Origin of the sequence: Xanthomonas codiaei (assembly GCF_002939785.1) — a bacterium.
Lineage (GTDB): Bacteria > Pseudomonadota > Gammaproteobacteria > Xanthomonadales > Xanthomonadaceae > Xanthomonas > Xanthomonas codiaei.
This window is the reverse complement of the sequence record NZ_MDEC01000019.1, coordinates 1-54,933: the sequence shown is the minus strand read 5'-3', so window position 1 is coordinate 54,933 and position 54,933 is coordinate 1. Positions and strand designations below refer to the sequence as shown.

53 protein-coding genes, 2 tRNA genes and 1 pseudogene (1 of these 56 only partly in view) are annotated in these 54,933 nt (G+C 67.7%); 36 read left to right on the top strand and 20 right to left on the bottom strand.

Features of this window, described 5'->3' with window-relative positions; translation table 11 throughout:
- Positions 1-631: the 5' portion of an outer membrane protein gene (locus XcodCFBP4690_RS14090; protein ID WP_104541713.1), read on the bottom strand. Its footprint begins 209 nt before the window's first position; 631 of the gene's 840 nt are visible here — the first part of the coding sequence; it begins with the start codon at positions 629-631; its stop codon lies off the left edge, out of view.
- 411 nt (positions 632-1,042) lie between these two features.
- Here XcodCFBP4690_RS14090 and rpe point away from each other — a divergent pair, with 411 nt between their 5' ends.
- The 12 genes from rpe (at position 1,043) to XcodCFBP4690_RS14030 (ending at position 12,366) form a co-directional block, all read left to right on the top strand.
- The gene (rpe, locus tag XcodCFBP4690_RS14085) at positions 1,043-1,714 is read left to right on the top strand and encodes a ribulose-phosphate 3-epimerase (RefSeq protein ID WP_104541711.1); all 672 of its coding nucleotides are present in this window, start codon (positions 1,043-1,045) and stop codon (positions 1,712-1,714) included.
- Entirely contained in the window at positions 1,711-2,202 is a 492-nt protein-coding gene (locus XcodCFBP4690_RS14080) for a GNAT family N-acetyltransferase (RefSeq protein WP_104541709.1), read from the top strand. The genes rpe and XcodCFBP4690_RS14080 overlap by 4 nt, the downstream gene beginning before the upstream one ends.
- A 255-nt stretch (positions 2,203-2,457) precedes the next feature.
- A complete protein-coding gene (locus tag XcodCFBP4690_RS14075) occupies positions 2,458-3,438 on the top strand; it encodes a hypothetical protein (RefSeq protein WP_104541707.1) in 981 nt (326 codons plus the stop codon).
- Positions 3,439-3,666: 228 nt separating this feature from the next.
- Positions 3,667-4,596: a lipid kinase YegS gene (gene yegS, locus XcodCFBP4690_RS14070; RefSeq protein ID WP_104541705.1), complete on the top strand. Its 930-nt coding sequence runs from the start codon at positions 3,667-3,669 to the stop codon at positions 4,594-4,596.
- A 227-nt stretch (positions 4,597-4,823) separates the two neighbouring features.
- Positions 4,824-6,299: an anthranilate synthase component I gene (trpE, locus tag XcodCFBP4690_RS14065; RefSeq protein WP_104541703.1), complete on the top strand. Its 1,476-nt coding sequence runs from the start codon at positions 4,824-4,826 to the stop codon at positions 6,297-6,299.
- Positions 6,299-7,387 (top strand): threonine aldolase family protein, encoded by a 1,089-nt coding sequence (locus tag XcodCFBP4690_RS14060; RefSeq protein WP_104541701.1) that lies wholly within the window; start codon positions 6,299-6,301, stop codon positions 7,385-7,387. Before trpE ends, XcodCFBP4690_RS14060 begins: the two co-directional genes overlap by 1 nt.
- A gap of 5 nt (positions 7,388-7,392) precedes the next feature.
- Complete coding sequence (locus XcodCFBP4690_RS14055) at positions 7,393-8,175, top strand: SIMPL domain-containing protein (RefSeq protein WP_104541778.1); 783 nt, start codon at positions 7,393-7,395, stop codon at positions 8,173-8,175.
- A gap of 10 nt (positions 8,176-8,185) precedes the next feature.
- Positions 8,186-8,764, top strand: coding sequence for an anthranilate synthase component II (locus XcodCFBP4690_RS14050; RefSeq protein WP_104541699.1), 579 nt, complete (start codon positions 8,186-8,188; stop codon positions 8,762-8,764).
- 169 nt (positions 8,765-8,933) lie between these two features.
- Positions 8,934-9,566 (top strand): flavin reductase family protein, encoded by a 633-nt coding sequence (locus XcodCFBP4690_RS14045; RefSeq protein WP_104541697.1) that lies wholly within the window; start codon positions 8,934-8,936, stop codon positions 9,564-9,566.
- Positions 9,567-9,686: 120 nt separating this feature from the next.
- A complete protein-coding gene (gene trpD, locus XcodCFBP4690_RS14040; protein ID WP_104541695.1) occupies positions 9,687-10,724 on the top strand; it encodes an anthranilate phosphoribosyltransferase in 1,038 nt (345 codons plus the stop codon).
- Positions 10,725-10,859: 135 nt separating this feature from the next.
- Positions 10,860-11,657 carry an indole-3-glycerol phosphate synthase TrpC gene (gene trpC / locus XcodCFBP4690_RS14035; RefSeq protein WP_104541693.1) on the top strand — a complete coding sequence of 266 codons (798 nt, stop codon included), beginning with the start codon at positions 10,860-10,862 and terminating at the stop codon, positions 11,655-11,657.
- The gene (locus tag XcodCFBP4690_RS14030) at positions 11,650-12,366 is read left to right on the top strand and encodes a haloacid dehalogenase-like hydrolase (RefSeq protein ID WP_104541691.1); all 717 of its coding nucleotides are present in this window, start codon (positions 11,650-11,652) and stop codon (positions 12,364-12,366) included. Before trpC ends, XcodCFBP4690_RS14030 begins: the two co-directional genes overlap by 8 nt.
- Positions 12,367-12,732: 366 nt before the next feature.
- On the opposite strand, the gene crp is transcribed toward XcodCFBP4690_RS14030, so the two are convergent.
- Positions 12,733-13,425, bottom strand: a complete 693-nt coding sequence (gene crp, locus XcodCFBP4690_RS14025; RefSeq protein ID WP_029218612.1) for a cAMP-activated global transcriptional regulator CRP — start codon at positions 13,423-13,425, stop codon at positions 12,733-12,735.
- A 137-nt stretch (positions 13,426-13,562) separates the two neighbouring features.
- Here crp and speD point away from each other — a divergent pair, with 137 nt between their 5' ends.
- Both speD and XcodCFBP4690_RS14015 read left to right on the top strand, forming a co-directional pair.
- The gene (gene speD / locus XcodCFBP4690_RS14020; protein ID WP_007967854.1) at positions 13,563-14,357 is read left to right on the top strand and encodes an adenosylmethionine decarboxylase; all 795 of its coding nucleotides are present in this window, start codon (positions 13,563-13,565) and stop codon (positions 14,355-14,357) included.
- A 162-nt stretch (positions 14,358-14,519) separates the two neighbouring features.
- Entirely contained in the window at positions 14,520-14,834 is a 315-nt protein-coding gene (locus XcodCFBP4690_RS14015; protein WP_104541689.1) for a DMT family transporter, read from the top strand.
- 490 nt (positions 14,835-15,324) lie between these two features.
- Here XcodCFBP4690_RS14015 and coq7 read toward each other — a convergent pair whose 3' ends face one another.
- Positions 15,325-15,978, bottom strand: a complete 654-nt coding sequence (gene coq7, locus XcodCFBP4690_RS14010) for a 2-polyprenyl-3-methyl-6-methoxy-1,4-benzoquinone monooxygenase (RefSeq protein ID WP_104541687.1) — start codon at positions 15,976-15,978, stop codon at positions 15,325-15,327.
- Positions 15,979-16,159: 181 nt separating this feature from the next.
- Between coq7 and rplM the strand changes: the two genes are divergently transcribed.
- A complete protein-coding gene (gene rplM / locus XcodCFBP4690_RS14005) occupies positions 16,160-16,588 on the top strand; it encodes a 50S ribosomal protein L13 (RefSeq protein WP_016902424.1) in 429 nt (142 codons plus the stop codon).
- Positions 16,589-16,590: 2 nt separating this feature from the next.
- Complete coding sequence (gene rpsI, locus XcodCFBP4690_RS14000; RefSeq protein WP_005990700.1) at positions 16,591-16,983, top strand: 30S ribosomal protein S9; 393 nt, start codon at positions 16,591-16,593, stop codon at positions 16,981-16,983.
- Positions 16,984-17,465: 482 nt separating this feature from the next.
- Here the strand turns inward: rpsI and XcodCFBP4690_RS13995 are convergent.
- Positions 17,466-17,540 (bottom strand) — tRNA-Gln (locus XcodCFBP4690_RS13995).
- Between the two features lie 53 nt (positions 17,541-17,593).
- Positions 17,594-17,670, bottom strand: a tRNA-Met gene (locus XcodCFBP4690_RS13990).
- A gap of 118 nt (positions 17,671-17,788) precedes the next feature.
- Here XcodCFBP4690_RS13990 and XcodCFBP4690_RS13985 point away from each other — a divergent pair.
- The 3 genes from XcodCFBP4690_RS13985 to bfr all read left to right on the top strand — a co-directional run bounded on the left by XcodCFBP4690_RS13985 (position 17,789) and on the right by bfr (position 19,503).
- Positions 17,789-18,406, top strand: a complete 618-nt coding sequence (locus XcodCFBP4690_RS13985; protein ID WP_104541685.1) for an RNA pyrophosphohydrolase — start codon at positions 17,789-17,791, stop codon at positions 18,404-18,406.
- A gap of 79 nt (positions 18,407-18,485) precedes the next feature.
- A complete protein-coding gene (locus tag XcodCFBP4690_RS13980) occupies positions 18,486-18,692 on the top strand; it encodes a (2Fe-2S)-binding protein (protein WP_104541683.1) in 207 nt (68 codons plus the stop codon).
- 340 nt (positions 18,693-19,032) lie between these two features.
- Positions 19,033-19,503, top strand: coding sequence for a bacterioferritin (gene bfr, locus XcodCFBP4690_RS13975; protein ID WP_005990707.1), 471 nt, complete (start codon positions 19,033-19,035; stop codon positions 19,501-19,503).
- A gap of 687 nt (positions 19,504-20,190) precedes the next feature.
- On the opposite strand, the gene XcodCFBP4690_RS13970 is transcribed toward bfr, so the two are convergent.
- From XcodCFBP4690_RS13970 to XcodCFBP4690_RS13960, 3 genes are read right to left on the bottom strand one after another with little or no spacing between them, the layout of a single operon-like run.
- Entirely contained in the window at positions 20,191-22,455 is a 2,265-nt protein-coding gene (locus tag XcodCFBP4690_RS13970; protein ID WP_146091905.1) for an ATP-binding protein, read from the bottom strand.
- A 39-nt stretch (positions 22,456-22,494) separates the two neighbouring features.
- A complete protein-coding gene (locus tag XcodCFBP4690_RS13965) occupies positions 22,495-24,459 on the bottom strand; it encodes an EAL domain-containing protein (protein ID WP_167394623.1) in 1,965 nt (654 codons plus the stop codon).
- Between the two features lie 38 nt (positions 24,460-24,497).
- Positions 24,498-25,124, bottom strand: coding sequence for a DUF4126 domain-containing protein (locus XcodCFBP4690_RS13960; RefSeq protein WP_104541679.1), 627 nt, complete (start codon positions 25,122-25,124; stop codon positions 24,498-24,500).
- Between the two features lie 126 nt (positions 25,125-25,250).
- Here XcodCFBP4690_RS13960 and XcodCFBP4690_RS13955 point away from each other — a divergent pair, with 126 nt between their 5' ends.
- From XcodCFBP4690_RS13955 to XcodCFBP4690_RS13935, 5 genes are all read left to right on the top strand, one after another.
- Positions 25,251-25,988, top strand: coding sequence for a DUF6776 family protein (locus XcodCFBP4690_RS13955; RefSeq protein ID WP_104541677.1), 738 nt, complete (start codon positions 25,251-25,253; stop codon positions 25,986-25,988).
- 3 nt (positions 25,989-25,991) lie between these two features.
- On the top strand, positions 25,992-26,441 hold the full coding sequence (locus XcodCFBP4690_RS13950) for a bactofilin family protein (protein ID WP_104541675.1): 450 nt from the start codon (positions 25,992-25,994) through the stop codon (positions 26,439-26,441).
- 80 nt (positions 26,442-26,521) lie between these two features.
- Positions 26,522-26,908: an iron-sulfur cluster insertion protein ErpA gene (gene erpA, locus XcodCFBP4690_RS13945; RefSeq protein ID WP_064507548.1), complete on the top strand. Its 387-nt coding sequence runs from the start codon at positions 26,522-26,524 to the stop codon at positions 26,906-26,908.
- Positions 26,909-27,200: 292 nt separating this feature from the next.
- Entirely contained in the window at positions 27,201-28,100 is a 900-nt protein-coding gene (nudC, locus tag XcodCFBP4690_RS13940) for an NAD(+) diphosphatase (RefSeq protein ID WP_104541673.1), read from the top strand.
- Between the two features lie 139 nt (positions 28,101-28,239).
- Positions 28,240-29,133, top strand: coding sequence for a cobalamin biosynthesis protein (locus XcodCFBP4690_RS13935; protein ID WP_104541671.1), 894 nt, complete (start codon positions 28,240-28,242; stop codon positions 29,131-29,133).
- Positions 29,134-29,349: 216 nt separating this feature from the next.
- Here XcodCFBP4690_RS13935 and XcodCFBP4690_RS13930 read toward each other — a convergent pair whose 3' ends face one another.
- From XcodCFBP4690_RS13930 to XcodCFBP4690_RS23435, 5 genes and pseudogenes are all read right to left on the bottom strand, one after another.
- Positions 29,350-29,808 carry a DUF4240 domain-containing protein gene (locus XcodCFBP4690_RS13930; RefSeq protein WP_104541669.1) on the bottom strand — a complete coding sequence of 153 codons (459 nt, stop codon included), beginning with the start codon at positions 29,806-29,808 and terminating at the stop codon, positions 29,350-29,352.
- A 126-nt stretch (positions 29,809-29,934) separates the two neighbouring features.
- Positions 29,935-30,345 carry a DUF2752 domain-containing protein gene (locus tag XcodCFBP4690_RS13925; RefSeq protein ID WP_104541667.1) on the bottom strand — a complete coding sequence of 137 codons (411 nt, stop codon included), beginning with the start codon at positions 30,343-30,345 and terminating at the stop codon, positions 29,935-29,937.
- Positions 30,345-30,689, bottom strand: a complete 345-nt coding sequence (locus XcodCFBP4690_RS13920; protein WP_104541665.1) for a CD225/dispanin family protein — start codon at positions 30,687-30,689, stop codon at positions 30,345-30,347. The genes XcodCFBP4690_RS13925 and XcodCFBP4690_RS13920 overlap by 1 nt, the downstream gene beginning before the upstream one ends.
- 463 nt (positions 30,690-31,152) lie before the next feature.
- Entirely contained in the window at positions 31,153-33,075 is a 1,923-nt protein-coding gene (locus XcodCFBP4690_RS13910) for an MFS transporter (protein WP_104541663.1), read from the bottom strand.
- Positions 33,076-33,183: 108 nt separating this feature from the next.
- Positions 33,184-33,421: pseudogene (locus XcodCFBP4690_RS23435) on the bottom strand (helix-turn-helix domain-containing protein); the annotation flags it as partial.
- Here XcodCFBP4690_RS23435 and XcodCFBP4690_RS13905 point away from each other — a divergent pair.
- Positions 33,420-34,610: an MFS transporter gene (locus XcodCFBP4690_RS13905; RefSeq protein WP_104541661.1), complete on the top strand. Its 1,191-nt coding sequence runs from the start codon at positions 33,420-33,422 to the stop codon at positions 34,608-34,610. The pseudogene XcodCFBP4690_RS23435 and the gene XcodCFBP4690_RS13905 overlap by 2 nt on opposite strands.
- Before the next feature lie 254 nt (positions 34,611-34,864).
- On the opposite strand, the gene yccS is transcribed toward XcodCFBP4690_RS13905, so the two are convergent.
- From yccS to purH, 3 genes are all read right to left on the bottom strand, one after another.
- A complete protein-coding gene (yccS, locus tag XcodCFBP4690_RS13900; protein ID WP_167394626.1) occupies positions 34,865-37,078 on the bottom strand; it encodes a YccS family putative transporter in 2,214 nt (737 codons plus the stop codon).
- Positions 37,079-37,414: 336 nt separating this feature from the next.
- The gene (gene purD / locus XcodCFBP4690_RS13890; RefSeq protein ID WP_104541657.1) at positions 37,415-38,710 is read right to left on the bottom strand and encodes a phosphoribosylamine--glycine ligase; all 1,296 of its coding nucleotides are present in this window, start codon (positions 38,708-38,710) and stop codon (positions 37,415-37,417) included.
- A 116-nt stretch (positions 38,711-38,826) separates the two neighbouring features.
- Positions 38,827-40,410 (bottom strand): bifunctional phosphoribosylaminoimidazolecarboxamide formyltransferase/IMP cyclohydrolase, encoded by a 1,584-nt coding sequence (gene purH, locus XcodCFBP4690_RS13885; RefSeq protein ID WP_104541655.1) that lies wholly within the window; start codon positions 40,408-40,410, stop codon positions 38,827-38,829.
- Positions 40,411-40,483: 73 nt separating this feature from the next.
- Between purH and XcodCFBP4690_RS13880 the strand changes: the two genes are divergently transcribed.
- The 8 genes from XcodCFBP4690_RS13880 (at position 40,484) to XcodCFBP4690_RS13845 (ending at position 48,466) form a co-directional block, all read left to right on the top strand.
- A complete protein-coding gene (locus tag XcodCFBP4690_RS13880; RefSeq protein WP_104541653.1) occupies positions 40,484-41,098 on the top strand; it encodes a CDP-alcohol phosphatidyltransferase family protein in 615 nt (204 codons plus the stop codon).
- A gap of 87 nt (positions 41,099-41,185) precedes the next feature.
- Positions 41,186-42,940, top strand: coding sequence for a bifunctional alpha/beta hydrolase/class I SAM-dependent methyltransferase (locus XcodCFBP4690_RS13875; protein ID WP_104541651.1), 1,755 nt, complete (start codon positions 41,186-41,188; stop codon positions 42,938-42,940).
- Positions 42,937-44,274: a phosphatase PAP2/dual specificity phosphatase family protein gene (locus tag XcodCFBP4690_RS13870; RefSeq protein WP_104541649.1), complete on the top strand. Its 1,338-nt coding sequence runs from the start codon at positions 42,937-42,939 to the stop codon at positions 44,272-44,274. The genes XcodCFBP4690_RS13875 and XcodCFBP4690_RS13870 overlap by 4 nt, the downstream gene beginning before the upstream one ends.
- Positions 44,271-44,717, top strand: coding sequence for a hypothetical protein (locus XcodCFBP4690_RS13865; RefSeq protein WP_104541647.1), 447 nt, complete (start codon positions 44,271-44,273; stop codon positions 44,715-44,717). Before XcodCFBP4690_RS13870 ends, XcodCFBP4690_RS13865 begins: the two co-directional genes overlap by 4 nt.
- Complete coding sequence (locus XcodCFBP4690_RS13860; protein ID WP_104541645.1) at positions 44,714-46,222, top strand: TIGR04222 domain-containing membrane protein; 1,509 nt, start codon at positions 44,714-44,716, stop codon at positions 46,220-46,222. The genes XcodCFBP4690_RS13865 and XcodCFBP4690_RS13860 overlap by 4 nt, the downstream gene beginning before the upstream one ends.
- Positions 46,222-46,866, top strand: a complete 645-nt coding sequence (locus XcodCFBP4690_RS13855) for a CDP-alcohol phosphatidyltransferase family protein (protein WP_104541643.1) — start codon at positions 46,222-46,224, stop codon at positions 46,864-46,866. Before XcodCFBP4690_RS13860 ends, XcodCFBP4690_RS13855 begins: the two co-directional genes overlap by 1 nt.
- Positions 46,863-47,495 carry a lysophospholipid acyltransferase family protein gene (locus tag XcodCFBP4690_RS13850; protein ID WP_104541641.1) on the top strand — a complete coding sequence of 211 codons (633 nt, stop codon included), beginning with the start codon at positions 46,863-46,865 and terminating at the stop codon, positions 47,493-47,495. Before XcodCFBP4690_RS13855 ends, XcodCFBP4690_RS13850 begins: the two co-directional genes overlap by 4 nt.
- Positions 47,492-48,466 carry a phosphatidate cytidylyltransferase gene (locus XcodCFBP4690_RS13845; protein WP_167394622.1) on the top strand — a complete coding sequence of 325 codons (975 nt, stop codon included), beginning with the start codon at positions 47,492-47,494 and terminating at the stop codon, positions 48,464-48,466. Before XcodCFBP4690_RS13850 ends, XcodCFBP4690_RS13845 begins: the two co-directional genes overlap by 4 nt.
- Before the next feature lie 170 nt (positions 48,467-48,636).
- Here the strand turns inward: XcodCFBP4690_RS13845 and fis are convergent, their stop codons facing one another.
- The 3 genes from fis to XcodCFBP4690_RS13830 form a co-directional block, all read right to left on the bottom strand.
- Positions 48,637-48,909 (bottom strand): DNA-binding transcriptional regulator Fis, encoded by a 273-nt coding sequence (gene fis, locus XcodCFBP4690_RS13840; RefSeq protein ID WP_104541639.1) that lies wholly within the window; start codon positions 48,907-48,909, stop codon positions 48,637-48,639.
- 116 nt (positions 48,910-49,025) lie between these two features.
- Positions 49,026-50,153, bottom strand: a complete 1,128-nt coding sequence (locus XcodCFBP4690_RS13835) for a DUF3426 domain-containing protein (RefSeq protein WP_104541637.1) — start codon at positions 50,151-50,153, stop codon at positions 49,026-49,028.
- A 387-nt stretch (positions 50,154-50,540) separates the two neighbouring features.
- Complete coding sequence (locus XcodCFBP4690_RS13830) at positions 50,541-50,918, bottom strand: helix-turn-helix transcriptional regulator (protein ID WP_104541635.1); 378 nt, start codon at positions 50,916-50,918, stop codon at positions 50,541-50,543.
- A gap of 144 nt (positions 50,919-51,062) precedes the next feature.
- On the opposite strand from XcodCFBP4690_RS13830, the gene XcodCFBP4690_RS13825 reads away from it, so the two are divergent.
- A complete protein-coding gene (locus XcodCFBP4690_RS13825) occupies positions 51,063-51,560 on the top strand; it encodes a hypothetical protein (RefSeq protein WP_410049847.1) in 498 nt (165 codons plus the stop codon).
- Positions 51,561-51,898: 338 nt separating this feature from the next.
- Here XcodCFBP4690_RS13825 and prmA read toward each other — a convergent pair whose 3' ends face one another.
- The gene (gene prmA, locus XcodCFBP4690_RS13820) at positions 51,899-52,819 is read right to left on the bottom strand and encodes a 50S ribosomal protein L11 methyltransferase (protein ID WP_104541772.1); all 921 of its coding nucleotides are present in this window, start codon (positions 52,817-52,819) and stop codon (positions 51,899-51,901) included.
- Positions 52,820-53,336: 517 nt separating this feature from the next.
- On the opposite strand from prmA, the gene XcodCFBP4690_RS13815 reads away from it, so the two are divergent.
- The gene (locus tag XcodCFBP4690_RS13815) at positions 53,337-54,260 is read left to right on the top strand and encodes a hypothetical protein (protein ID WP_104541632.1); all 924 of its coding nucleotides are present in this window, start codon (positions 53,337-53,339) and stop codon (positions 54,258-54,260) included.
- On the top strand, positions 54,257-54,622 hold the full coding sequence (locus XcodCFBP4690_RS13810) for a hypothetical protein (RefSeq protein WP_104541630.1): 366 nt from the start codon (positions 54,257-54,259) through the stop codon (positions 54,620-54,622). Before XcodCFBP4690_RS13815 ends, XcodCFBP4690_RS13810 begins: the two co-directional genes overlap by 4 nt.
- Positions 54,623-54,933 lie beyond the last annotated feature (311 nt).

Sequence of the window (54,933 nt, the reverse complement as noted above, 5' to 3'; positions counted from 1 at the left end):
GCAGGCCCACACCGGCCTGGTAGCCATCGGCACTGTCGCCGCCGCGGCCGGTAAAGCTGTTGGCGGTGTTGCTGCTGGCAAAGCTGTGGTCGAACTCGCCGCGCGCCACGCCGGCGGTGAAATACGCCAGGTAATCGCCTTGCGCGCCGAAGGCATAGCCGATGCGGCCACGCAGCGCGGCGGTGCGATCGAGTTGGCGGGTGAAGGTGTACAGCGCAGGCGTCGTACTGAACGCGCTGACGCTGTCGCGGATGTCGTTGCGGGTGTACTCGGCCACCACGCCATAGACCCAGTTGCCGGCCTGCCAGTCGTAGCCCAGCCGCGCGCCGTACTCGGCCCCACCCTTGTCCTTGCTGCAGCCGCTGGCCGGCGTGCGCCCGGCCGCCGCGCCGCCGCAGAAGCCCGGGGAGAAGGCATCGGCACCGGTGGCGGTGCTGACCTGGTCGCCATCGCGGCCATCCAGGTCGGTATCGAAGCCGAAGCGGCCGCCAGACACGCCAGCCGGATCGGCGCCACCGACAGTGGCGCCGATGGAAAAACCGGACCAGTCGGCCGGGCCGGATTGCGCCCAGGCAGCGGGCGACAGCGCCAACAGCACGGTGGCGACGGAAGCGAGCGGGGTGGTTTTCATGCGGTCTCCTTGCAGCTGACGCAGTGCGCCGGTTCAGTACCTACGCGCTTGGGTCCGCTACGGATGCACTGCCAATGATGTTTTGAGCAGTGGTCGTCCTGCTGGGGCCGCCAGGCAGTGGCCTCGACAATGCGGCAGGCAATGCCGGCGCACACGCCCGGCGGCGCCGCGGCCCGGTCGCCGGCATGCAGGGCAGGGCGGGTTCCTCCCCGTCCGCCGTGGTTGCGTCGAGGCAGGCGCTGCGAGCGCGGCGGCGCGCATATCCCCGGGCGCCGGGATGCCGGGATGCCAGGCATCCCGGCTGCCCCTGTGTGCGCCATGGCTGCCTCAGGCCGTCTGCCGCCGCGCTCGGCTTTCCTCGCCGGGCCACGGTTGCGACAATGGGCCTCCTGCAATTTTTCCGAGCTGCCCATGCAACCGACGGCCATCGCCCCGTCCATCCTGTCCGCCGATTTCGCCCGTCTGGGCGAGGAAGTGGACAACGTCCTGAAGGCCGGCGCCGACTGGGTGCACTTCGATGTGATGGACAACCACTACGTGCCCAATCTGACCATCGGCCCGATGGTCTGCCAGGCGCTGCGCAAGCACGGCATCGTCGCGCCGATCGATGTGCACCTGATGGTGGAGCCGGTGGACCGCATCGTGCCGGACTTTGCCGACGCCGGCGCCACCACCATCAGCTTCCACCCCGAAGCCAGCCGCCACGTGCACCGCACCGTCCAGCTGATCAAGTCGCATGGCTGCCAGGCCGGCTTGGTGCTCAATCCGGCCACTCCGGTGGATATTCTGGACTGGGTGCTGCCGGAATTGGATCTGGTGCTGGTGATGTCGGTCAATCCCGGCTTCGGCGGGCAGGCCTTCATTCCGTCGGCGCTGGACAAGCTGCGCGCCATCCGCCGCAAGATCGACGCCACCGGCAAGCCGATCCGGCTGGAGATCGACGGTGGGGTCAAGGCCGACAACATCGGTGCGATTGCCGCCGCCGGTGCCGATACCTTCGTGGCCGGCTCGGCGATCTTCAACGCGCCCGACTATGCGCAGGTCATCGCGCAGATGCGCGCGGCAGTGGACGCAGTGCGATGAGCCCGGCTGCGCCGCAGATTCGCACGGCCACGCCAGACGATGTGCCGCTGCTGCACGAGTTGATCACCGCGCTGGCGGTCTACGAGCGCGAGCCCGATGCGGTCACGGCCACCCAGGACGATCTGCGCGCCAGCCTGTTCGGCGACGGCGCCACCGCGCATGCGCTGATCTGCGAGCAGGACGGCCAGGCGCTGGGATTTGCGGTGTATTTCTTCAACTATTCGACCTGGCTCGGCCGCAACGGCCTGTACCTGGAAGACCTGTTCGTGCGCCCGCAGGCGCGCGGCAAGGGGGCAGGCCTGGCGCTGTTGCGGCACCTGGCGCAGCTGGCGGTGCAGCGCGGCTGCGGGCGGTTCGAGTGGTCGGTGCTGGACTGGAATCAGCCGGCGATCGACTTCTACCAGGCAGTCGGCGCCCGCCCGATGGACGAGTGGACCGTGTACCGGCTCGATGGCGAGCGACTGGCAGCCTTTGCCGCAGGCGGCTGAGCGCAGCGGTCGACGCGGCAAGGAACGTTCGACCCTTGCGCTGACGCGCAGAGATGGCCTCAGCAGCGAAGCCTCACGGTGCGGTTGGCTGAACGATCCTGGCGGTGCGGTACGTGCCGGCGCGAGCAGCGCCAGCATGGCCGTGGTCGCGAACGATGGATATGCCTGTCGGCCTGAACAGGTGACTTTCGACCGATTGAACTTGCATCGGCCCGGTTCCAGCATCGGCGTCCCACGCACGCCGCCGTTGCCGAGATGAACGCTTTCAAGACCTGTTGTGTCGTCACCGCGCTGTATGGCGTCGGCCTGTTCGCCGGGCCGGGCCTGCTGCAGGCAGCGCCGGCGACGCCCTCCACGCCAGCCCCCGAGGCCGCCGTCGCCGCGCCGCTGCAATGGATCACGTTCGACACCCGTCAGACGTCGGGTATGCGCCCCTTCGTGCCTGCGCGTCTCAACGGGCAGCCAGTGTCGTTGATGGTGCACTCGCTGGCGTCGTTCTACATGCAGACCACGCACGCCAACGCGGCCCTGGCGGGGATCGCGCTGGAGGGCGAAACACGCAAGTTCGGCATCGAGTCCGAAGGCAAGCTCAGCGCGCTTGGCCGCCAATACGGGCACGCCAGCGAGCTTTCGGTTGGCGACGATGTGGCACGGGGCAAGCGCGTGGAAATCTTCGAAGTGCCGCAGAACGCGGCGGACGGCAAGCGCAAGGATGGCATGCTTGGCAGCCTGTGGTTGAACGACCGCGGCGCCATCATCGATTACCGGCGCCAGCGACTGGCCGTCCCTGCAAACGCCGCGGTCGCTCAGGCGTTCGATGCCGGTCTGGTCAAGGCCGGCTACAGCAAGCACGCCCTCCACTGGGACGATCGGGGCAAGCTCTATTACGTGCTGGCGTCCATCAACAGGGTGCCGGCGAAGATGCTGGTCAGCACGGTGGGCGGCGATGCGGTGGACGTCACGTTCAAGGACAGATACCGGCTCACTCTCCAGGCCCGGCGCGACGAGCAGGCTGGCCCGGCGGGCGCGGTCGTGCCGGTCTTCGACGTCGTCGGCCCGGCCACGCTGACGCTAGACGCCAAGCGTCTGCGCCCGTCCCCACTGCAGGCCTGGGACCGCAATGCCTATGATTCATCCAGCTCCGAATCCTCCTGCCACGGTGTGCTCGCCTCGGGCCTGATGTTCGAGAACGCCGCCGTGATCGACTTCAAGACCGGGCACATCTTCTTCAAGTAGGCATGCGGGCCGGTAGGCGGCCACAAAGAGAAGGCTGCTCCATCGGAGCGGCCTTCAAGAAAATTGGAGGCTGATCCTGCCTCCGCCCGTCGTCCCTGCTATGGCCTTCTATGCTCCTGGTCGGCGATGACACGGGCATGACAACCTGCCAGATATGCGTATTCACGATTCACCCATCGACCCGCTGCTAGCCTCTGACCACCATCATCCCCACCATCGGCAGTGCGCATGGCCCCGTCCCACTGGCGATTGATCCTCAACGGCAAGTCCACCGACAACGAGGACCTGCGCCAGGCGGTCGGCCGCCTGCGCAAGTGTGGCATCCGGCTGGAGGTGCGGGTGACCTGGGAAGAGGGCGACGCCGAGCGTTATGTTGCCGAAGCGGTGGCCGACGGCGTGCACACCGTGGTGGCCGGCGGCGGCGATGGCACCCTGAGCGAGGTGGCCGCCGCGCTCGCCCATCACCAGGGCGACGCCGCCACGTTGCCCTCGCTGGGCCTGGTACCGCTGGGCACCGCCAACGACTTCGCCACGGCCGCGAACATCCCCATCGAACCCCTCGACGCGCTCGACCTGATCGCCAGCCGTCCGGCGCAGGCGATCGACCTGCTGCGCCTGGACACCGCGCACGGGCCACACTGGTGCGCCAACATCGCCAGCGGTGGGTTCGGCACCCAAGTCACCGTGGAAACCGACGAAGGCCTGAAGAAGATGCTCGGCGGGCTGGCCTACCTGATCACCGGCATGTCGCGGCTGGGCCGGATCGACCCGATCAGCGCACGCTTCAGCGGCCCGGACTTCGGCTGGGAAGGCGAGTTCATCGCGCTCGGCCTGGGCAACGGCCGCCAGGCCGGCGGCGGCCAGGCGCTGTGCCCGGACGCGCTGATCGACGATGGCCTGCTCGACGTCACCATCGTGCCCGCACTCAACGGCGAGGTGGCCGCCACGCTCGGCACCCTGGTGACCAGCGGCAAGCAGGCTGCGCTCGAACGTGTGGCCGTGCGCGCCCGTCTGCCGTGGCTGGAGATCGCCTCGCATCAGCCGCTCACGCTGAACCTGGACGGCGAACCGGAGACTGCGTTGCAGTTCCGCATCGACTGCGTGCCGGCGCGGTTGCGGATGCATCTGCCTGAGCATTGCCCGCTGCTGGGTGGATGAGGCTGGGAATCGGGAATCGGGAATCGCAAAGGCGCAAGCGCTGCGCGCCGGCGCGGTTGAGTGGCGTTGTTTGTTGCCGGCTGCTGCCCTGGGCGTGCAGTTGCGCTACAGTAGCCCTGTGTCCCGCCTGACGACCCCACGCTCCTTCTCTTCCGCTCGCCGCTGGTGGCGATGGTGGCCCGTTGCCGTCGTCCGCCCCGCCACAGAGTCCCGGAAGGAAAGTCGTCTTGATCACTGCAGAGCAGTTCCAGCGCCAGGCCGCTGAAGGTCACACCCGTATCCCCGTTGTCCGGCAAGTGCTGTCCGACCTGGACACGCCGCTGTCGGTCTATCTGAAGCTCGCCGACGGCGCCTACACCTATCTGTTCGAGTCGGTCGAGGGCGGTGAGCGCTTCGGCCGCTACTCCATCATCGGCCTGCCGGCGCGGCGCGTGTACAGCTTCCGCGGCCACACGCTGGAGGTCAGCGAACACGGCGAAGTCATCGAAACCCGCGACGTCGCCGACCCCCTGGCCGAGGTGGATGCGCTGCGTGCCGAGCATTCGGTGCCGCAACTCGATGGCCTGCCCGGCTTCACCGGCGGGCTGGTCGGCTGGTTCGGCTTCGAGTGCATCCAGTACATCGAGCCGCGCCTGGGCAGCGGCGACAAGCCCGACGAACTGGGCACGCCCGACATCCTGCTGATGCTCTCCGAAGAGCTGGCGGTGTTCGACAACCTCAAGGGGCGGCTGTACCTGATCGTGCATGCCGACCCGCGCCAGCCGCAGGCCTATGTACGCGCCAATCGGCGTCTGGACGAACTGGCGCATCGCCTGCGTCAGGGCGGCGCCGGCTACCCGCAGGCACAGATCTCCGATGCCATCGACGAAGCCGATTTCCATTCCTCGTTTACCCGCGAGGAATATCACGCGGTGGTGCGCAAGGCGCAGGAATACGTGCGCGCCGGCGACATCTTCCAGGTGGTGCCCTCGCAACGGTTGCGTGTGCCGTTCCGTGCGCGCCCGGTGGATGTGTATCGCGCCTTGCGTGCGTTGAATCCATCGCCTTACATGTATTTTCTGGATGTCGGCGGCACGCAAGTCGTCGGCTCGTCGCCGGAAATCCTGGCACGCCTGCGCGATGGCTTGGTCACCGTGCGTCCCATCGCTGGCACCCGCCCGCGCGGCGCCACGCCGGAGCTGGACAAGGCGCTGGAAGAAGAATTGCTGGCCGATCCGAAAGAACGCGCCGAGCACGTGATGTTGATCGACCTGGGCCGCAATGACGTCGGTCGCGTGGCCGAACCGGGCACGGTCCAGGTGGGCGAGCAGTTCGTGATCGAACGCTATAGCCACGTCATGCACATCGTCAGCGAGGTCACCGGCACGCTCAAGGCCGGGCTCAATTACAGCGACGTGTTGCGCGCCACCTTCCCGGCCGGCACCGTCAGCGGCGCACCCAAGATCCGCGCGCTGGAAATCATCCGCGAGCTGGAGCCGGTCAAGCGCAACGTGTATTCGGGCGCAGTCGGCTACATCGGCTGGCATGGCGACGCCGATACCGCCATCGCCATCCGCACTGCGGTGATCCAGGACGGTTACCTGTACGTGCAGGCCGGCGGCGGCGTGGTCTACGACTCCGACCCCGACCTGGAATGGCAGGAAACCATGAACAAGGGACGCGCGCTGTTTCGCGCCGTCGCCCAGGCCGCCAAGGGGCTGTGATGGACGGGCAGGGCAGCGCTGCGCGCATCGGTTTTCGCAACGACTACAGCGAAGGCGCGCATCCGCGTGTGCTGCAGGCGATCGTGCAGGCCAGTGCCGAGCAGAACGCCGGCTATGGCACCGATCGGCATAGCGAACGTGCAGCCGCACTGATCCGCGATGCCATCGCGCAACCACGGGCCGCCGTGCATCTGTTGGTGGGCGGCACGCAGACCAATCTGATTGCGATCAGCGCATTCCTGCGCCCGCATCAGGCGGTGATTGCGGTCGAAGCCGGGCACATCGCCACGCACGAAACCGGCGCCATCGAAGCCACCGGCCACAAGGTGCTCACCGTGCCGGCGCTGCACGACAAGCTGACGCCGGCATTGATCGCGCCGGTGCTTGCGGTGCACGGCAACGAGCACATGGTGCAGCCGCGGCTGGTCTATCTCTCCAGCAGCACCGAGAGCGGCACCATCTACACCCGTGCCGAACTCGAAGCCTTGTCGCATTTCTGTCGCGCACACGATCTGCTGCTGTATCTGGACGGTGCGCGGCTGGGCGCGGCGCTGACTGCCAACGGCAACGATCTGGATCTGCCGACCATTGCCGCCCTCACCGATGCGTTTTACATCGGCGGCACCAAGAACGGTGCGCTGCTCGGCGAGGCCTTGGTCGTGATCCATCCTGACCTGCAGGCCGACCTGCGCTACCTCATCAAGCAACGCGGCGCGCTGCTGGCCAAGGGCATGGTGCTCGGCGCGCAGTTCGCCACCCTGTTCGAAGACGGCTTGTTCTTCGAACTGGCCGCGCACGCCAATGCCATGGCGCAGCGCCTGCGCGCCGGCCTGCTGGCCGCGGGCGTGGAGTTCGCCAGCGACTCGCCGACCAATCAGCAATTCATTGCCGTCACCGCCCAGCACGCCGAGCAACTCGCACGCCGCTACGACTTCGAACGCTGGGAAACGCGCAGCGATGGCCGGCTGGTCATTCGCTTCGTGACCTCGTGGGCGACCACGGCCGATGCTGTCGATCGCCTGTGCGCGGATGTTGCCGCGCTTTTGCGAGATCCCACACTCACGGCCGTTTCCAGGACACAAGGATGATGACGATGAAAAGACTCGCAGGTTGGATGCTCGCTGGCGCCCTGCTGTTGCCCACGATGGCATCGGCGCAGATCAATACCTTGCCATCGCAACCGCATCTGCTGGTGAAGGGGCAGGCGTTCCGCACCGTTGACCCGGATCGTTTCATCGTCGACCTCAAGGTCAGCAAGATCGACCTGCAGCCAGATCTGGCAAGGCAGTTCGTCGAGGAGCGCGCCAAGCAGGTCTTGCAGGGGCTGCAACGCAATCACGTAATGAAGGATTCGCTCTACGCCTCGGCACTGTCGATCTCTCCGCAATCTCGCTACGAGAACGGCAAGCTGACCTTTCAGGGAACCCAGGTGGAGCGCAAGATCCGCGGCACCTTTACGTCCTTGAAGGATGTGCGCGCCTTCCTCGGCGGATTGGATGCCAACGAAAACGTACAGGTGCTGTCGATGCAGACCGGCTACGCCGATGCCGCCACCTTGCGTGCAGAACTCAAGCGCGAAGCCGCCACGCAGTCGCGCGAATCTGCGCAGGGGCTCGCCGCCGCCTACGGCGTGCGGCTTGGCGGGATCTACAGCATCTCCGATGTGGCCCCCAGCTTTGCCTACGGTGTCGAAGCAGGCACCTGGTCGGCCCCCAACGCGCCAAGGCCAGGCTCGGTGGTCTCTCCGCCATCGCCGCCGGCCCCACCGTCGCCGCCCGCGCCAGCCGCTGGCGCGCAGGGCGTTGGCGAAAGCCTGCTGACCGGCACCATCACCTACACAGAAAACATCTATGCGGTCTTCCTGATCGCGCAATGAGTCCCTTGCCATGCTGCTGATGCTCGACAACTACGACAGCTTCACCTACAACCTCGTGCAGTACCTGCAGGCGCTGGGCGCCGAGGTCACGGTGGTGCGCAACGATGCGATGAGCGTCGATCAGATCGCTGCGCTCAGGCCCGAGCGCATCGTGATTTCGCCCGGCCCCTGCACGCCCAACGAGGCCGGTATCTCGTTGCAGCTGATCGAACGGCTGGGCCAGACCACGCCCATCCTGGGCGTGTGCCTGGGGCATCAGAGCATCGGCCAGGTGTATGGCGGCGATGTGATCCGTGCCGGCAACATCATGCATGGCAAGACCTCGCCGATCCGCCATGAGGGAAAAGGCGTGTTCGCCGGCCTGCCGGACAGCTATGAGGCCACGCGGTACCACTCGCTGGTGGTGGACAAGACCACGCTGCCGGAGGCATTGGAAGTCACCGCCTGGACCGAGAATCCGGATGGCTCCATCGAAGAGATCATGGGCCTGCGCCATCGCCAGTTCCCGGTCGAAGGCGTGCAGTTCCATCCCGAGTCCATCCTCACCCAGCACGGCCACGCCCTGCTGAAAAACTTCCTGGAGCGCTGATCGCGATGGTGTATGCAGCTGCCAGCCACGGCGATGCAGCGTCCGGTCGTGTCGATGCAATGGAGACCGGCGACCGTGCTGTCGGCACATCGCCGCGTCGAATGCTGCGCCGGCAGCGAGTGACCATGTCGCTACCGTCTCGGACGTTGTTGCCGGGATCCGCATCCCCATGAGCACGTTCGACGACAGCATCCATTTCTATGAGCCGGCCCGGGGCCACGGGCTGCCGCACGACCCCTTCAATGCCATCGTCGGCCCGCGTCCGATCGGCTGGATCGGTTCGCGCAGCGCCGACGGCGTGGTCAACCTGGCGCCCTACAGCTTCTTCAACGCGTTCAACTACACCCCGCCGATCGTTGGGTTCGCCAGCATCGGCCGCAAGGACAGCCTGCGCAACATCGAGGCCACCGGCGAGTTCACCTGGAACCTGGCCACGCGCCCATTGGCCGAGGCGATGAATGCCAGCGCAGCGATGGTGCCGGCGGAGGTCGACGAATTCGTGCTGGCGGGCCTGCAGGCCGCACCGTCGCGGTTGATCGATGTGCCGCGCGTCGCGGCGAGCCCGGTCAGTTTCGAATGCCGGCTGAGCCAGCTGGTGCCGCTGCAGACCGCAGCCGGCGAATCGATCCAGACCTGGCTGGTGCTGGGCGAGGTGATCGGCGTGCATCTGGCGCGCGCTGCGCTGCAGGACGGGGTCTACGATCCGGCCGCCGTGCAGACCATCCTGCGGGCCGGTGGTCCGGCCGATTATTTCGAAGTGCTGCCGCAGGCGCGCTTCCGGATGCGGCGCCCGGGCCAATGAATCGGTTGGCAGGGTTCGCATTTGTCCATGCCTGCAGCGCACGGCGCGCGCGGGTCACCGGCGCGATCTGATCCACTGCCGCACGCAGCTTTCCTCCTTCACGTTCTCCACGGTCGCCTCATGCCCATCACCCCGCAAGAAGCCCTGCAGCGCACCATCGAACACCGCGAAATCTTCCATGACGAAATGGTCGAGCTGATGCGGCAGATCATGCGTGGCGAGGTCTCGGACATGATGGTCGCGGCCATCCTCACCGGGCTGCGGGTCAAGAAGGAGACCATCGGCGAGATCGCCGGCGCCGCCACGGTGATGCGCGAGTTCTCGCGCCGCGTGGAGGTGAACGATCGCCAGCACATGGTGGATATCGTCGGCACCGGCGGCGATGGCTCGCACACCTTCAACATCTCCACCTGCGCGATGTTCGTGGCCGCCGCTGCCGGCGCCAAAGTAGCCAAGCACGGCAATCGCAGCGTCTCGTCCAAGTCCGGCAGCGCCGATGCGCTGGAGGCGCTGGGCGCGGTGATCGAGTTGCAACCCGAGCAGGTGGCCGCATCGCTGGCGCAGACCGGCATCGGCTTCATGTATGCGCCGGTGCATCACCCGGCCATGAAGGTGGTGGCGCCGGTGCGGCGCGAAATGGGCGTGCGCACCATCTTCAACATCCTCGGCCCGCTGACCAACCCGGCCGGCTCGCCCAACATCCTGATGGGCGTGTTCCATCCGGACCTGGTCGGCATCCAGGCGCGCGTGCTGCAGGAGCTGGGCGCCGAGCGCGCATTGGTGGTGTGGGGGCGCGATGGCATGGACGAGCTATCGCTCGGCGCCGGCACCCTGGTCGGCGAACTGCGCGATGGCCAGGTGCGCGAGTACGAGGTACACCCGGAAGACTTCGGCATTGCGATGTCGGCCAGCCGCAACCTCAAGGTGGCCGATGCGGCCGAATCGCGCACGATGCTGCTGCAGGTGCTGGACAACATCCCCGGCCCGGCGCTGGATATCGTCGTGCTCAACGCCGGCGCCGCGCTGTATGTGGCCGGTGTGGCCGACAGCATCGCCGACGGTGTCGCGCGCGCGCGCGCCGTGCTGGCCGATGGCTCGGCGCGCGCCAGGCTGGAGGCCTATGTGGCCTTCACCCGCCAGATCGCCGTGCAGCCGTGATCGCGCGCTACCGCAAAGGTCAGGTCTACGGCCACATCCTTGCCATCCACCGGGTACGCCGCATGCGCCGGCGTACCAGCGCAGCGCGCCGTGGCCTTCTTGACCGATAATGCCGGCCCGCCAGGACCCGATACGATGAGCGACATCCTCAACACCATCCTTGCCCGCAAGGCCGAAGAAGTCGCCGAGCGCAGCGCGCGTGTGCCGCTGGCCGAGCTGGTCGCGCGCTGCGCGGATCTGCCGCCTACCCGCGGCTTTGCCGCGGCCATGCAGGCCAGCATCGCGGCCGGCGATGCGGCGGTGATCGCCGAAGTGAAGAAGGCCAGCCCGTCCAAGGGCGTGATCCGGCCCGATTTCCACCCCGCCGATATCGCGGTCAGCTACGAATTCGGCGGCGCCAGCTGCCTGTCGGTGCTGACCGACGTGGACTTCTTCCAGGGCGCCGATGCCTATCTGCGGCAGGCACGCGATGCCTGCACGCTGCCGGTGCTGCGCAAGGATTTCACCGTGGACCCTTACCAGGTCTACGAAGCGCGTGCGCTCGGGGCCGACTGCATCCTGCTGATCGTCTCGGCACTGGAAGATGCGCAGCTGGCCGAACTGTCCGGCCTGGCCATGCAACTGGAACTGGACGTGCTGGTGGAAGTGCACGATATCGACGAGCTCGAGCGCGCGGTACAGGTCCCGGTGCCGCTGATCGGCATCAACAACCGCAACCTGCGCACCTTCGAGGTCTCGCTGCAGACCACGCTGGACATGCGCGCGGCGGTGCCGCGCGACCGCATCCTGGTCACCGAAAGTGGCATCGTCACCCCCGACGACGTGCAATTGATGCGCCGCAACGGTGTGAACGCGTTTCTGGTCGGCGAGACCTTCATGCGCGCAGCCGAGCCGGGCGAGTCCTTGCGTCAGCTATTCTTTGCGCATGACTGACTCGTTTCCCGCCCCGCGCGAAGACGCACCGCTGGTGGTCTTCGACTTCGATCACACCCTGTACGACGGCGACTCCGGCAGCCACCTGTTTGCCTGGTTGATCAAGCGCAACCCGTTGCGCCTGCTGGTGGCGCTGCTGGCCTCCCCGGTCCTGGGCCCGATGGTGGCCATGCTGCCCACCCGCCGTCGCGGCGTGTCCGGCTATGTCTGGATTGCCACCTTCGGCCTGCACCGCGCGCGCGAATTCAATCGTTTCATCGATGCCTACGTGCTCAAGCATGAGGCGCAGATTCGTCAGCGCCTGCTGCCGCATGCGCTGAAGGTGTTCACCGAACATCGTGCCGCGGGCGACCGCGTGGTGGTCGCCACCGGCGCACCGCCCGAGCTGGCGCGCGCCATCCTCGGCTTCGTGGCCCATCAGGACGTGCCGGTGATCGGCAGCCTGGTCGGCCCGCGCCTGGGCGCGGTCACCGCGCGGCGCCACTGCCACAACGAGGAAAAGATGCGCATGCTGCGCGAGCGCGGCTATGCCGATATCGCCATCGCCTATTCGGACAGCACCGCAGACCTGCCGCTGCTGAAGGCGGCGCGCGCACCGGTGGTGGTCAATCCCAAGGCCAATCGCGAAGACCTGTTCCGCGAGGTGCTGCCGGCCGGCACGCCGATCCTCAATTGGGGTTGCCGCGACCGTGGTGGCAAGGCGCTCTAGTCCGCCCGGACGCCTCGAGCGAGCGTAAGCGAAGGCAGCGCCGCGATACGCTCGGGTGTCGCAGCGGGCGCAAGTGCCGCCATCGGTAAGCCGGCGCAAGCGGCGACATGGCCGCTGCACGACGGTCGGCGTGTGCCTGCCCACTGGCCGGCCACCACGCGTGGTGGCCCCGGTCAGAGGGCAGGAATGGCACGTCCCGCAGAACTCGTTCGCCCGCCGCGTATCTGTCCGCCCACGGGAGGTAGCTGGGCTTGGACGTGTCGGCGGGCCACGGCCACGCGTGCGCCTGGGTGGCACCTTCCAGGCGCGGCTGCGATCAAGCAAACGGTCGATACGGCAGCCGCATCGACCGTTGGTCTTCAGCCGTCAGCGCGTGCCGTACAGCACGACGGTCTTGCCGCGTGCGTGCAGCAGGCCGTCGGCCTGCAGCTTCTTGAGCACGCGGCCGGCCATTTCGCGCGAGCAACCGACCAGGCGTGCCAGCTCCTGCCGCGACACGCGCAGCTGGGTGCCCTGCGGGTGGCTCATCGCCTCGGGCTCCTTGGACAGATCGTGCAGGGTGCGCACGATGCGGTCGGTCACGTCCAGGAAGGCCAGGCGGCTGGCTTTCCTGGTGGTGTCGAGCAGTCGTTTTGAAAGCTGAACGCCGAGCGCGTAGAGAATCCGCGGGGCGTCCGGCGACAGGCTGGTCTGAAACAACTGCTGCAGGCGCTCGTAGCTGATCTCTGCCAGCTCGCACTGGGTGCGGGTGCGCAGGATCACTTCGCGGGTATCGGATTCGATGAACAACCCCATCTCGCCGACGAACTCGCCGCTGCCGAAGTAGCCCAGCACCAACTCACGATCGTCATCTTCCTCGGCAATGATGCTCACTGAGCCGCTGATCACGTAGTAGAGGGTGCCGGCCGGGTCTCCGGGCCGGAACACATCGGTCCGGGTCGGATAGCGCCTGCGGTGGCTGTGGGCCAGAAAACGCTCGATCGTGCCTGCGTCCAGCGCCAGCGAGGGGGTAGCGTTACGTACCGTCGTAGTCACAACCGTCGTGTTTCCTGGGCTCATGGTAGTTCCGCGTGTAATTCCTGAAGCTTAACGGCATGAGTCATGCAAGGTAAACCATTCTCAATGACGGCATTTCGTTGCTGGGATCTTTGGCTCATAATTGACTCCTTTCCCGCCTTCCAAAAGGACAGACCGACGTGGTCAAGCCGTTGCCTCGCCTGAGGCTACAGGGGTTCAACAACCTCACCAAGGCGTTGAGCTTCAACATCTACGACGTCTGTTACGCGCGTACCGAAGAGGAGCGTCAGCGCTACATCGAGTACATCGACGAGCAGTACGACGCCGACCGGCTGACGCAGATCCTGACCGATGTGGCTGAGATCATCGGCGCCAACATCCTCAATATCGCACGCCAGGACTACGATCCACAGGGTGCGTCGGTGACGATCCTGATCTCCGAAGAGCCGGTGATCGACAAGAAGCAGGCCGGCAAGGAGCTGATCTCCGATGCCGTGGTTGCCCATATGGATAAGAGTCATATCACTGTCCATACATACCCGGAGACGCATCCGCAGGAAGGTATCGCCACCTTCCGTGCCGACATCGACGTTGCCACCTGTGGCGTGATCTCGCCGCTGAAGGCGCTCAACTACCTGATCGAAAGCCTGGAGTCGGACATCGTGATCATGGACTACCGCGTCCGTGGCTTCACGCGTGATGTGAAGGGCAAGAAGCACTACATCGATCACAAGATCAACTCGATCCAGCAGTTCCTGGCCAAGAACGTCAAGTCGCGTTACGAGATGTTCGATGTGAACGTCTACCAGGAAAACATCTTCCATACCAAGATGCACTTGAAGGACTTCGATCTGGACCAATATCTGTTCGAGGAGCGCGCCAAGAACCTCTCGTTCAAGGAGCGCATGAAGATCGAGACGCTGCTCAAGCGCGAAATCGAAGAGCTGTTCCACGGACGCAACCTGAGCGAATAAGCGCAGCTGACGTTCTGGCCCGCCTGCTCGCAGGCGTGCCCAACATGCAAGGCGGGACGGCCCGCCACGCGATGACCTCGCGTTCCACAGCCGACGGCGGCCCAGTGTGCAGACACTGGGTCGCTTTTTTTTTGTCCGTTTTTTCTGTCGAGGAGTACCGCAATGCCCTGGATCTATCTGCTATTGGCCGGCCTGTTCGAAATCGGCTTCGCCATGGGCCTGAAATACAGCGACGGCTTTACGCGGCTGTGGCCCACCGTGCTCACGGTTGGCCTGGCCGGTATCAGCCTGTGGCTGCTGACCCAGGCGCTGAAAACCATCCCGGTGGGCACTGGCTATGCGATCTGGACCGGCATTGGCGCATTGGGCGTGACCATCGCCGGCATCGCCCTGTTCGGCGATAGCGCCTCGTGGTCGCGGCTGGCCTGCATCGGGCTGATCGTGGCGGGTGTGATCGGCTTGAAGCTGGTCGGTTAGTCGGTCCCGCTGTGCGGCCCTCCCCCCAAGTTTGCTGCGCAAACCTGCGGCACCGGCTGCGCGGCACCCTGAGCCCCGCCTTCGGCCGTGGCCGCGCCCGCCAGGCGGTTGCGTTGCAAGCCGTGGGGCCCGACTCCGTGGCACCCCTAATCCCCCAATCGACACGCCCGCTTACAAGGGGGCTCTACCCCAGGGGGTGATAGGCGGGGGGGCGGGGCGACATGCGGTTGAGGCGAGTGTGTTCCTCGGCTTCACTGGCTCCCAGGCCGAATGTGGCCCGCCGCTGTCCTGCGCTGCAGCCTGGACGCCTTTGGTGCCGTGCCGGATAGAGCTGTGTTTCTGGCTGTCTGCCTGGATATCGTCAGCAGGCGTGCAGTCACTTTCAGCCTGCGCCTTACCGGCTTTCGCCCTGGTGCGTGCGCAGGTTGGTTGCCGGGCTTGAGCGCTTGCAGCCCGCAGCCGATTCCCACTCCCGATTCCCGATTCCCGGCTACAGCCGGTAGGCCACCGTCTTCATCAGCTTGGAGGCCAGGGCCATGGCGCTGGGGATCGGGGGTGGCAGGATGCGGGCGCCGGCCTGTTCTGCGTGGTCGGCGTGGCGGGCTTCGTCGATCTTCATCACGCGCAGGATGGCGCGGCTGCGCTGGTCGATCTCCGGCAGGGTTTCCAGGTGCTCGTCCAGGTGGGCTTCCACTTGGCGCTCGGTTTCCACCACGAAGCCCAGGCTCCAGTCGTCGCCGCGCAGCCCGGCCAGGGCGCCGAGCGCGTAGCTGCCGGCGTACCAGAGTGGGTTGAACAGGCTGGGGCGGCTGTCCAGCTCGTGCAGGCGGTCGGCGCACCAGGCCAGGTGGTCGGTCTCTTCCTGCGCCGCTTCGAGCAGGTGCTGTTGGGTATGCGCGTCGCGGGCGACCGCGGCCTGGCCGAAGTACAGGCCCTGCGCGCAGACCTCGCCGACGTGATTGATGCGCATCAGCCCGGCGGCGTGCGCACGCTGCGGGGCTGTCAAGTCGGCGTCAGGGGTGTCGGCAGCGGGGTTGGGGCGCTGCGCCGGCGGGTTGCCGAACACCGTCTCCAGCGCGCGCTGGGCTTCGATCAGCAGCCGGTCGAGCGGGTTCTGCAGTCGGATAGGGGAGGTCTGGGTCATGTCCGGATTCTGGCCTTCGACCGCGCCGCTGCCAACCGCCAGCCACTGCCTGGTTGGGCAACTTGCGCCGCCCCGGGCCGTCCCGTACAATCCCGCCTCTTCTGTTTCGCCTTCACAACGCGTGGCAAAGTTCCAGCGGTCATTGCCGCTGCAATCCGCCCGACCACTCAAGAGTTTTCTCATGACTACGTTCACCGCCAAGTCCGAGACCGTCCAGCGCGACTGGTATCTCGTCGACGCCGCCGGCAAGACGCTCGGCCGTCTGTCCACCGAACTGGCCCGCCGCCTGCGCGGCAAGCACAAGCCGGTCTATACCCCTCACGTCGATACCGGCGATTACCTGGTGGTGATCAACGCCGAGAAGATCGTCGTCACGGGCAACAAGCTGAAAGACAAGAAGTATCACCGCTTCACCGGCTACATCGGTAACCTCAAGACCGAGAGCCTGGAGCAGGCGCTGGAGCGCCACCCGGAGCGCGTGATCGAAATCGCCGTCAAGGGCATGCTGCCAAAGGGCCCCCTGGGCCGCACCATGTACCGCAAGCTCAAGGTCTATTCGGGTGCCGAGCATCCGCACGCCGCCCAGCAGCCGCAAGTTCTGGATATCTAATCATGGCTATCACGCAAAACTACGGCACTGGCCGCCGCAAGTCCTCCACCGCTCGCGTGTTCCTGCGCAAGGGTACTGGCAAGATCACTGTCAACGACCGTCCGCTGGACGAGTTCTTCGGCCGTGAGACTGCGCGCATGATCGTGCGTCAGCCGCTGGAGCTCACCAAGAACACCGAAAGCTTCGACATCCTGGTCACCGCCTCCGGCGGCGGCACCACCGGCCAGGCCGGTGCGATCCGTCTGGGCATCGCCCGTGCGCTGGTCGAGTACGACGAAACCCTGAAGTCCGAGCTGCGCAAGGCCGGCTTCATGACCCGCGACGCCCGTGAAGTCGAGCGTAAGAAGGTCGGTCTGCACAAGGCCCGTCGCGCGACCCAGTTCTCCAAGCGCTGATCCATCGCGTTTGGTGCGTCCCGGTTCGCCGGGATGCCTGCTTCAAAAGCCCGGCCATGCCGGGCTTTTGTCGTTTTGGGGCTTGCGGTGCATCCTGCGCTCGGGTCGCCACCGGCAGGGCAGCCAGGTTGCGTCATGCCGATGGCGTGTGGGCGGCAGTGACGTCGCGGGCGGGATGGATCGGGAATTGAGGGCTGCATCGCTCGCGGGTGCCGGGGTGCCGTTGAGCAGCTGGCGCCGGATGCGCCTCACGGCGTGGTAGGTGCTGCTGTCCGGGGCGCAGTTTCGCCAATGGCGGACCTTCGGTGCGTGGCGTTGGTTCGATGCGAGGACTATCCGCTCGCACGGTCGCGCAATGCCTGTCCGGGCAGGGCCTGAACGATGGTGGATGCAGTGGGCGCCCGTAGCGCCGTGATCCGGTCCACCGGGGCGGACCCGCTTGCAACAAAAAGGCCCGATCTTTCGATCGGGCCTTTGGTGTCTGGCTGCCCCGGATGGATTCGAACCACCGAATGCCTGAGTCAGAGTCAGGTGCCTTACCGCTTGGCGACGGGGCAATAAAAACTGCGCTGTCCCGAAGTATCGCATGCCTGTGCAGGCCTGGATACCGTGGTGGCTATGGGTGGACTCGAACCACCGACCCCAGCATTATGAGTGCTGTGCTCTAACCGGCTGAGCTACATAGCCTAGGGAGCCGGCAATTCTCACGATGCATGCGTGTGTTGTCAAGCATTTCGTTTTCAGCTTGTGAGCCGGGCGTCGCCGTGGCAGAGTCGGTGACAGTAGATTTTCAGGAGTCCGCATCGTGATCGATCCGGACGGTTTCCGGCCAAACGTCGGCATCGTGCTGATGCGCAAGGACGGTCAGGTGTTCTGGGCACGTCGTGTGCGCAGGGACGGCTGGCAGTTCCCGCAAGGTGGCATGAACACCGACGAGACCCCCGTGGAAGCCATGTACCGCGAGTTGCGCGAAGAAACCGGGTTGTTGCCCGAGCATGTGCGATTGCTCGGTGCCACCCCCGGATGGCTACGCTATCGCCTGCCAAGCCGTGCGGTGCGTCGCAACGAGCGGCAGGTGTGCATCGGGCAGAAGCAGGTGTGGTTCCTGTTGCAGTTCACCGGCGACGACTCCCATCTCAGGCTCGACCATACCGATACGCCCGAGTTCGATCACTGGCGCTGGGTGGATTTTTGGTACCCGGTCGAGCATGTGGTGATGTTCAAGCGCGGCGTCTACGCGCGTGCGCTGCGTCATCTGGCGCCGCTGGCGCAGAATCTGGCAGGGCCGGCAGCGGTGGGAGTGATGCCGCAGCGTGCGCTGGAAGCCTGGCTGCCGGGCAGCAGCGCAGCCGGTCACGACAGCCCGCGCAAGCGTCCACGCAAGCGGGGCGGCCCTCGGCAGGTGCGGATTAATAATGATTAACGTTTGGAATTGACACCTATTCTCGTTTGCGGTGCAATCAGCACCGGTCCTCTCCGGATCGCCAGCACCGACCAATATCGTGTACGTCTGCATCTGTAATGGGGTCACCGACCACCAGATCCGCGAAGCGGCCGAAAACGGCTGCGCCAGCCTGGCCGAGCTGACCATGCGGACCGGCTGCGGATCCAACTGCGGTTCCTGCCTGGACATGGCGGCCGACCTGCTGAGCCAGGCACACGCCACGCGCGCAGTGCCGCTGCCGTTGCTCAGGCTGGCCGCTGCCTGAGGCGCCGCCTCGCACAGCGCGAGGCGCGTTCGTTGCGGTGTGGCGTTGCCCGCGACGACGATCCAAGACTTGTGCCACCCGGCGTCTCCGTCGAACTGCTATGCCGACGCTGGCGCCATGGTTATGCCCTACCTGTCATCTTCCTCGGCCGGCGCTTGGGTCGGCACGCCCTGCCTGCCCGGTGATGGCTGCGCTGCGGTAGATTGCGAAACGGTTCCGGTCTGATCACTGCGGCCAGGGTGGTCTCTCCAGCATCACGCAACTGATCACGATTCGCGTTCCTTCATGTGCCGCGCCAACGCGTTAGAGTGCGTCCGGCTCACTGTCTCGGAGACATCGCATGAAGGGCGATACCAAGGTCATCGAGTACCTCAACAAGGTGCTCTACAACGAACTCACTGCGATCAACCAGTACTTCCTGCACGCCAAGATGCTGAAGAACTGGGGCCTGAAGGAACTGGCCGAGCATGAGTACAAGGAATCCATCGACGAAATGAAGCATGCGGACAAGTTGTCCGACCGCATCCTGTTTCTCGAAGGGCTGCCGAACTTCCAGGCACTGGGCAAGCTGCGCATCGGCGAGAACCCCACCGAGATGTTCCGCTGCGATCTGGCGCTGGAGCGCGAGGCGGTGGCGGTGCTGCGCGAGGCGGTGGCCTATGCGGAGACCGTCAACGACTACGTCAGCCGCCAGTTGCTGGTGGACATCCTGGAGTCGGAAGAAGAGCACATCGACTGGCTGGAAACCCAGCTGGATCTGGTCGCGCGCATCGGCGAGCCGAATTACCTGCTGACCAAGCTGGACGACTGAGCGCGGTAGGCGCTGTGCTGCTGTCGGTGCAGTGGGCCAGGTTGGTGATGGCAGGTTGGGGCGGGGACGGACGATCAGCTGCGCGTGCTTGGTGTGGCCGTGGCTGTCCGGCGGGACGTGCGACGTGCAGGTGCGGTTGCCGGTAGCGTCGTTCCAATCTCGATTCCCTTGGGAACAGGGCTTTGATGCTTCGGCTGCTGTCTGGCGCCTTGGCGCTGCTCCAAGCCCCGGCGCGTTGGATGTGGATGCTCGCGCGGGACAAACGCAAGTGCGGCGATGAGGTGTCTGCGACCTGACGCGCTTCCAGACCTACAGTTTGACGGTGCGTGCTGGATGCGGATGGCGTTGCGTGGATAGCGCCACCGCGAGGCGGGACACGCTGTCTATCGCTTCACTCCTTACCCTCACCCCAACCCCTCTCCCGGCGGGGGAGGGGCTTATATGCTCCGCTTCCGCTTCCGCTTCCGCTCCTGGATCCTGGATCCTGGATCCGAGCTGCGATCCGGTTCGATGCGATCTGGGGATTGCTTCCGGAATATCCAGTTCGAAAACCCGAGCTTGGGCTGCTGTTTGTGTCGGGCCAGAGGGATGCCGGCTCTCCGTCATCTGACTTCAACAGCATCCTGGATTGAAGGTCGTTCTGATCGGAGTGCTACGCAGGCTGAGGGCTGTCCTGTCGGCGATCGCTCAACCGGCTGCGCGGGTGGCAGCCTGCAGGCGGGCGACCTGGCCCAGCAGGGCCAGGCGGGCGCGGGCATACTCGGCGATCACCAGCGCCACCATCACCGAGGGGCGCTCGATGGTGCCGGTGCGGGCGGCCAGTTCGATCCGGCGCGCGGCGTTGGAGACGGCCTGGGCGCCAACGTTGGCGCTGGAGGATTTGAGGGTATGGGCCAGGTCGCGCAGCTGCATGCTGTCGCGGTTGGCCGCTGCCGCTTCCAGTTGCTCGATGATGCCGGGTGCATCGTCCAGGAACAGCTGCAGGATGGTGATGGTGTCCGCGCCGGCGACTTCGTACAGCTCGTCGATGACGCTGCTGTCCAGGATCGGCAGCGCGCGGGCCTGGGCGCCGGCGCTGGCGCTCTCGGGGTCGGCCGGGGTGGCGCCGCTGGTGGAGCCGGGCAGCAACGGCTGGCGCGGTAGCCAGCGTTGCAGGCAGGCATCGAGTTGTTCGCGGGCGACCGGCTTGGAGAGATAGTCGTCCATGCCGGCAGCCAGACAGCGCTCGCGGTCGCCGGCCATGGCGTTGGCGGTCATCGCCACGATCGGGATCGGGCGGCCGCCGCTTTCGGTTTCCATCGCGCGCCAGCGCCGGGTGGCCGCGTAGCCGTCCAGCACCGGCATCTGGCAATCCATGAAGACCATGTCGTAGCGGGTGGATTCCATCCGGCTCAGCGCCGCTTCGCCGTCGGTGGCGGTGTCGGCTTCGAAGCCCAGCACCGCCAGCAGCTTCTGCGCGACCAGCAGGTTGACCGGGTTGTCCTCGACCAACAGGATGCGCACGTCGCGTGCGTTGGCCATCGGCGGCGGCAGCGGCTCGGGAATCATCGCCGACGCAGGTGCCGGCGCATGCACGGGCCGGGTTTCCGGCGGCAGCACCAGCGTGCGCAAGACCTCGTCCGGGCTCTGGCGCGGCACCAGGGTGGCGTGTTCCTGCAGCTCGCCGGGCACCGGTTCGTCGCCGTAGAGCCAGACCAGCCGGGAACCGCCCATGTCCTCGGGACGGGCCAGTGCACGATGCACCGCGCGCGCGCTGTAGCGCAGCGTGTCGTGGTCGGCGATGACGCAGCGGAAGCCCTCGGTCTCGCTGTGGCGGCGCACGCGCTCCAGCGCTTCCTGGGTGGTCTCCATCAGCACATGCGCCACGCCCCAGCCGTCGAGCAGGCGCTTGAGGCGCTGCTGCAGGCGCGCATCGGAGCTGATGACCATCACCCGCGCGGCGTCGGCGCCGGTGGCCTGCTGCAGGTCGCCGATGACCTTGAGCAGCGGGATCTCGAACCAGAACGTGGCACCGCGCCCAGGTTCGGACTCCACGCCGATGCGCCCGCCCATCAGGTCGATGATGCGCTTGCAGATGGCCAGCCCCAGCCCGGTGCCGCCGTACAGGCGGGTGGTGGAGGCATCGGCCTGGGCGAAGGAACGGAACAGGCGGGCCTGCTGGTCGGGCGCGATGCCGATGCCGGTGTCGCGCACCTGGAAGCGCAGCAGGTGCTGGGCGCGCGTCTCGCCCAGGCGGCGCAGCTGGATATCGATGCTGCCGCGCTCGGTGAACTTGATCGCATTGCCGATCAGGTTGCCCAGCACCTGGCGCAGACGGATCGGGTCGCCGCGCACCAGCAGCCGCACCGAGGGCTCGATGTCCAGGCCCAGGCGCAACTGCTTGCCATCGGCGGTGCGTTGCAGCAGTTGCACCACGCCGTCGAGCAATTCGCGCAGGTTGAAGGTGGTGATTTCCAGTTCGAGCTTGTTGGCCTCGAGCTTGGAGTAGTCGAGGATGTCGTCGACGATGCGCAGCAGCTGCAGCGAGCTGCCGGTTGCGGTCTGCAGCATGTCGCGCTGGTCCAGGCTGAGCTGGCCGCGCGAGATCAGCTCGAGCATCGGAATGATGCCGTTGAGCGGGGTGCGGATCTCGTGGCTCATGGTGGCCAGGAACTCGCCCTTGGCCAGCGCGGCGGCTTCGGCGGCCTGCTTGGCGCGCAACAGTTCCTGTTCGAGCTCGCCGTGGCGTTGCAGTTCCTGTTGCAGGCGCTCGCGGGCCAGCTCGGTCTCGTCCAGGCGCTGCGACAGCTGCCGCTGGGCGCGGAGGCTGCGATGCGCGGCAACGGCGGCGCACACTGCCAGCACAACGGTCACTGTGGCGGCAGCGGCGATGACGCTGCGCCAGGGCCCCTGCACGGCGCTCCACTGCAGGGCTGCACCGGTGGCGGTGGCGATGGCCGCCACGATGGCCAGACTGCTCCAGGCGCGAAGGCCTCCCGCCTGCGCCGTCACTTAGAGCACCGCGTTCGTGAAGTCGAAGTCCAGTTCCTTGCCGACGGTCTGCACCAGGTTGCCCTGGATGAAATCCACGCCGCTCATCCACATGGCTGCGGCGGCCTGCGGATCTTCGATGCGTTGGCCGATGATCAACAGGCCGCGCTGGTGGGCGATGTCGATCACGCCGCGCAGCTCGTCGCGCACTGCGGCATTGCCATGCGCATCGGCAAAGCGGTTGGCCATGCGCACGAAACTCAGCGGCAACTGGCTGAGCAGCGCATTGGCTTCGTCGCCGGGCTCGAACTGGCTCAGGCAGAACTGCACACCGGCCGGCATCAGCCTGGCGCAGAACTGCTGCACGGTGACCGCGTGGATCAGGGCATCGTCCAGGCGCAGGTCCACGATCAACGATTGCCCGGCCACGCCGCGTTCGGCCAGCGCCTTGAGCAGCCAGTCGGCAAACGCGTCGCGCGCCAGGGTGCGCGGGGACTGCGAGACGAACAGCCGCAGCGGCGGGCTGGTGTGCTGGTACAGGTGCAGCAGCCCCAGCGCATGGTCCATGACCTGCTGGTCGAGGTCGGCGATGCGCCCGGCCGCTTCGGCGGCGGGAATGACCTGGCCGGCCGACAGCAGCGTGCCATCGGCCTGGCGCAGCCGCAGCAGCACCTGGTACTGCGCGGTGTCGCCGCCGGCCACCGCCACGATGGGCTGGTAGGCCAGTTCCAGCTGGCCTTCGACCAGACGCAGTTGCTCCTGCTGCTCGGCCTGGCTGGGCGCCAGATAGGTCTGCACGCCGTCGCTGCGCAGGCGCGCCTGCAGCGCCGTGCGTTCGACCGCCTCCAGCGCGCTGCCGGTATCGTCGAAGCCCAGGCTCAACGGTGCGGCACCAATGGCGCAGCGCACGTGCACTGATTCTTCTTCGCGTACCGCAAAGGCATTGGCGGAGAGCCGCTCGCGGATGTCCAGCGCGCGCTGCTCCAGGCTGGCTTCGTCCATCTCCACGGCCAGCAGCAGGAAGCTGTTGTCGTTCAGGCGGGCCAGTGGGTAGGGCTGAGCGGCGGTGGCAAGGCGATGCCCGGCCTGGGTCATCAGCCGCTCGTAGGCGGCGTAGCCGTAACGCTCGCGCAGGCCGAGCGCGCTGGCGATCTCGATGAAGAACAGGCCGCCGGCCTGCTTGCGCTGCAGCGCCTCGCCGAGCAGGTCCATCACGTGGCCGCGCGTGGGCAGGCCGGTTTCCGGATTGCTGCGCGCGCTGATCTGCTCACCGGCCTGCTGCAGTGCTTGCTGGCGCGCACGGCGGATGCGGTTGGACACCGCCGCGATGAGATGGCGCGGGCGGATCGGCTTGGTCAGGAAGTCGTCGGCGCCGCTGTCGAGGACTTCGAACTGGCGCTCCGGGTCCGGGTCGCCGGTCAGGAACACGATCGGCAGCAGGTGCTGGCCGGGTTGCTGGCGAATCAGGGTGGTCAGGCGAATCCCATCCAGCTCGGGCATGTGCAGATCCATCAGGATCAGGTCCGGGCGATAGTCCTGGATCGCCTGCGGCACGCTGGCGGCGGTCATTTCCACTTGCGCATGCATGCCGGCGCCATGCAGCACGCTCTGCGCGAACAAGGCCTGCGAGCGATCGTCTTCGACGATCAACACGCGATACGGCGCATCGGCCGCGATGGTGTCGCCACCGTCGGGTGTATTGGCAGGCGCCGCTGCGCGCGTCGGTGCTGCAGCGGGGCCGCGCGGTGTGACCACCGCGGCCGCTGACTGCGCCGGCGCAACCGGTGTCGCCAGGCTGGGCGCTGCGGCCGCGGCAGGCGCGGGAATGATCGCTGCGCTCACCGGCGCGGCGCGCTCTGCAGCGCTGGCGGCCTCGTCGGCCCAGCGCCGCCAGTAGTCGGCCGGCGGCGTCTCGGCGCGCAACGGGCGATTACGCGTGGCGGTGTCGTCACGGGTGGTGAAAGGAACCGGATCTCGGGCGGCCATCGATACTCCCAGCAGTCGCGATGATTATGCGATGAACTTCACGATAGCGGGGAGCGGCGTGCAGCCGGCGTGCTTGCCGCGCGCATCGGCGCCACCAACCGGCGCATGCCCCGCCACAACAATCGCCACACCCACCACACCAGCAGCGCGGCCAGCACGCTGGAACCCACCGCCAGGCTCAACGCCAGCCATGGGTGCGCCAGCGCCAAGGCCAGTGCAGTGGTGGCGATGGTGTCCTCGGCCAGCGAGGCGATCCAGTTGCTGGCCGGCTCGGGCGAGGTGTTGAGCAAGGCGCGGCTGCCAGCCTTGAGCGCGTGGCTGGTCAGCGCCACTCCGGCACCGGCCGCCAGCGCGCCGCCACTCAGGTCGCCGTCCGGCGACAGCGTGGCCGCGGCCAGGAATGCGCCAGCCGGCACCCGCGCCAGGGTGTGCAACAGATCCCAGCCCGAATCCACGCCGGGGATCTTGTCGGCGAAGAATTCGGCCACCGCCAGCGCGCCGGAGGTGCCCAGCACCCACCACGACTGCGCCGGATGCAGGGCAGGCGGCAGCTCGATCCAGCCGAGCAGGCCGGCCAGGCCGACCCCGAACACGGTGAGGTAGACGCGCATGCCGGCCAGCCAGGCCAGCAGGATGCCGATCACGAACAGATGGGCCTCGCTCATGGCGCTGCTTCCTGCGAACAATGCGGAACTATCGGATAACCGCCGGTCCAACGCCAGCACGACGGCCGACCAAGCTCTGGCACACTACGCCGCCGACCAGCGCCGGCCCGTCCGGACCCGATGCCCATGAGACCAGCCGCACGCGTTCAGATCGTCCAACGGGAGTCGGGCGGCGGCCGTTCCGGCGGCCGCTGGCTATGGGGCGCGATCGCCCTGCTGTGGCTGGCATCGCTGGGCGGGGTGTGGTGGATGGCCACGCGGACGGCCGCACCGCGCCTGGTCCAGGCCGAGGCGGCACTGCAGCAGGCCCAGCGCAGCCAGGCCCAGCAGCGGCGGCAGATCGAGCAGTTGCAGCAGCGCCAGGTCAACCTGGCGATGTCCGACAAGATCAGCCGCGCCGCCAACACGGAGGTGCAGGCCTCGCTGGCCGAACGCGACGAGCAGATCGCCGCGTTGCGCGCCGACGTGGCCTTCTACGAACGCCTGGTGGGCTCCACCGCCCAGCGCAAGGGGCTCAATGCGCACTCGGTGCAGTTCACCGCCGAGGCCGGCGGCACCTGGAATTACAGCGTGGTGCTGACCCAGAACCTCAACCGTGGCGCGATCAGCCAGGGCCAGCTGCGCTTTGCGGTGGAAGGCGTGCGCGCCGGCAAGCTGGTGACGGTGAGCTGGAACGAGCTGCATCAGAAGCCCGATGCCGCCGGCCAGCCGTATTCGTTCCGCTATTTCCAGCAGCTGGACGGCAGCGTGATCCTGCCGAAGGATTTCACCCCGCAACGTGTCAAAATCTCCCTGAGCGGCGATGGGGCGCCGGTCAATCAGACATTCGATTGGAAAGTCGCCGGCAATGGCGCGGGGGAGTAGCTCATGTTCGGAAACAAGTCCAACCGTGGTGCGCAGACCGTGGTCGATACCTTGATCGGGCCGCAGGTGGTCATCCGCGGCGACCTGACCTTCAGCGGCGGCCTGTACGTGGAAGGCCGCATCCTGGGCAAGGTGATCGCCGAAGACGGTGCCAGCGCCACCTTGACGGTGGCCGAGCAGGGCAGCATCGAGGGCGAAGTGCGCGCACCGGTGGTGATCATCAACGGCCAGCTGACCGGCGATGTGCATGCCGCCGAGCGGGTCGAGCTGGCCGCCAATGCGCGCGTGCAGGGCAACGTGCACTACCAGGTGGTGGAGATGAGCGCTGGCGCGCAGCTCACCGGGCGCCTGATCCACGCCGCCGCCGCAGGCGCCACCGCGGCGCTGCCGGCCCCGGAAGGCCAGCGCGCCGAGCCGGCCAAGGCTGCGCACGCCGAAACCGCCGACGCCTGAGCCGCGACGCGGCTGGAGCGCAACGCTGTGGTCGGCACCTGCGGCTTGAAGTGGAGCCGCCCGGCCCCCATGCTGACGGCATGAGCACGCTCGTTTCGCTTCCCACTGCCGCCCCGGCGCCGGACTACCAGTCCATCGACCGGCCATTGAACTTCTCCGGCGCTGCCGCCGCCAAGGTGCGCGAGCTGATCCAGGAGGAAGGCAACGCCGATCTGGCGTTGCGCGTGTACATCCAGGGCGGCGGGTGTTCCGGCTTCCAGTACGGCTTCGAGTTCGACGAGAACCGCGCCGAGGACGATCTGGCCGTGGCCACCGACGGGGTGACGTTGCTGGTAGACCCGCTGAGCCTGCAATACCTGATGGGTGCCGAGGTGGACTACACCGAAAGCCTGACCGGTGCGCAGTTCGTGATCCGCAACCCCAATGCCAAGACCACCTGCGGCTGCGGGAGCAGCTTCAGCGTGTAAGGCAGGCGGGCCGGCGTGGACGCAGGCGGCAAGTGTCCACCGCGGTGATCCGGTGGCTGGGTTCACTCTACGAACCCGCTGGTCGATGCGGGCCTGCGGCATCTGAGTGGGTATCCGTGCATCAGCTGGTCTGTGCATCGGCTCGCGGTAGGGGCGCGAGGCCAACGACGCTTGCGATGCATCGATGGCCGGCAGCCTCCGCGTCGGGCATTTGAATCTGCAGCCTTGGATCGTTCGACAACCGTGCGCCGCATGGTTGCGGGTGTCGCCGATTATCGGCAGGCTTGCGCCGATGTCAGAATCCACTCTTCCGTTGTCCGGTTTCGCCTTCGCCCACGCGCCCCTGGATCGCGGCGATGCGCTGCGTGACGATCCGGCTGCCCTGGCGCAGCTGTGGGCGCAGGGCCATGTGCTGTTGATCGATGCCAAGGGCACCGCTCTGGCCGATGCGCAGGGACAGCCGCTGTTGCTGCAGGGCGCCGCGCTTGCCGACGGGCCGGAGGCGGCGATCTTCCTGGGGGTGCGCGATGGCCAGGGCTGGTTCTGCCTGTCGGCCGATCCGCTGGACCTGAAGGCGCCGCAACGGGTGGACCTGCGTCAGGCGGCGGCCGAATGGCCGGCAGACATTGCCACTGCGGTGTCGTATGCGCGGGCGATGTTGCACTGGCAGTCGCGCACGCGGTTTTGCGGCGTCTGCGGCGGGGCGATCGTGTTCCGCCGTGCCGGCTTCATCGCCCATTGCACGCAGTGCCAGACCGAGCATTACCCGCGTGTGGATCCGGCCATCATCGTCGCGGTCAGCGACGGGCAGCGGCTGCTGCTGGGCCGCCAGGCCAGCTGGGCGCCGCGGCGTTATTCGGTGATTGCCGGCTTCGTCGAGCCGGGCGAATCGCTGGAGCAGACCGTGGCGCGCGAAGTGCACGAGGAAACCCGCGTGCGGGTCCAGCACTGCCGCTATCTGGGCGCGCAGCCGTGGCCGTTTCCCGGCGCGTTGATGCTGGGCTTCAGTGCGCATGCGGCCGCCAGCGAGGTGCCGCAGGTCACCGGCGAGCTGGAAGACGCGCGCTGGGTCAGCCATGCCGAGGTGGGTGCGGCGCTGGCCGGGCAGGGGGGAGACGACGGCATCGGCCTGCCGCCGGCCATCTCGATCGCGCGTGCGCTGATCGAGCACTGGTACCGCACCCATGGCTGAGCGCCCAGGCCTCGCATCCTGCGGCCCGCTCGCTGGAGCGGTCGCTGCGCAGCGTGCTGTCGGGCCCGCGAACGGTGCGCAGCCGTCGTTGCGGCCCGGTTGCGCCTGCTCGGCTAGACTCGGCTGAGGAGGGACACCCATGTTCACTACCCTGGTTGCCGTCGTCGTCGCACTTACGCTGGGCCATCTGGTGCCGGCGCAGGTGGCCAGGCTGCGGCGTTTCGAATGGTTCGGCCACTGGCTGCGCCGGCTGGACAGCTACGCCGCCGGGCGCGGTGCGTGGCAAGGCCGCTATGGCGTGCTGCTGGCGCTAGTGCCGGTGCTGGTCGTGGTCGCGCTGCTGCAATGGGCGCTGGACGATGTGTGGCACGGCTTCCTGTCGCTGCTGTTCGGCGTGGCGGTGCTGGCCTGGACCTGGGGCCCGCGCGATCTGGATCGCGATGTCGAAGCGGTGATCGACGCCGACGAGCCCGGTGCGCGACGCGAGGCGATTTCGCACCTGCAGGCGGCCGGCGGCAGCGTGCACGAGGACGCGCCGTCGCTGGTGGAGGCGGTGGTGGTCAATGGCCTGCGCCGCTGGTTCGCGGTGCTGTGGTGGTTCCTGCTGCTGGGGCCGTTCGGCGCGGTGTTGTACCGCCTGACCGCGCTGGCGGTGGAAAGCCCGCTGGCGGTGCTGCTGCCGCCACGCAACCTGGCGGGCGCGCGCTGGCTGCTGGCCGCGCTGGAATGGCCGGTGGCGCAGCTGATCACGGTGTCGATGGCGCTGGTGGGCAATTTCGACACGGTGTTCCGGGCCTGGCGCGAAGCGCACGGCAACCGCTGGACGCTGGAGCCGCATTTCCTGGGCGCGGTGGCGCGCGCCAGCGTCAGTGCCGACCTGCGCGAGGAAGCGCACGACTACACCGATTCGGGCCTGGTGCCGGTGTGGCGCCGCCTGCCGGAAGTCCGCGATGCGATGAGCCTGGTCTGGCGCGTGCTGCTGCTGTGGATGGTGGTGCTGGCGTTGCTGGTGATTGCGGGGTGGGTGCGGTGACGTTGCGTGCCACGCCAAAGTAGTTGCAAGCGTCGTACTGCTTCTCGTCCTGGCACAGCGTTTCGATCGTTTCGGCGTAGTTCTTGAATCCAGGCCCAGCAGTGATATCGCTGCGCGCGTGGCCTTGCGCGTTAAACACGTGCCCGCCGGAGCGTCCGCGACGGTTCGACGCCCGAAGTAAACCGACACGTGAGGCGTGTCGGCTTCGGTAGCGTGTCATGCACCGGCCTTGGCCCAAAGATCGGGGTTGCTGCCCGACTCATAGCGAACAGTTGCCTCGAATGCCCAGTCTGATGGATCGCAACCGCTACTTGCTGCCCAGGCATTTGGGGCGACGTAAAGCAATGACTCGCACCATTGGTCAGCCGAGCGCTGCATTTCGGTTGGAGTTCTTTTTACGCGGGAATAGTACTCCTCGCCACAAGCGACCACATAGCATCTGGCATAAAGAAAGCCATCGTCGGATTGCCCAGAGTCGCCGGCATGTTCTGCGTACTTCTCTCCGTCGATCGCAAAAAGATGCTGCGAAAGATGCTCATGGAAAGCTTCGATGCTCGTAACTTCCATGGCAGCTAAGGCCGATGTAAGAGAGCTCAGGGCGCGATCTTCGTCTTCATCCTCCAGCGCAACACGATCAACAAGTTTCATTAGCCGCCAAAATTGACTGTTTTCCATAACCTACTCCATGTAAGGGCTAACGGTTGGTGCAACATCGGGCGGCGTCGCTAAGTGGCATCGCTTTGGCTGGTTCGTCAGCAGGGCTTCTCGATGAAGCGTTGCTTCGCAACGCGCTTTTTCGATTTAACCCGGCGCGAGCAGCGTGAACGGAAACCACGGCAGATTCCGTGCAATCCAGTACGTGGGCAATGCCCATAACCAGAATTTCGGCTCGGACATCACGGTCACCACGGGGGCGAACCAGCGCGCGCGCCAGCCGGCTTTCCAGGCGATCAGGCCGGGCAGGGTGAACAGGCCGAGGACCGCTGCCGGGTTCATGGCGAAGGCGCCGGGCAGGTCGAAATGCACAAGTGCATAAAGCGCACGGGTCATGCCGCAGCCGGGGCAGTAGCAGCCGGTGACGGCGCGAAAGACGCAGGGCGGGAACGGGCTGTTGCTCGCGTTCGGATCGAAGCGGTACAGCAGCGACACGCCGAAGGCGGCCACGCCGGTGGCCGCCCCCAGCCCAAGCCAATGGCGTGGACGCAGCTGCATCACTGCATGTGTTGCAACTGCTGCATGTATTCCATGTAGCTCTGCATGCCGCCGGTGGCGACCATGCCGATGTTGATCAGCAGGCCGATCACGGCCAGCACGCTGGTCACGATGCACCAGGTCTTGGCGGTATTGGAGGCGCGGCGCGCGCCGTCGATGTCGCCCTGGTTGAGCAGGCCATTGACCTTGCTGGAGAACACGATCGCCACGATGCCGGTGATCAGGGCTGGGCAGCACAGGCAAAAGCCGAGCACGGTGGAAACGATCGCCCAGATCAGGTGGTTCGGCACCGGGCCGGGCGCGGCGCTGGACGAGGGGTGGATCGGCGGCGGGATGGCACTCATGGTGAAGCTCCTTGGGTGGTAAACAACAGCGAACTGATAGGTGAGTGGGGTGAGTTATCGGGTGCCGGGCGCGGCGGCGAAGTGCACGTCGCACGCTGGCGATGGCCGCAGGGGCCTGAAGCGAAAGTGCGGTGGGCGTGCGCCGCGCTCGGGCCGGCAGCCCCCGCGCATGCCTGTCGCGCAGCACCGGGCTGGACGTTTGCATGCGTCATCGCCCTGGCACTTCGCAGCCGCACAGCAAGTGCGCACATCGGCGTGCCAATCGCTGCCGGCATGGCAGCCAGCCGCTGGAAGGAGTGACGCCAGCCGATCACGGCAGACGCCTCAGGCGCGATGATGTTGAGCACAACGACGTCCCCCGGTACGACCGGCCGCGCCCGCTTGGCGAGTGCGGCGGTAAAGCGTGCAGTGGCGCACAGGCTACTCGCGGGGCGCGATGGACGCAAAGCCCGTATCTGGCGGCTCAGGGACGGTCCTGGCGCAGCGCGCGCACCTGTTGTTCGAGCAGCGCGGCGCTGGCCTGGTCGCCGGCGATGGCGGGGCCGGCCACCACCTCGATCTGCGCGCGCATTCGCCGCGGCACGCGCATGCGGCCCAGGCGCGTGTCGCGCCGGCTCCACATGCTCGACCACATGCCGCGCAGCGCCATCGGGAGTACCGGCACGTTGCGGCGCTGCAGGATCTTTTCGACACCGGATTTGAACGCGGCGATCTCGCCATCCTTGGTCAACGCGCCTTCGGGGAAGATGCACACCAGCTCGCCATCGGCCAGTGCCGCATCGATGCGGTCGAAGGCCTGCTGCATCAGCGCCGGATCTTCGCGCGCGCCGGCGATCGGGATGGCCTTGGCGGTGCGGAAGATCCAGCGCATCACCGGGATGCGGAAGATCTTGTAGTACATGACAAAGCGCACCGGGCGCGGGATGACCGCCGACAGGATCAGCGCGTCCATGTAGCTGACGTGGTTGCACACCAGCAATGCGGCGCCCTCGTCGGGCACGTGGGTGTCGATGTCGCGCGCGCGCAGGCGGTACAGCACGCTCACCAGCACCCAGCTGAGAAAGCGCATCAGGAACTCGGGCACCAGGGTGAAGATCCACAGCGCCACCAGCGTGTTGGCGATGGCCAGCGCCAGGAACACCTGCGGGATGCTCAGCCCGGGCATCGGAATACGCACGCCGAACAGCACCAGCTGCGGCAACTGCAGCGCGATGCCGATGACGGCCGCGGCCACGATGAACAGCGAGTTCTGGATGTTGAGCCCGGCGATCACGCGCGAGAGTTCGGCCTTGGGCGTGCGGCTCTGGATCAGCGCGAACAACGGCACCACGAACAGTCCGGTGAACAGGCCGATGCCGACCAGGTCGATGATCAACCGCACGCTGCCTGCCTGCTGCACGAACTGGCCGATCGACAGCTCGCTCACCGGCGCGGCACCAGGGCGGGCGAAATACAGGTCCAGCAGGAACGCGCTGATGCCGAATGCGCCCAGCGGCACCAGGCCGATTTCCACGGTACGTCCGGACAGCCGTTCGCATAGCAGCGAACCCACGCCGGTGCCGATCGAAAACAGCGCCAGCGCGAATACATACAGGTCCTGCCGGCCGCCGAGATTGAGCTGCGCATAGGTGGGCAACTGCGCGGTGAGCACTGTGCCCACGAACCAGAACCACGACACGCCCAGCACCGCGTTGCGCACCGCCGGCGTGCGCCGGGTCAGGCGCATGATGGCGCGCGATTCGGGGATGGGGTTCCAGTTGATCTGCAAGTCCGGCGCGCCGGCATCGACCTTGGGCACCAGTCGCGCCACCAGGTTGCCGGTGACGGCGATGACAATCACCGCACTGGCCGCCGCCTCCGGGCCATGGCTGCCGGCGATCTGGAAGATCAAGCCGCCGAAGATCATGCCGCACAGGATCGAGATCGAGGTGCCCATCTCGACCAGGCCGTTACCGCCGGTGAGTTCCTCCGGTTTGAGCACCGAAGGCAGGATCGAATACTTCACCGGCCCGAACAGCGTGGATTGCAGCCCGGTGCAGAACAGCGCGACCAGCAGGATCACCATGTTCTCGGTGATGAAGCCCACTGCGGCCAGCGACATGATGGCGATCTCCATCGTGGTGGTGATCACGATGAGCTTCTGTTTTTCCAGCTTCTCGGCGATCTGCCCGGCCAGCGCGGAAAACAGGAAGTACGGCAGGATGAACAGTGCCGGCGCCAGGTTGGTATAGAGCGTGCGTTGCGCCGCGTCGATGCCCAGATAGAACAGCAGGCCGATGATGGCCTGCCGATATACGTTGTCGTTGAACGCGCCCAGCGCCTGGACGGCGAAGAACGGCAAGAAGCGGCGCTGCCTGAGCAGGGCGAACTGGCTGTGACCGGACATGCAGTTTCCTTTGCGAACGCGCGCAGCCTAGCAGGCTTGGACGGTGTGCTGGTGGATGGGCGATGCGCTCGCCGGGATGTCCGGGCCGAGGCCGTGGGGACTGCTGCCGCGGACCTGGCGCGGGCCGCGCTCGAACAGCCGCGCGCCCAGCGCCTGCCCGATCGTGGCCACCCGGTGGCTGAGTGCCGATGCAGCCGCCTTCCTCGGCCAGGGCCGCGGCAGCTCCCAGTGGGCGCAGGGTCCGCACGCAATCTCGAAACGCGATGGACACAGGGAAGTCACTACATTGGAACGATGTCGGTGCGCTGCCCACATTGCGCCCATTGCTTGCCCAGGCCTTCGTCATGACCGTCGACTCCACCGTCCATCCACCGCTGCCGCGCCGCCTGGTGTTGCTGATGGCCGCCGCCACCGGGCTGGCGGTGGCCAGCAATTACTACGCGCAGCCGCTGCTGGACACCCTGGCGCAGGCGTTCGCGATCCAGGTGCGTAGCGCCGGCGCGGTGGTGACCGCCGCGCAGCTGGCGTATGCGGCCGGTTTGCTGTTGCTGGTGCCGCTGGGTGACCGGCTGGAGCGGCGCGGGCTGATCGTGGGGTTGTTCGTGCTCAGCGCGCTGGGCCTGCTGGTGAGCGCCGGTTCGCACAGTTTCACGATGTTGCTGGTTGGCACCATCGTGACCGGCGCCAGTTCGGTGGCGGCGCAGATCCTGGTGCCGTTTGCCGCCACCCTGGCCGCACCGCAGGAGCGCGGGCGGGTGATCGGCACGGTGATGAGCGGTTTGCTGCTGGGCATCCTGCTGGCGCGGACCGCGGCCGGCCTGCTGGCCGGGGTGGGCGGCTGGCAGACCGTGTACTGGATCGCGTCCGGGCTGCTGCTGGTGACCGCGGGATTGCTGTGGCGTGGGCTGCCGCGGCATCCGGGCAATGCGCAATTATCCTATCCGCATCTGGTGGGCTCGGTGCTGACGCTGCTACGCGACGATGCGGTGCTGCGTTCGCGCTCGGTGCTGGGTGGGCTGATCTTTGCAGGCTTCAGCATGTTCTGGACCACGCTGGCGTTCCTGCTGTCCGGGCCGGCGTATGGCTATGGCACCGTGGTGATCGGAATGTTCGGCCTGATCGGTGCGGCCGGTGCGCTGGCCGCCAACCGCTCCGGCCACTGGTCCGACCATGGCCATGGCGACCGCGTCAGCTGGGGCGGGCTGGGGATGCTGCTGCTGTCGTGGGGGCTGCTGGCGTTCGCGCCGCAATCGATGGCGATGCTGATCGTTGGCGTGCTGCTGCTGGATATCGCGGTGCAGGGCGTGCACATCGCCAACCAGAGCGTGATCTATCAACGCAATCCGCAGGCGCGTAACCGCATCACCTCGGCCTATATCACCTGCTACTTCATCGGTGGCGCGGTGGGCTCCACGCTGGGCACGGCGGCCTACGCGCAGGCCGGCTGGCCGGGCGTGGTGGTCGGTGGCGCGCTGCTGGCGATGGCGGCGTTGGGCTGGGTGGCGCTCAGTGTGTCGCGCGGCACCTGGAAATGAGCACCGCCGCAGCGCGCCTGCCGGGGCGCGGAGGCGTGGCGGCGGCGCGGGCTCGCGATGGCCGGGTTAGCGCGGTCGTTCGCGGCGCAGGCCATTCGGTGCAGCCACGCCTGCATCGGGTGCCGACAACGCAACGCACCAGGCAGCGTGCGCACGCAGCGCCAGCAATCTTCAGACAGGTGCTGACGTGCCAAGGCCGTGATGCAAGCCGGCCTGGTAGCGCCGGTTCGGCATGCTGTCACCCGGAGCGCGGGTCATGCGCGCTGCAGTTCCTTGGCGGCGGCGTTGTCGGCCGGTGCCTCGGTGACCGCCAGCGCTGCAGCGCGCAGCTTGGGCAGCAGGCGCAGGGTCAGCGCCAGTTGGTCGCGCACCAGACGCTGCTTGGGCGGCAGCTGCACGGCGTGCTGTTCGAGCGCTTCGGCCATGGCCAGTTCTTCGCGTTCGTCGTGCAGCGGCAGCGGTTGGCGCTGGCCCAATGCAGTGGCGAGCGCGCCGAGCGTGCGCTGCAGATACTCGCCGGCCCGGGCGATGCTGGCATCGTGTTCGCCCTCCAGCGCGGCGCGGTGCGCGCCGAGCGCGGAGAGATAGCCGAGCAAGGTATTGGACAGCGCCAGGAAGCGGAACCCCGCCTCCAGGTTGCGCCGGTAGCGGCCCGGCTCGCGCAGCATGTTGGACAGCGCCACCGACAGCGCGGCATCGGCGTTGTGCATGTCGCGGCGCGCGATGCGGTAGGGCAGGTCGTCGCGCATACCGCTGGCATATTGCTCCAGCACCTGGCCCAGGTAACGCGCGCAGCTGGCCAGCACCGTGGCCATCACCTGGTTGAGCCGGCGGCCCTGCCAGTCGGGCAGGATCAGGAACGATGCCGCCGCAGCGATGGCACAGCCGATCACGGTGTCGATCAGGCGCGGCCAGATCAGCACGAAGCCATTGCCGAGCAGGTTGAAGCAGAACAACGCCATCACCGTGATGCCGGCGGTGGCCAGCATGTAGCGGTCGGTGCGCGCGATGAAGAACACCAGCGTGGCCACCAATGCCAGCAGCAGTTGCACTTGCGTGCCGGGGAACAACTGCATCAGCGCCCAGGTGGCGACCAGGCCGATCAGGGTGCCGGCAATGCGCTGCACCAGCCGCAGCCGGGTGGCGCCGTAGTTAGGGCGACAGACGAACGCGGTGGTGAGCAGGATCCAGTAACCGTTGTCGGCATGGATGGACTGCATCACCGCATAGCCCACCACCAGTGCGATGGCCATGCGCAGCCCGTGCCGGAACAGCACCGAGCCGGGGGTGAGTTGCTGGCCCAGGCGCGCGGCCATTTCGCGCAGGGTATGCGGCGAGGAATCGCGGAGGCGGGTATCGAGGTTGTCGCTGGTGGAATCGGACTGCGCCGCTTCGGACAGGCGCCGTTCGATGGTCTGCAGGTTGGTCACCAGCAGCTCCAGTGCGCCCAGCAGGCGCGCAAGCGCCGGATCGGCGCGCGCGTGCAGGTAATCCAGCGACTGGCGCAGGTCTTCGGTGGCCAGGCGGCTGTTGTCGCCGTAGTCGAATGGCTGGCGCAGGCGGATCGCTTCGCCCAGCGCCGCGCAAGCCTTGCCCTGCAGCGCGAGCAGACGCTGGCAGCGGTACAGCACATCGCTATGGAAGAACGCCTCGGTCAGCGCTTCGTAGGGGTAATGCGAGGAACTGGCGCGCTCGTGGAATTCCTGCGCCATGTAATACAGCCGGAAATACAGGCCCGACTGCACGCCCGGCCGGCCGGAGCGGCCGAAGCGGCTGATGATGGCGGTCTTGGCAGCGTTGAGCGCGGCCACCACGCGGGCATTCTGCTCGGCCAGCGCCAGCCGGCGCGCATGCAGGTCGCTTTGCCGCACCGGTTCGAACAGATCGGCCTTGCGCCGCAGATACAGGCCCAGCTCGAAGAACAGCCGCGACAATCGCTCGCGCACCGGGCGGTTGGCGAACAGGATGGTCCACAGGATCGACAGCACGCCGTACCAGCCGGCGCCGATCATCAGCAATGCCGCGCCTTGCCAGGCGATGCGCGGATCGTGGCTGCCATGTTGATCCATACCGATCATGGCGTAGATCGACAAGGCCACCGTGGCCTGCGCGATCGAGGCATAGCGCTCGCCCAGCGCGCCCAGCAGCGTGAGCGAGAACGTGGCCAGCGCCATGCCGATCACGAACGGCAGTGGGTAGGGGAACAGCAGCGTCACCGCCGCTGCGGCCGCGGCAAAACACAGCAACGACAGCAGCACCGATTTCGTTCGGCCCAGCCAGTTGTCGTCGGTCTCGGCGATGGCGCTGGCGATGATGCCCAGGAACAGCGCCGGCACTGCGGTCAGTTCCTGCCGGTACCAGCACACGCCCAGCGCCACCGCCAATGCGATGAACACACGCAGGCCGTAGCTGGCCTTTTCATGGGCCCACAGGCGGCTGAGGCGGGTTTCGAAGGACGTGGCGGCCACGGTCTCGGCAAGGGCAGGCGTGACCGGCATTATTGCCGCAGGCACGCGCCGCCGGTGTGGACAGGGGCTAGTCCTTTGTCAGTAGCCGGCATGGGTGCGGACTGGAGCGGCGTGCGCAATTGCGCCGCAGCCCCGCTGCACAGCCGCCCATCGCGCTTGGCGACCTGGCAACCTGTGGTTGCGAGCTTGAATACCGCCTTCTCGGACACCACCAGCGAGCCGTTGCTCTGTTCGGCCGACAACCCGCGGATGTCCGTGCTTGCCCCCATCCGCCCTTCGGGCACCTTCCCCCGCCAGCGGGGGAAGGACGTGGCTTAAGCGGGGAAGGACGCGGCCTTAGCCCTGCGCCTGCCGTTCGCGCGCGATCGCACGCCAGCCGATGTCGCTGCGATGAAAGGCGTTGGGCCAATGGATCGGTTGCAGGCCGGCATAGGCGGCGCGCTGCGCGTCCTGCACGCTGTCGCCGAGCGCGGCCACGCACAGCACGCGGCCCCCGGCGCTGAGCACCTGGCCGTCGGCATCGAGCGCGGTGCCGGCGTGGAAGACCTTGGCGCTGGCGGGCACCGCATCCAGGCCATGGATGACCTCGCCGGTGACCGGCGTCTCCGGATACGGCTTGGCCGCGATCACCACGCCCAGCGACGGGCGCGGGTCCCACTGCGCCTGCGCGCGGTCGAGCGTGCCGTCGATGGCCGCTTCGACCAGATCCACCAGGTCCGACTGCAGGCGCAGCATCACCGGCTGGGTTTCCGGGTCGCCGAAGCGCACATTGAATTCGATCACCTTGGGCGCGCCGTGCGCATCGATCATCAACCCGGCATAGAGAAAGCCGGTGAACGGCACGCCGTCGGCGATCATGCCCTGCACGGTGGGCTCGACCACCTCGCGCATCACCCGTGCATGCACCTGCGGCGTGACCACCGGCGCAGGCGAGTAGGCCCCCATGCCGCCGGTGTTGGGGCCGGTGTCGCCATCGCCCACCCGCTTGTGGTCCTGGCTGGTGGCCATCGGCAAGGCGTGTTTGCCATCGACCATGGAAATGAAGCTGGCTTCTTCGCCATCGAGGAATTCCTCGATCACCACGCGCGCGCCGGCATCGCCGAAGGCATTGCCCGAGAGCATGTCGCGCACCGCGTCTTCGGCCTCGGCCAGGGTCATCGCCACGATCACGCCCTTGCCGGCCGCCAGGCCATCGGCCTTGACCACGATCGGCGCGCCCTTGTCGCGCACGTAGGCCAGTGCCGCGTCCACCTCGGTATGCACCGCGTAGTAGGCGGTGGGAATGCCGTGGCGGGCAAGGAAATCCTTGGCGAACGCCTTGCTGCCTTCCAGCTGCGCGGCCTTGGAGGTCGGCCCGAAAATGCGCAGGCCGGCAGCGTGGAAGCGGTCGACCACGCCCAGCACCAGCGGCACTTCCGGCCCGACCACGGTGAGCGCCACGGCCTCGCGCTGCGCCAGCGCCAGCAGGCCGTCCAGGTCGTCGACCTTGATGGCCACGTTGCGGCATTTGGCTTCGCTGGAGGTGCCGGCATTGCCCGGGGCCACGAGGACTTCGCTGACGCGTGCGGATTGGGCGATCTTCCAGGCCAGGGCGTGTTCGCGGCCGCCGGAGCCGATGACGAGAATTTTCATGTGAGTGCGGGGATTGGGGAGTCGGGATTAGGGATTGGTCAAAGCGGGATCACGGATCGGGGCGAGCAAGGGACGGTGCCACCACTCCCCACTCCCGAATCCCCAATCCCGGTCCGTCAGTGCCTGAAATGGCGTACGCCGGTGAACACCATCGCGATGCCGTGTTCGTCGGCGGCGGCGATCACTTCGCCATCGCGCATCGAGCCGCCGGGCTGGATCACCGCCTTGATGCCGGCTGCCGCCGCGGCATCGATGCCGTCGCGGAACGGGAAGAACGCATCCGATGCCATCACCGAGCCGGCCACCGTGAGCTTGGCTTCCTCGGCCTTGAGCGCGGCGATCTTGGCGCTGACCACGCGGCTCATCTGCCCGGCGCCCACGCCAATGGTGCGGCTGTCCTTGGCATAGACGATTGCGTTGGACTTGACGTATTTGGCCACGCGCCAGGCGAACAGCAGGTCGCCCAGTTCCGCCTCGCTGGGCGCGCGCTGGGTGACCACGCTCAACTCGCCCAACGACATGCCGCGGTTGTCGGCCGACTGCATCAGCAGGCCCGAGCCGATGCGCTTGGTGTCGTAGTTGTTGAGGCCATTACCGTGCGGAATCTTGAGCACGCGCACGTTGGCCTTCTTGCTGGCGTAGTCGAGCGCGCCGGCCTCGTAGTCGGGTGCGATCAGCACTTCGACGAACTGGCGATCGAGAATGGCCTTGGCCGTGGCTGCATCCAGCGTCTTGTTAAAGGCCAGGATGCCGCCGAAGGCGCTGGTGGGATCGGTGGCATAGGCCAGCTCGTAGGCATCGCCGCAGGCCACGCCCACCGCCACGCCGCAGGGGTTGGCGTGCTTGACGATCACGCAGGCCGGCGCATCGAACTGGCGCACGCATTCCCACGCCGCATCGGCATCGGCCAGGTTGTTGTAGCTCAGTTCCTTGCCCTGCAGCTGCTGGAAGGTGGCCAGCGTGCCCGGCACCGGATACAGGTCGCGGTAGAACGCGCCGGACTGATGCGGATTTTCGCCGTAGCGCAGGTCCATGACCTTGACGAAGTTGGAATTGATCTGCGCCGGGAACGGGCTGCGCGTGGGCACGGTTTCGGCGCTGTCGGCCACCGCCGAAAGATAGTTGCTGATCGCCGCGTCGTACTGCGCCACGCGGTTGAAGGCGGCCACCGACAGCGCAAAGCGCTTGGCGGCCGACAGCTGGCCGTCGTTGGCCTCCAGCTCGGCCAGCAGGTCGGCGTATTGCGCCGGATCGGTGGCCACCGCCACGCGCGCGAAGTTCTTGGCCGCACTGCGCAGCATCGCCGGGCCGCCGATGTCGATGTTCTCCACGGCCTCGGCCAGGGTGCAATCAGCCTTCACGGTGACCGACTCGAACGGGTACAGGTTCAGCACCAGCAGGTCGATCGGCACGATGCCGTGTTCGGCCATCACCGCCTCATCGACGCCGGCACGCCCCAGCAGGCCGCCGTGCACCAGCGGATGCAGGGTCTTGACCCGGCCGTCCATCATTTCCGGGAAGCCGGTGAGCTCGGCCACATCGGTGACCGGCAGGCCGGCCTCGCGGATCGCCTTGGCGGTGCCGCCGGTGGACAGCAGCTCGACCTTGCGCGCCACCAGCGCGCGGGCCAGGTCGATCAGGCCGGTCTTGTCGGAAACGGAGAGCAGAGCCCGGCGCACGGGCAGCAAATCAGTGGCCATCGGTGGGGGATGTCGAAGCGGAACAGCCGATATTGTAGGCTGCGCCAGCGCTCGAATGGACTCACCACCCCGTATGGCCTCGATCTATGCATTGAAGGGACGCTTCCAGGCGCTGCTGCGGCCCATGGTGGGCGCGCTCTACCGCGGCGGCATCACCGCCAACCAGGTGACGCTTACCGCCGCGGCGGTGTCGCTGCTGGTGGCTGCGGTGGTCTATCGCGCCGGCGCCGGCTGGCCCTGGCTGTATCTGCTGCTGCCGGCGTGGATGCTGCTGCGCATGGGCCTCAACGCCATCGACGGCATGCTGGCGCGCGAATTCGGCCAGCAATCGCGGCTGGGCGCCTACCTCAACGAAGTGTGCGACGTGGTGGCCGATGCAGCGCTGTACTTGAGCCTGCTCGGCGTGCCAGGCGTGGGCGCGCACTGGCTATGGTTGTTTGCACTGCTGGCGGCGCTGACCGAATACGCCGGCGTGCTCGGCCTGATGGTCGGTGCCAGCCGCCGCTACGACGGGCCGATGGGCAAGAGCGACCGCGCCTTCGTCATTGGCGTGGTGGGGCTGGGCCTGGCCTGCGGCGTGCTGGGCGCGCGCAGCGTCACCTGGATCGCCATCGCGCTGAGTCTTGCCTGCATGGCCACGGTGTGGCGGCGGGTGCGTGCCGGACTGGCAGAGGCGCCGGCCGGCTGAGCGCGCCGCGGTTGCCCACACAATCTGCGGCCGCGCCGTCATCGACACGACCGCTGCACCACCACTGTTCTCTTTCAGGATGATCCCATGCGTGAGGTTGTAGAGCGGCAGTTCGCCAGTTTCGATGGTGTGCAGTTGTTTTATCGGCATTGGCCGGCAGCGGCGGCAGGCGCCGCGCCCAAGGCGGTGGTGCTGCTGCATCGCGGGCATGAGCACTCCGGCCGGGTGCTGCATCTGGCCGAGGAACTGGATCTGCCCGATGCGCAGTTCTTCGCCTGGGATGCGCGCGGCAATGGCCGCTCGCCGGGCGCGCGTGGCGATGCGCCCGGCTTCGAGGCGCTGGTGCGCGACCTGGACAGTTTCATCGCCCATCTCGGCAGCGCGCATGGCATTGCGGTACAGGACATCGCGGTGATCGCGCAAAGTGTGGGCGCGGTGGTCGCGGCCACCTGGGTGCACGACTATGCGCCGCCACTGCGTGCGCTGGTGCTGGCCTCGCCGGCGTTCAAGGTCAAGCTGTACGTGCCGTTCGCTCGCGCCGGGCTGAAGCTGATGCATGCGCTACGCGGCAATTTCTTCGTCAACAGTTACGTCAAGCCGCAGTGGTTGACGCATGACGCGCAGCGCGTGGAAAGCTACCGCAGCGATCCGTTGATCACCCGCCCGATCTCGGTGCGTGTGCTGCTGGGCCTGTACGCGGCGGCAGAGCGCGTGGTGGCCGATGCGCAGGCGATCACAGTGCCCACCCAGCTGCTGGTCTCCGGCGCGGACTTCGTGGTGCATCGCGGCCCGCAGGACCGCTTCTACGAAAACCTGCGCTCGCCGATCAAGCAGCGGCACTGGTTGCCCGGGTTCTTCCACGACACCCTGGGCGAGCGCGACCGCGCGCTGGCGATCGCGCCGATCCGCGCGTTCGTGCAGGCACGCTTCGAACAGCCGCCAGTGCGCGCCGACCTGCGCGATGCGCATCGTGCCGGGCCCAGTTTCGACGAAGCCGAGCGGCTGGCCTGGCCGCCGCAACGCAACAGCCTGCAGGATCTGCGCTGGCGTTTGGTACGCGTCGGGCTGCGCCTGGGCGGAACGCTGTCCGAGGGCATCGCGCTCGGCCTGCAGACTGGTTTCGACTCCGGCAGCACGCTGGATTACATCTACCGCAACCAGGCGCGCGGACGCGGGCCGCTGGGGCGGCTGATCGACCGCAATTATCTCGATGCGATCGGCTGGCGCGGTATCCGCATCCGTGGCGCGCACCTGGGCGAGTTGCTGCGCGATGCGGCCGGCCGGCTGCGCCAGGCCGGCCAGCCGGTGCGCGTGCTGGACGTGGCTGCCGGCCATGGCCGCTACGTGCTGGAAGCGCTGGGCAGCGGCGCGCAACGGGCCGATGCGATCGTGCTGCGCGACTTCAGCCCGCTCAACGTCACCCAGGGCAGTGCCTTGATCCGCACGCTGGGCGCGCAGGACATCGCCCGGTTCGAACAGGGCGATGCCTTCGACCCGGCGGCATTGGCGGCGGTGCGGCCGGCGCCGACCCTGGCGGTGGTGTCGGGCCTGTACGAGCTGTTTGCCGACAACGACCAGGTGGCGCGTTCGCTCGCCGGCCTGTCCGCCGCGGTGCAGCCGGGTGGCTATCTGCTCTACACCGGCCAGCCGTGGCACCCGCAGCTGGAATTCATCGCGCGTGCGCTCACCAGCCACCGCGATGGCGTGGCGTGGGTGATGCGCCGGCGCAGCCAGCAGGAGATGGATGGCCTGGTGGAAGCGGCCGGATTTCGCAAGCTGGCGCAGCGCATCGATGCCTTCGGCATCTTCACCGTGTCGCTGGCGCAGCGGATCGACGCATGACCCCAGGCGCGCGCCCCACCGCACGTGCCGCGCTGTGGCTGGCAGTGCTGGGGCCGTTCTTCTTCCTCAGCTATGGCCTGGCCAATACCCTGGCCGGGCGCGCGGGCAGCGTGCCCTCGGTGGTGTTCGATTGGGAACACGGCATGCCGTTCTGGCCGTGGACCATCGTGCCGTATTGGTCGATCGACCTGTTCTACGCCGCCTCGTTCTTCGTCTGCCGCACCCGGCGCGAACTGGATACGCATGCGCTGCGCCTGCTCAGCGCGCAGCTGGTCTGCGTCGCCTGCTTCTTGCTGTGGCCATTGCGCTACAGCTTCGTGCGGCCGGACACCGACGGCGTATTCGGTTGGCTGTTCGCGGTGTTGCTGGGCTTCGACAAACCCTTCAACCAGGCGCCATCGCTGCACATCGTGCTGCTGGTGGTGTTGTGGGTGCGCTATGCGCAGCATCTGTCCGGCCTGTGGCGCTGGCTCTTGCACGGATGGTTCGCGCTGATCGGGGTATCGGTGCTGACCACGTATCAGCATCATTTCCTGGATATCCCCACCGGGCTGGCGGCCGGCTGGCTGTGCGTGTGGCTGTGGCCGGAGTGCATTGCCGCGCCCTTCGCACAGGCACGGCTGGCGCGCGAGGCACGCCGTTGGCAGCTGGCTGCGGCGTACCTGGCCGGTGCCCTCGTCAGTACGGCGCTGGCGATCGCGGTCGGCGGCGTGGGCTGGTGGGCGCTGTGGCTGAGTCTGTCGCTGGGCCTGGTCGCGTTGAACTATGCAGCGCTTGGCCCGCTCGGCTTCCAGAAACGCAGCGACGGGCGGCTGAGCCTGGCCGCGCGCTGGTTGTTCGCGCCCTACCTGCTGGCCGCCTGGTGCAACTCGCGGGCGTGGACGCGCCGCGACCCGCTGCCGCGCGTGGTCTGCGACGAGGTCTGGCTGGGCCGCATTCCGCTGCCCGCACAGCGCACCGGGTTCGCTGTCGTGGTGGATCTCAGCGCCGAACTCTCGCTGCACGCGGCACGCCGGCACGACCAGGTGATTCCGATGCTGGATCTGGTGGCGCCGCCGCCCGCCAGCCTGGCGGCGGCCGCAGCTGCCATCGAAGCCGCACGCACCCAGGGGGCGGTGCTGGTGTGTTGTGCGCTGGGCTATTCGCGCAGTGCAGCCAGCGTCGCGTGCTGGCTGGTGCGCAGCGGCCGCGCCCGGGACGTGGATGCGGCCATTGCGCAGCTGCGCGCGGTGCGCCCGACGATCGTGCTTGGGCACGCCCATCGTGCAGCCATCATGGCGGCGTGCAGCGGCCATGACAGCGACGACACTGTGCGCCTACGGAGACCGCAATGAACACTTCCCTGATGATGCTGGCCACCATGCGCGCGGTGCTGCGCCAGGGCGCAACGCTGGATCGCTTTTCGCTGCTGCTGCTGGCTGCGGCGATCGCCCTGCTCGGCGTGGCCGAGGCGCCGCCGTTGATCCAGTTGAGCTACGCGCTCAGTGCCATGGCCGGCGTGGTGCAGCGCTACTGGGCGTTTCGGGTGGGTCTGGATGCGGACCTGCTGGAGGGCATGATCGCGCATCTCGGGCACGGCGGCGGCAGCGAACAGGACGCTGCGCAGCAGCTCGATGCGGCGATGCACGCCGTCGGTCTGGTGGCCACACCGCCATCCGGCCGCGACTGGGCATCGCGCTGGAACGGCATGCGCCGCCTGCTGCGCCGGCAGCTGGCAAGCACGCTGGTGCAATTGTTGCTGTTCGCGGTGGCCTTGGCCTTGAGGATCCTCCGATGAGCAGCGAGCAAGGACCCGGTCAGCGCGAGCCGCTGCAGGCCACGCCGGCGCAGCTGGCGCTTTGGCAACGGCTGGACGGTTATCGCTTCGGCGAGGACGAGGAAGCGCTGCCGGCCTTCATACGGCGCGTGGCCAGGCAGGCGCATTGCAGCGTGGCACAGGCGCAGGAACTGGTGGACGAGTACCGACGGTTCTGCTTTCTGGCCTGCACCGACACCCACGATGTCACGCCCAGCCCGCTGGTCGATCAGGTCTGGCACACGCATCTGACCGACACCCGCGAGTACTGGCAGCGGTTCTGCCCGCAGGTGCTGCAGACCACCCTGCATCATCGACCCGGTCGCGGGGGCGCGGGCGAGCAGGCGCAGTTCCAGGCGCAATACCGGCAGACGCTGGAGCGTTATCGCCTGCACTTCGGCGAGCCACCAGCGCAATGGTGGCCGCCAGCGCGCCTGCGGCAGCCAACTGCGGCCCCGGCGCGCGATGACACCGCCGAAACCACGTTACAGGCCTTGCGCGGCGCACCGCGGCGGTCCGGGCCGCGGCGTGGCTCGCCGCGCGCGGTGATCGGGTGGGCAATCGCCGCGGTGATCGTGGGAATGGTCTGCCGCTCGGCCAATGGCGATGCCGTGTCGCTGCTGCACTGGCGCGGCGCCTATTTCCTGCCGGTGTTCATCACGCTGATTGGCCTGGCCTGGTCGATGGCGGCATGGTTGCGGCGGGTGCTGCGCCGCGGTCGCACCGCAGCCGCATTGGAGCCCGGCGAGCTGGCCTATCTGAGCGGCGGCGCCGACCGCGTGGCCGACCTGTGGTTCACCGAGTTGCTGGTGCGCGATGCCGTGTATCTGGATCGCGATGAAGCGCTACCGGCCCGGCAACGGGTGCGCTGTCAACCGCAGGTGGCAGTGCCGCCTGCGCTGGAACCGGCGCTACAGATCCTGCGCGGCACCGAGGACCTGGTGCTGGCCTTGCGCGAGTTGCGCGTGCTGGCCGCACCCCTGCGGCAGCGCCTGATCGACAAGGGGCTGTGGCTGAGCCCGGCGGCATCGTACAGGCTGCGCCTGGCGTGTACCGTGCCGGTGGCGCTGGTGTGGCTGCTTGGCCTGTGCAAGCTGATCATCGGCGTGCAGGGCCATCACCCGGTCGGGTATCTGCTTTGCCTGATGGTGCTGGTCACGCTGCTGGTGCTGGGGTTTGCGTTGGTGCCGGTGCGGCGCACCCTGGCCGGCGACGCGCACCTGGAGGCGCTGCGTCAGGCACGGCCGCGCGATGCGGCGCGCACCGGCGGCGATGCTGGCGACGCACTGGCGCTGTACGGCACGGCGGTGCTGATCGGCACGCCCTGGGCGGACTACCACAGCATGCGTGCGCCGCATGGTCACGGCGGTGGCAGTGGCAGCAGTTGCGGCAGTGGAGGTGGAGGCGACGGCGGCGGTGATGGCGATGGCGATGGCGGCAGCGACGGTGGTGGTGGCTGTGGTGGCTGCGGTGGGGGAGGCGACTGATGCAGGGCAGGCAACGACAGCAACAACGACGGCTGCGCTGGGCGCGCGCCTTGCGCGGGCGCGGCGCCACGCCCAATGGCGTGTCGTGGGTGGGCATCGCGTTTGCCGCACTGGCTGGGCTGATGTTCTACGTGGGCCTGAGCGCGCCCGCACGCGAAGGGGCGATGCCATTGCTGCTGGCCGTGCTCGGGCTGCAGGGGCGGCTGTGGTGCAATCGCATGGATGGTGTGCTGGCGCGTCAGGCGCACATGGTTTCGCGCGCGGGAGAGGTCTACAACGACGCGCCGGATCGCCTGTCCGATGTGCTGGTGTGCGTGGGCCTGGGGTATGGGCTGCAGGCGGGCCTGCCGTGGGCTGCGCAGCTGGGGTGGGCTGCGGCGCTGTGCTGCGTGGCCACCGCCTATGTGCGCATGCTGGGCCTGGCCTGTGGCACGCCGGAGCCGCGGCAGGGGCCGATGAGCCGCGTGCAGTGCATGCAATGGTTGTCGCTGGCGGCCCTGCTGGCGGTGCCGTTGCAATGGATGGGCCAGCCGCGCAGCGCGGCCTGGTTGCTGAGCGGCGCGCTGGCGGTGTTGATCGCCGGTGCGGTGCTGACGGTGGTGTTACGGCTGCGCGCGATCGTGCGCACCTTGGAGCAGACGTGATTGCCCGCTTGATCGCACGCGCCTGCAGTGGCGCCATCCGCACGCTCACCGGTGCCCGTGCGTTGTGGCGTGGCTGCGCACCGTCCAACGAGCGCCGCGTGTATTACGGCAACCATGCCAGCCACGGCGATTTCGTGCTGATCTGGTCGTCGTTGCCGGCTAGCTTGCGACACCAGGTGCGCCCGGTGGCCGCGGCCGACTACTGGCAACGCACGGCGCTGCGGCGTTATCTGATCCATGCGGTGTTCAATGGCGTGCTGATCGAACGCGATGCGGCGCGGCGCACCCGCGACCCGATCGAATGTCTGTGCGATGCGGTGGATGCCGGCGATTCGCTGATCCTGTTTCCCGAGGGCACGCGCAATCCCGACGAAGGCCTGCTGCCGTTCAAGAGCGGGCTGTATCACCTGGCGCGGCAGCGCCCGGAACTGGAGTTCGTGCCGGTGTGGATCGACAACCTCAAGCGGGTGATGCCCAAGGGCAAGTGGCTGCCGCTGCCGCTGCTGTGCACCACCACCTTCGGTGCACCGTTGCGGCTGGATGCCGACGAAGACAAGGACGCGTTCCTGGCGCGTGCGCGTGAGGCGCTGCTGGCGTTGTCGCCGGACCAGCTGGAGGCACGCGCATGAGCCTGTATCTGTACAGCGGGCAGCTGCAGCAATCCTCGATGCATCAGCAGACGCTGTGGTTGTTCAGCGGCATTGCGCTGGTGCTGATTGTTGCCACGCTGATTGCCGAAACGCTGCGTTGGCGCGCACGCGAACGCCAGAGCGCGGTGCTGGACAACCTGGTCGCACGCATTCGCGCCTGGTGGGTGATGGCGGCAGTGGTGGGTATCGCGTTCGTGTTCGGCCGCGCCGGGGTGATCGTGCTGTTCGCGCTGGTGTCGCTGTTTGCGCTGCGCGAGTTCATCACGCTCACGCCCACCCGGCGCGGCGATTACTACGCGCTGCTGGCGGCGTTCTACATCGTGCTGCCCTGGCAGTACGGGCTGGTGTGGACCGGCTGGTACGGCATGTACACGCTGCTGATTCCGGTCTATGCGTTCCTGGTGCTGCCGATCCTGGCCACCATCGGCGGCGACACCACGCGCTATCTGGAGCGTACCGCCAAGGTGCAGTGGGGCCTGATGATCTGCGTGTTCTGCATCTCGCACGTGCCGGCCCTGTTGAACCTGGAAATTCCCGGTTATGCCGGACGCAATCTGCTGTTGATCGCGTTCCTGGTGATCGTGGTGCAGTCCTCGGACGTGTTGCAGTACGTGTGGGGCAAGCTGGCCGGCCGCCACCTGATCGCGCCGAAGCTTTCGCCTTCCAAAACCGTGGAGGGTTTCATCGGCGGCGTGCTGTCGGCCAGCCTACTCGGCATGGCGCTGTGGTGGATCACTCCGTTCGCGCCCTGGCATGCATTCGGGCTGGCGCTGGTAGCCAACCTGATGGGCTTCTTCGGCGGGCTGGTGATGTCGGCGATCAAGCGCGACCGCGGCATCAAGGACTGGGGCCACATGATCGAAGGCCACGGCGGCGTACTCGATCGCCTGGATTCGGTGTGCTTCGCCGCCCCGGTGTTCTTCCATCTGATCCGCTACGGCTGGGCGTGAGCGGCTGCACGTCGGCGCCAGCCAGGCGCTGATCGGCCAGCAGCAGCGTCTTGCCCACCGCAACGTCGAGCTGCATCGACTCATCCATCGCATCGGCAACCTCGTGCACGCCACGCCTCGCGGCGGCACGCTTTTACGAATCCCGAATCCCGAATCCCGAATCCCGCCCCTCAGCTCAACCCATACTCTTTGAGCTTCTTGCGCAAGGTCGCGCGATGGATGCCCAGCATCGCGGCCGCGCGGCTCTGGTTGCCTTCGCAATGGTTGAGCACTTCGACGAACAACGGGATTTCCATTTCGCGCAACACGATCTCGTACACGTCGTCCGCATCGCTGCCGTCCAGGTCGCGCAGATACCGGCGCACGGACTGCGCCACGTGTTCGCGCAGCGGCGACTTGGGGGCGCCACGACTGCTGTCAGGACGAGAGGGGGCTGCGTTCAAAGGAAGTTCCCAGTGTCACGAAGCCGGGACGCGTGGCCGGCGAGGGGGAGTGAGTCTAGCGCGTGACCTCCCCGCTCGCCACGCCCATGTGGCCAGCGGCCGCAGGTTGCGGTCGCTTAGCGGAAATCGAAGCTGAAGGCGGCCGTGCTCGCGGCCGGTTCGCGCACGCGAAACGCCACCTGCACCGCCTGGCCGGGAGCGAGCGTGTCCTGTTCGGCCGGCGCCTGCCCCAGATACTCCTGCGGGGCCAGCACGCGCGTGCCGATCACCCGGCCATCGACGTCGGACAGCGACAGCTGCAGCCAGGGCCAGGCCTGCGCCCAGCGGGCATCGTTGCGGAAACTGGCCTGGATCTGCAGCACACCGGGCATGCCGGGCAGTGGCCGCACCTCGCGATTGAGCAGGGTCAGCGCGGCCGGTTCGCGCCAGGCCGGCAGGCTGCAGCGCAGCACCGTGCAGGCGGCGCTCACCAGCGGCCGCCAGCGGGCATCGCCGGCCAGATGCGCGCGGTCGGCAATGACGATCTGCAGGCCGAGCACGCCCACCAGGCCGACCAGCAGCGCCCATTGCCGGCCGCTGGCGCGCAGCCGCGGCCGGCTGAGACCACGTCGCGCAAACGCCGGGGCGCTGGATGCGGGCAGCGGCAGCAGCGGCGTTGCGCCGGGTGCGTGCGTGCCGAGGGGGGCGACATCCGCTTCCCCCGCTACGGCAGCGCTGGCGGCGCTGCCGGTGGCAGGTGTCGTCGGCAGCGCCGGTGTGGCGGCATCCCCGGCCGATGCTGGCCGCTGGGCCGAGGTTGCTGGCGACGTAGACGCCAGCGACGCGGCAGGGGGCACGGCAGAAGCCGACGGCGCGGCAGAGGTCGGGCCCGTGGACGGGGTCGAGGTCGACGCCGGAACGGCGGGCACCGCAGGCGAAGCCTGGGTGGCCGTGGGCGGTGTTGCAGGGGCTGCCTGCTGCTGCGCTAGCGGCCCCGCAGCGGTGCCGACGATGGGCGCATCTTGCGCACCGTCACCGCGCGCGGTGTCAGGCGCGCCGGCGCCGGGTGCGGGTACCAGGGGCGAACGCGGTGCCGGTACCGGCTCCACGGCAGGCGCTGGCGGCAGCTCGGCCAACGGCGCTGGCGGCGCCTGTTCCGGCGGCTCGGTGGGCGGCACTGCCGGGGTCGGAATCAGCGCTGGAGCAGCAGGCGTGGCACGCAGGAACGTGGCCAGGGGGCGGCGCGGTGGCGGAGTCTCTGACATCGGCAGGCGTGCAGCGGAGAAGAGCCCTATTCAACCACGCGCGCCTCCAGGCGCGAACGTCTACGTCCCGGCGCCGGCCTGATCGCAGCACTATCACGCCTGACAGGCCGCAGGTCACCTTGCTGGGGCACGCAACCTTGCCTGGAGGTACCGCATCGCGCCTGTGCGGCAGGACGCACTGCAACCCCGCACGGCAACTCCGGACATGCCGCACACCGGAAGACACGCCGGCACCACCGCGCAGATCGTCTTCATGAGCCCGCCGATCGTCGTCCTGACAGACCGTTCCCCGCACAGCTCTTCGAGGCACAAAGACCGAGGCACTACCAGCAACATCCAACGCGCCGGCGCAGGCTCTCGACGACTCCCGACTCCCGACTCCCGAAACTACCGCCGCCGCCGCGTCTTCCCGTCGGCCAGCAGCAGGTCCAGCAGTCCACTGCGCTGCCGCGGCGCCAGCGTGTCGAAGCGCGCCAGCAGTACGCGCTGCTGGTCGTCCAGGCGACGGTATTGCGCCGGCTCTTCGGCAATGGCCGACACCGGCGGGCCGAACACGCGTTCGCCGCGGCCGGTGGCCAGGTATTCGAAGGCCATGCCGCTGCGCTTGGCCAGGCCGATCAGGTTCTCCACCGACGGCGCGGTGCCTTCGGCCATCTCCCACTGCGCGACCGCGCTGCGGGTGACGCCGAGCTCGCCGGCCAGGGCTTCCTGGGTCAGCTTGGTGAAGCTGCGGGCTTCGCGTACTCGTTCGTACAGCTTGCTCACACGGCACCGGATGGAAGGCGGACAGGGCCGGGAGATATAGCCCTAGCAGCGCTGGGGGATAGTTCGTATGCCTTTCATATCTCCATATGTTTGCGATACTGTCCTCGTGTCATTGACGACGACATCACAGCGAACTCAAGGAGCGTGTTCATGGTCGAGCCTGTTGCTTCGAAGACCGACCGCGTGTCGGCCGACATGCCGCCGGCGCAGGCGCCGTGGCGGGCCGATTCGCCGCTGGATCCGGCGGTGCAGCGGTTCCGCGGCGCCACCTGCTACCAGGTGTGGCAACGCGGCCAGCACTGGACAGCCGTCGCCGAAGGCGCGCACTGGTCAGCGGCACTGGCGCCGCGTGGCTGGGCGCTGCGTCATCGGCAGTGGCCGCTATTGGGAATGGGCGGCCTGCTGGCGGTGTTGGCCGCCGGTGTGGCGCTCGCCGGTGCCCAGGCGTGGTCGCTGAGTGCCTGGGCGGTGCTGTTGGTGGCCGAACTGGTGTTGCGTGTGCGGGCGGGCCGGCATGCCGGGCGCTGGCGCAGCGACGCCCTGCGATGCGCCGGCTGGCAGCCGGTGACCCGGCTGCGCGCGATCAGCGTGGCCGATGCGGTGACCACGGCGCGGATCCGCGCCGGCCGCCCGCAGCGGTAACCGCCCGGCGCACGCCGGGCGGGCTGGGATGCGACACCATCGAAGCAGGCGCCGCCGTAGGCGCAGTGGAGCGGGGCGGCCTTGCACCGGCGTGGCTGGCGCCTCGGCAAGCGGCCGGCGCGCTCGCCGCCGTTCCAGGCCGTCGATGGCCCACCCAGCCGGGAGTATCCACCGGGGAATGGGCCGTGATGTGCCGAGCCTGCGTTGCGCGCCTTGCCCGGGTGGTGGGCAAGGGCGCCAGTAGGCCTGGCGTCGCCGGCCACGGCACGCTGCGCACCCGACCCCGGGACACCTACCTCGGAACACTCACCTCAGGGCAGATGCGTGCCGCAGTCGGCTCAGTGGCGGCGAACGCCATCGATGCGCATCCAGTCTTGATCGCGTTCGCAGCGCAATTGCTCGAACCAGGGGGCGTAACGCTCCAGCAGCTCGTCCTCCTGCCCGTGCAGGATGCCCGACATCGCCAGGCGGCCACCCGGGGCCACGCGCGCGGCCAGCAGCTCGGCCAGCGCGTCCAGTGCCTTTGCGAGGATGTTGGCAACCACCACCGGGTAGGTCCGCACCGGCTCGTCCTCCGGCATGTACACGGCCAGCTGCGCGCCCACGCCGTTGCGTTGCGCGTTCTCGGCGGTGGCCAGCAGCGCCTGCGGGTCGTTGTCCACGCCAACGGCGTCGATGGCGCCCAGCTTCAGCGCGGCGACCGCAAGAATGCCCGAGCCACACCCGAAATCGAGCACCTGGCGGCCCTGCAGCTCGCCGCTGCCGGCCAGGCTGTCCAGCCAGCGCAGGCACAGCGCGGTGGTCTGGTGCGTGCCCGAGCCGAACGCCAGGCCCGGGTCCAGCCGCACCACCGCGGCATCGGGCGTGTTGGCGGCGTCGGGCAGGTCGTGATCCCAGGGCACGACGAAGGTGCGCGTGCCAAATTGCATCGGCTTGAACAGATCCATCCACGCACGGATCCAGTCGCTGTCCTCGACCATGCGAAACGACACCCGGCCCCAGTCCAGCTCCGGATCGAAGCCTTCCAGGTCCACCAGCACCTGCAGCGGATCGCTCTGGCCATCGAACAGGGCGGTCATTTCCAGTTCCTGCCACAGCGGCGTTTCGCCCACGCCCGGCTCCAGGATGGCGTGCTCGTTGCTGTCGTCGGTATTGGCGTCGAGCAGGGTCACCGCCAGCGCGCCGACCTCTTCGAGCGCGGTCTGGAAGCGGGGCTGGGTGGCATCGGAGCAGGGCAGGGTCAGTTCAAGAAACGGCATCGTGGCGATCGGCAACAGTGAAGGCGTGCATCGTAGACCATTCGCGCCGGCCCGCTGCCGCGCGAGGCCGTGGCGGCGCGCCTGCCCGATCAGAGGCCGGTCGCTGCGGCAGGTGAGGATGGCGGCGATGCACGAGGGTGTCAGGGGCAGATGCGCGACGCCGGAATCGCCTGTCCAGCCGGGTAGCTGTTCGATCCATGGAAGCCGCTGCACGCATCGGGTATCGCGCAAGCCAGGGCGATGCCCGATGCGTCGGCATCCAGGCCAGGGCATCCAGGCCAGGCAATGGCACCCGCATCGCTGCATCGGCAGGCCGATGCGCTGCATCCGCTTTGCCGCGCAACCAAACACGCATTGCGCGCCACCCACACGCATCTCGCGCAGATCCTCACCGCATGGAGTGCCCATCCTCATCGAACCCCGCAGCAGTGCTCGCTTGGCCGCGGCCGGGTGCACGGCCGGGTGCTAGACTCCGCGCCGTCGCTGCGGGTGTGTCCGCAGCTGGGTTGCCGCTGTCATGCCGCTTGCTCGTGCCCGCCATCTCTGGCTGTTGCTCGCTCCCGTCGCGCTCGCGGCGGCAGGGTGGTGGCAGCTGCGCGCGCAACCACCCGCGGTGGCCGCCGATGCCGCGCCGGCGGGGGGCGGCGTCATGCGCGTGTCGGCTGCCGCGCCTTTGCGGGCGCCGCTCGAACACGGCAACGCCCTGCAGCTGCCATATCGCGATGCGGTGGATGCGCAGCCGGATCTGTACCGCTATGCACAGCGGTTGCAGCAGCAGGTGCGCGCCGGCGATGCACAGGCCGGGTGGCGCTTGAGCCGGGTCACCGATTACTGCGCACCGTATGCCGACAGCCCGGCCGGCTATGCCGCCGATAGCGAGTGGATCGCCGCGCACGCCACGCCGGGCGTGGCGGCCATGCGTGCCGCGCGCGATCGCGTGGCGCAGCGCTGTGCCGGTTTCGCGCCCAGCGATGGGCTCGGCCCGCGCCTGGTGGCGCAGCAACGCCTGCGCGCAGCGCGCGGCGGCAGCCTGGCCGCCGAGGCGGCCTTGCTGGCACAGGGCGAGCCGCTGCAGGCAACGCCTACCTACAAGCGCGCGCTGGTGCAGCGCGTGCTGGCTTCGCGCGACCCGGAGGCGTATCTGGCGCTGTCGCCTGCGATGGGCGCACGCGCCAGCGGCGACGACACTCTGGAAGGCTACGTGGCCGGCGACCAGTTCGCCGAACTCGCCTGGCAGGTGGCGGCATGCCGCCTGGGCCTGGACTGCAGTGCCGACAGCACGCTGGTCACCAGTTACTGCGCCAATGCGGGCATCTGCTCGCGCGAAGGCGCACAGGATTTTGTGTCGTTCGTATTCGATGCCGCGGTACCGCGGCAGGGAGCAGACAGGGTGGATGAGATGGTCGATACGCTGGTGTCCGAGCCGGGAGCGCAGTCATGAATTACCGTCGATGGGCGCACGGCGCCAAGTTCTGGTTGTGGGTGGCGCTGTTTGTGGCGTATTCGGCTGCGGCAGTGGGCATCGTGATGATCGATACCGCCGATCACCGCTATCAGCCCCTGTCGATCAGGTCCACCACCGTCGGCGCCGACGAACAGCAGCGACGGCATGGCGCCAGCCAGGTGGCGGCGGTGTATCGCGCAGGCAGTGCGATGCCGTTTTCCACGCTGCCGGCGGGCGCCACCTTCCAGGTGGTGTGGCCGGATGGTTCCACCGAAACCATGACCGTGGTCGATCCAGCCTCGTCCAGTGGCATCGTGCCGGTGCCGGGCAGCCAGCAGGGGCCCGCGCCGCGGCGTTGAGCGCTGCCGCGCGTCGCGTGCCCGATGGGGCGCTGCCGCTGCACGTCCGGTAGCGCAGGCGGCAACCGCGGGTAGGTGCGGCTGCAGCTTGACCACTCTCACGTGTGCAGATAATCGAAGGCCTGCATATCGGATCCGGCGCTGGCTTGCGCCATCCAGTCTTCGAAGCCATGGGCTCTGTAGGAGCGCACCCGGGCGCGACGGGGCTCTACCGATAAAGCCCTTTCGCGCCCGGGTGCGCTCCTTGTATCTGGACATGGTCGCCTAACAGCGTTATGTCTTCCGACTGATCATCGGAGCAGATGCAAGAA

Bases quoted from the DNA above. Each gene is read 5' to 3' on its own strand.
- XcodCFBP4690_RS13910 (WP_104541663.1), bottom strand. From the start codon at position 33,075: ATGTCCGGTCACAGCCAGTTCGCCCTGCTCAGGCAGCGCCGCTTCTTG.
- trpC (WP_104541693.1), top strand. From the start codon at position 10,860: ATGAGCGACATCCTCAACACCATCCTTGCCCGCAAGGCCGAAGAAGTC.
- XcodCFBP4690_RS13845 (WP_167394622.1), top strand. From the start codon at position 47,492: ATGAGCCTGTATCTGTACAGCGGGCAGCTGCAGCAATCCTCGATGCAT.
- XcodCFBP4690_RS14075 (WP_104541707.1), top strand. From the start codon at position 2,458: ATGAACGCTTTCAAGACCTGTTGTGTCGTCACCGCGCTGTATGGCGTC.
- XcodCFBP4690_RS14045 (WP_104541697.1), top strand. From the start codon at position 8,934: ATGAGCACGTTCGACGACAGCATCCATTTCTATGAGCCGGCCCGGGGC.
- XcodCFBP4690_RS13950 (WP_104541675.1), top strand. From the start codon at position 25,992: ATGTTCGGAAACAAGTCCAACCGTGGTGCGCAGACCGTGGTCGATACC.
- prmA (WP_104541772.1), bottom strand. From the start codon at position 52,819: ATGCCGTTTCTTGAACTGACCCTGCCCTGCTCCGATGCCACCCAGCCC.
- XcodCFBP4690_RS13905 (WP_104541661.1), top strand. From the start codon at position 33,420: ATGACCGTCGACTCCACCGTCCATCCACCGCTGCCGCGCCGCCTGGTG.
- coq7 (WP_104541687.1), bottom strand. From the start codon at position 15,978: ATGACCCAGACCTCCCCTATCCGACTGCAGAACCCGCTCGACCGGCTG.
- erpA (WP_064507548.1), top strand. From the start codon at position 26,522: ATGAGCACGCTCGTTTCGCTTCCCACTGCCGCCCCGGCGCCGGACTAC.
- purD (WP_104541657.1), bottom strand. From the start codon at position 38,710: ATGAAAATTCTCGTCATCGGCTCCGGCGGCCGCGAACACGCCCTGGCC.
- XcodCFBP4690_RS13815 (WP_104541632.1), top strand. From the start codon at position 53,337: ATGCCGCTTGCTCGTGCCCGCCATCTCTGGCTGTTGCTCGCTCCCGTC.
- rpe (WP_104541711.1), top strand. From the start codon at position 1,043: ATGCAACCGACGGCCATCGCCCCGTCCATCCTGTCCGCCGATTTCGCC.
- XcodCFBP4690_RS13935 (WP_104541671.1), top strand. From the start codon at position 28,240: ATGTTCACTACCCTGGTTGCCGTCGTCGTCGCACTTACGCTGGGCCAT.
- rplM (WP_016902424.1), top strand. From the start codon at position 16,160: ATGACTACGTTCACCGCCAAGTCCGAGACCGTCCAGCGCGACTGGTAT.
- crp (WP_029218612.1), bottom strand. From the start codon at position 13,425: ATGAGCCCAGGAAACACGACGGTTGTGACTACGACGGTACGTAACGCT.
- XcodCFBP4690_RS13880 (WP_104541653.1), top strand. From the start codon at position 40,484: ATGGCCTCGATCTATGCATTGAAGGGACGCTTCCAGGCGCTGCTGCGG.
- XcodCFBP4690_RS13835 (WP_104541637.1), bottom strand. From the start codon at position 50,153: ATGTCAGAGACTCCGCCACCGCGCCGCCCCCTGGCCACGTTCCTGCGT.
- XcodCFBP4690_RS13920 (WP_104541665.1), bottom strand. From the start codon at position 30,689: ATGAGTGCCATCCCGCCGCCGATCCACCCCTCGTCCAGCGCCGCGCCC.
- XcodCFBP4690_RS13960 (WP_104541679.1), bottom strand. From the start codon at position 25,124: ATGAGCGAGGCCCATCTGTTCGTGATCGGCATCCTGCTGGCCTGGCTG.
- XcodCFBP4690_RS14060 (WP_104541701.1), top strand. From the start codon at position 6,299: ATGGACGGGCAGGGCAGCGCTGCGCGCATCGGTTTTCGCAACGACTAC.
- XcodCFBP4690_RS13925 (WP_104541667.1), bottom strand. From the start codon at position 30,345: ATGCAGCTGCGTCCACGCCATTGGCTTGGGCTGGGGGCGGCCACCGGC.
- XcodCFBP4690_RS13855 (WP_104541643.1), top strand. From the start codon at position 46,222: ATGCAGGGCAGGCAACGACAGCAACAACGACGGCTGCGCTGGGCGCGC.
- XcodCFBP4690_RS13870 (WP_104541649.1), top strand. From the start codon at position 42,937: ATGACCCCAGGCGCGCGCCCCACCGCACGTGCCGCGCTGTGGCTGGCA.
- bfr (WP_005990707.1), top strand. From the start codon at position 19,033: ATGAAGGGCGATACCAAGGTCATCGAGTACCTCAACAAGGTGCTCTAC.
- rpsI (WP_005990700.1), top strand. From the start codon at position 16,591: ATGGCTATCACGCAAAACTACGGCACTGGCCGCCGCAAGTCCTCCACC.
- XcodCFBP4690_RS13860 (WP_104541645.1), top strand. From the start codon at position 44,714: ATGAGCAGCGAGCAAGGACCCGGTCAGCGCGAGCCGCTGCAGGCCACG.
- XcodCFBP4690_RS13810 (WP_104541630.1), top strand. From the start codon at position 54,257: ATGAATTACCGTCGATGGGCGCACGGCGCCAAGTTCTGGTTGTGGGTG.
- XcodCFBP4690_RS13955 (WP_104541677.1), top strand. From the start codon at position 25,251: ATGAGACCAGCCGCACGCGTTCAGATCGTCCAACGGGAGTCGGGCGGC.
- XcodCFBP4690_RS14050 (WP_104541699.1), top strand. From the start codon at position 8,186: ATGCTGCTGATGCTCGACAACTACGACAGCTTCACCTACAACCTCGTG.
- XcodCFBP4690_RS14055 (WP_104541778.1), top strand. From the start codon at position 7,393: ATGAAAAGACTCGCAGGTTGGATGCTCGCTGGCGCCCTGCTGTTGCCC.
- XcodCFBP4690_RS14080 (WP_104541709.1), top strand. From the start codon at position 1,711: ATGAGCCCGGCTGCGCCGCAGATTCGCACGGCCACGCCAGACGATGTG.
- XcodCFBP4690_RS14015 (WP_104541689.1), top strand. From the start codon at position 14,520: ATGCCCTGGATCTATCTGCTATTGGCCGGCCTGTTCGAAATCGGCTTC.
- XcodCFBP4690_RS13930 (WP_104541669.1), bottom strand. From the start codon at position 29,808: ATGGAAAACAGTCAATTTTGGCGGCTAATGAAACTTGTTGATCGTGTT.
- yegS (WP_104541705.1), top strand. From the start codon at position 3,667: ATGGCCCCGTCCCACTGGCGATTGATCCTCAACGGCAAGTCCACCGAC.
- purH (WP_104541655.1), bottom strand. From the start codon at position 40,410: ATGGCCACTGATTTGCTGCCCGTGCGCCGGGCTCTGCTCTCCGTTTCC.
- XcodCFBP4690_RS13875 (WP_104541651.1), top strand. From the start codon at position 41,186: ATGCGTGAGGTTGTAGAGCGGCAGTTCGCCAGTTTCGATGGTGTGCAG.
- trpD (WP_104541695.1), top strand. From the start codon at position 9,687: ATGCCCATCACCCCGCAAGAAGCCCTGCAGCGCACCATCGAACACCGC.
- XcodCFBP4690_RS13965 (WP_167394623.1), bottom strand. From the start codon at position 24,459: ATGGCCGCCCGAGATCCGGTTCCTTTCACCACCCGTGACGACACCGCC.
- XcodCFBP4690_RS14030 (WP_104541691.1), top strand. From the start codon at position 11,650: ATGACTGACTCGTTTCCCGCCCCGCGCGAAGACGCACCGCTGGTGGTC.
- XcodCFBP4690_RS13865 (WP_104541647.1), top strand. From the start codon at position 44,271: ATGAACACTTCCCTGATGATGCTGGCCACCATGCGCGCGGTGCTGCGC.
- nudC (WP_104541673.1), top strand. From the start codon at position 27,201: ATGTCAGAATCCACTCTTCCGTTGTCCGGTTTCGCCTTCGCCCACGCG.